We start from the raw sequence: 54757 nt of genomic DNA, 5'->3' as shown, positions 1-54757 counted from the left end.
CGATATCGTCGACGACCGCGGCGAACAGATCCTCCTTCGACGGGAAATAGGTCCAGAGCGTCGTTTTCGACCCGCCGACCTTGCTCGCGATCGACGACATCGTCGTCCCCGCATAACCATTGGCAAAGAACAGCTCGCGCGCGGCGTCGACAAACGCTTTACGGCGCATCGTCGCGGCATCGTCGAGGGCAGGCGTACTATCTGGTATCATTTCGATTGACAACGCATCCTCCGAAGTCCATTTGCGCATGATACCAGCTAGTATCGTTGGAAGCTATGCCCCGGACAATTTTTCTCTCCACCGCTGTTTTCGGCCTGCTTGCGGGCTGCGCGAGCGTTCCCGACCTCGGGCCGAAGCCGGTTCCGGCGGCGGCCGAGTCGCTGGAATCGAACGCGACATTCGCCAGCGCACAGGGTGCGTGGCCCGGTGAAGGTTGGTGGCAGGGCTTTGGCGATGCCCAGCTCGATGCGCTGATCGAGGAAGGGCTCAAGGGCTCGCCCGATGTCGCGATCGCCGCCGCGCGGGTCAGCGCGGCCGAGGCGATGGCGCAGCAGGCGGGCGCCGCGTTGCTGCCGCGCGTCGGCGCCGAGGCGAGCGCGGGCGGCGTCCAGCAGAGCAAGAATATGGGCATTCCGCCCGAATTTGTGCCCGACGGCATTCAGGATACCGGCCATATCGCCGCGACCTTCAGCTTCAACCTCGACTTGTGGGGCCGCAACCGCGCGGCGCTCGCTGCCGCGACGTCGGAAGCCGAGGCAGCGCGCGTCGACGAGGCGCAGGCGCGGCTGATGCTCACCACCGGGATCGCGTCGGCCTATGCCGATCTCGCCGGTTATTATCATGCGCTCGACGTCGCCAATGATGCGGTGCGCGTCCGCACCGCGAGTGCCGACCTGTCGGGCGAGCGCGCCCGCGCGGGGATCGAAAATCAGGCGAGCCAGCGGCAGGCCGAAAGCCGCGCCGCCTCGGCACGCGCCGACGTCGTTGCGCTCGAAGAAGCGATCGCGACGACGCGCAACCGGCTCGCCGCGCTCATCGGTGCCGGGCCCGATCGCGGCCTGTCGATCGCGCGCCCGCAGATCGCGCGCCCGTCGCTCGGTCTGCCAGGCAATGCGGGGATCGACCTGATCGGGCGGCGTCCCGATATCGTCGCGGCGCGGCTGCGATCCGAAGCCGCCGCGAAGCGCATCGATGTCGCGCGCGCCGATTTTTATCCCAATGTCAGCCTGTCGGCGCTCGTCGGGCTCCAGTCGCTAGGGCTCTCCAACCTGTTCAAATCGGGGTCCGAATATGGCAATGGCGGCGCTGCGATCAGCCTGCCGATCTTTGAGGGCGGGCGGCTGCAGGGCCAATACCGCGGATCACGCGCCGATTATGATGTCGCGGTTGCGACCTATGACCGCACGCTGATCGGGGCGCTGCGCGATGTCGCCGACATCGTGGCGAGCCGCGCCGCGACCGAACGTCAGCTTGTGGGGCGGCGCGAGGCGCTGACCGCGGCGGCCGAGGCCTCGAAGCTCGCCGGACTGCGTTACCGCGCCGGCCTCTCGAACCAGATCGTCCAGCTCACCGCCGAGGACAGCATGGTGGCCTTGAGCCGCGCCGTCGCCGACCTCGAAGCCCGCCAGCTCTCGCTCGATATCGCCCTGATCCGCGCGCTTGGCGGCGGATATCGTGCGCAAAACTCAACAGGAGACGAATGATGGCCGACGAAACGGCTGCAGCTGTAACCGACGCTCCCGAAGCCAGCCCCGAAGTCAACGGCGCCAGGCGGAAGAAGCTCCTGCGCATCCTCGCAATCGTCGTGGTGGCGGTCGGGGTCCTGTGGGGCCTCTGGTATTTCCTGACGCAGGCGGGACGCGTCCACACCGACAATGCCTATGTCGGCGCGGACTCGGCGCAGGTGACCGCGCTCGTCTCGGGACCCGTCAAGGAAGTGCGCGTCAGCGGCACGCAGGCGGTGAAGAAGGGCGATATCCTCGTCATCCTCGACGACGCAGACCAGCGCATCGCGGTCGCCGACGCCGAAGCGGCGCTGCGCCTCGCGCGCCAGCGTTATGGACAGGCCGACGCCAACGCCGATGCGGCGCGCGCGCGCGTTACAGCGCGCGGTGCCGATATCGCACAGGCGCGGGCGCGGCTGCGCGACGCCAATGCAACGGTCGAACGCGCCCGCGCCGAACTCGCGCGGCGCGAAAGCATCGCGGGCACCGGCGCGGTTTCCGGCGAAGAACTGACCGCAGCGCGCGCGGCGCTCGCATCGGCTTCGGCTGCACGCGACCTCGCCGCCGCCGGTATCACCTCGGCCGAGGCAACGCGCGGCTCCGCGACCGGCGACCTCGGCGCTGCCGAAGCCGTCGTGCGCGGGACGACGATCAATACCGCACCCGACGTTGCGGCGGCGGAGGCGCGGCTCGAAAAGGCGCGGCTCGACCTTGCTCGTACCGTGCTGCGCGCGCCGGTCGACGGCATCGTCACCAACCGGCAGGTGCAGGTCGGCCAGCGGATCGCCGCGGGCGCGCCGATCATGGTGCTCGTGCCGATCGCCACCGCCTATGTCGACGCCAATTTCAAGGAAAGCCAGTTCGAGGATATCCGCATTGGCCAGCCGGTCGAACTGGTGTCGGATTATTATGGCGGCGACGTCGTCTATCGCGGCAAGGTCGTTGGCATCGCCGGCGGCACCGGCGCAGCTTTCTCGCTGATCCCGGCCCAGAATGCGACGGGCAATTGGGTGAAGGTGGTGCAGCGCCTGCCGGTGCGCATCGCGCTCGATCCAAAGCAGCTCAAGGACCATCCGCTGCGCGTCGGGCTGTCGATGGAAGCCACGATCGACACGCGCGGCCGATAAGCCATGGCCAGCGCCGCCGCCTCCGCTTCATCCGCCGGCATCCCGGCCGAACCGCAACCGCTGACCGGCGTACGGCTGATCGTCGCGGCCTTTGCGCTCGCGCTCGCCAATTTCGTCGTGGTGCTCGACACCACGATCGCGAACGTGTCGGTGCCGCATATCGCGGGCGGGCTCGCGGTGTCGCCGACGCAGGGGACGTGGGTGATCACCAGCTATGCGGTCGCCGACGCGATCAGCGTGCCGCTCACCGGCTGGCTCGCGATGCGTTTCGGCACCGTGCGCTGGTTTATGATCTCGATCATCGGCTTCGGCATCTTCTCCTTCCTCTGCGGCGTATCGCGCACGCTCGACGCGCTCGTGCTGTTTCGCGTGCTGCAGGGGCTCGCCGGCGGACCGCTAATGCCGCTCTCGCAGATATTGCTGCTGCGTATCTTCCCCAAGGAAAAGGCTGGGATCGGCCTCGCGATCTGGGCGATGACGACCACCACCGCGCCGATCCTCGGGCCGATCCTCGGCGGCACGATCAGCGACAATTGGACCTGGCCGTGGATCTTTTTCATCAACCTGCCCGTCGTCGCGATCTGCGCGTTCGGGGTGTTCACGCTGCTCACGCCGTTCGAGACCAAGCGCGCCAAGGCGCGGATCGATGTCATCGGCCTGATCCTGCTCGTCGTGTCGGTCGGCGCGTTCCAGATCATGCTCGACACCGGACGCGAGCATGACTGGTTCGGATCGACGTGGATCGTCGGGCTCGCGGTCGTTTCAGCGATCAGCTTTGCCGCTTTCGTGATCTGGGAACTCACCGACGCCAATCCAGTCGTGAATTTGCGCATCTTCCGCTTCCGTGGCTTCACCTTCGCGACCATGGCGATATCCTTGGGCTTCGGCGCCTTCTTTGCGCAGGTCGTGCTCACGCCCTTATGGCTCCAGCAGGTGGCGGGCTATACTGCGACCCAGACGGGCTTCATCGTCGCCTGGCTCGGTGTGTTCGCGGTTCTCCTGTCGCCGGTCGCGGCGGGACTGATGACCAAGGTCGACGTGCGCATCACCATATCGGGCGGCATCCTGTGGATGGCGGTGATGTCGGTGCTCCGCGCCAGCTGGAACGCCGATGTCGGCTATTGGACGCTCGCGCTGCCGCATATATTGCAAGGGATCGGCATGCCCTTCTTCTTCGTCGGGCTGACGGCGCTCGCGCTGAGCTCGGTGCCCGCGCAGCACCAGACCTCGGCGGCGGGGTTGATGAGCTTCCTGCGCACTTTGTGTGGCGCGATCGGCACCGCGGTTGCAACGACCGCGTGGGACGATGCGAGCCGGACGTCGCGGTCGGAGCTGGTGTCGGCGCTCAACAATCCCGAAGCGACGATGACCTCGCTGCAAAATGCCGGCTTCACGCTCGAACAGGCGCGCGCCGCGATCGAGCGGCTGGTCGAGGTGCAGGCCTCGACGCTCGGGGTGCTGCACCTGTTCCTCGCGTCGGGCGTTGTGTTCGTGCTCGCCGCGATTTCAGTGTGGTTCGCACCGCGGCCGAAACAGATTTCGATGGGCGGCGGGCACTAGCGCTATTTGGCGAAGAGCTGATCCAGATCGGCGAAAGCCTTGAACTCGAGCGCATTGCCTGCGGGATCGTGAAAGAACATCGTCGACTGCTCGCCCGGCTGGCCGGGAAAGCGCGTGTGCGGTTCGATCACGAATTCAGTCCCCGCGGCCTTCAATCGCTCGGCGAGCGCCTGCCATTCGGCGGGGGGCAGCACGACCCCGAAATGCGGCACCGGCACCGCATGGCCGTCGACCGGATTATGCGCGGCCGAGGCGCGCGGCGTGTCGACGCGATGCGCGACGATCTGGTGGCCGTAGAGGTTGAAGTCGATCCAGTCGGCATCGCTGCGCCCTTCGGGGCAGCCGAGGACGGTGCCATAGAAATGGCGCGCGGCGCCCAGATCGTCGACGGGAAAGGCGATGTGGAAGGGGGCGAGGCCGGTCATTCTCCAAATTTGCCGCACTTGCGCACCGAATGCCAGTCCGGGACTTGGGCTGGCGCGCCGAACATGCTAGGCGCGCGCCCATGCTGACAATCAACGCTATCACAGTACGCCTTGGCGGGCGCGCCATCCTCGAACGCGCCACCGCGAGCCTGCCGGCGAAAAGCCGCGTCGGGCTGATCGGGCGCAACGGCGCGGGCAAATCGACGCTGATGAAGGTGATGATCGGCCAGCTCGAAGCCGACGAGGGCAGCATCGACATGCCGCGCAAGACGCGCGTCGGCTATATCGCGCAGGAAGCGCCGAACGGCACCGCGACGCCGTTCGACACCGTGCTCGCCGCCGACACCGAACGCGCCGAACTGCTGACGGCTTCCGAGGTCGAGCGGGACCCCGACAAGCTCGGCGATATCCACGAACGGCTGATCGCGATCGACGCCTATACCGCGCCCGCGCGTGCCGCGCGCATCCTGATCGGGCTCGGTTTCGACGAAGAGATGCAGGGCCAGCCGCTCGACAGTTTCTCGGGCGGGTGGAAGATGCGCGTCGCGCTCGCGGCGCTGCTGTTCTCCGAGCCCGATTTGCTGCTGCTCGACGAACCATCGAACCACCTCGACCTCGAAGCGACTTTGTGGCTCGAAAACTTCCTGCGCGCCTATCCGGGGCAGCTCGTCGTGATCAGCCACGAGCGCGACCTGCTCAACAATGTCGTCGACAATATCCTCCACCTCGAAGGCGGCAAGGTCACGCTATACGCCGGCGGCTATGACGCGTTCGAGCGCCAGCGCGCCGAGCGTGCAGCGCAGCTTGCCGCAGCGAAGGCGTCGCAGGATGCGCAGCGCGCGAAGCTCCAGGACTATGTCGCGCGCAACAGCGCACGCGCCTCGACCGCGAAACAGGCGCAGTCGCGCGCCAAACTGCTCGCCAAGATGCAGCCGATCGCGGCGCTTGCCGAGGACCAGACGCTCGCCTTCGATTTCCCGAGCCCCGATGAACTCAAGCCGCCGCTGATCACGCTCGACCTCGCGAGCGTCGGTTACGCGGAACGCCCGGTGTTGCAGCGGCTCAACCTGCGCATCGATCCCGACGACCGGATCGCGCTGCTCGGCCGCAACGGCAACGGCAAGACGACGCTCGCGCGCCTGCTCGCGGCGCAGCTGACGCCGATGGCGGGCGCGATGGCGGCATCGGGCAAGATGCGCGTCGGTTATTTCACCCAATATCAGGTCGAGGAACTCGACGGCAGCGACACCCCGCTCGCGCATATGACGCGGGTTATGGAGGGCAAGACGCAGGGCGCGATCCGCGCCCAGCTCGGCCGCTTCGGCTTTTCGGGCAACAAGGCGACGACCGAGGTGAAAAAGCTGTCGGGCGGCGAACGCGCGCGGCTTGCGCTTGCGCTGATCACGCGCGACGCGCCGCACCTGCTCATCCTCGACGAACCGACCAACCACCTCGATGTCGATGCGCGCGAGGCGCTCGTTCAGGCGCTGAACGATTTCGATGGCGCCGTGGTGCTCGTCAGCCACGACCGGCATATGCTCGAACTCACCGCCGACCGGCTCGTGCTCGTCGACGACGGCACCGCGCGCGAATATTCGGGCAGCATGGACGATTATGTCGACATGATCCTCGGCAAAGGCCCGTCGAAGGAAAAAGTGTCGAAGGCCGACAAGAAGGAAGATCGCAAGGCTGCGGCGGCCGCGCGCGAGGCGGCGGCGAAGATCAAAAAAGACGTTAGCGACGCCGAGGCCGACCTCGCCAAATATGAGGTCGTGCTGTCCGCCATCGATCGCGCGATGTTCGACCCGCAGGGCGCTGCGAACGAATATAAGGGCCTTACGATGAGCGAATTGTCGCAGCGGCGTGGCAAAATCGTCGCCGCGCAGGAAGCCGCCGAAGCGCGCTGGGTGACGGCGAGCGAAGCGCTCGAGGCGTTTGAGGCGGCGGCCGCCGCCTAAGCGTTCTGAGGGGGCTTGCGTCGGGCAGTCCCCGACATGAGAAAGGGGCTTCGCTTTCCTCGAATCGCAAGGAAATACAGCTCGATGTCTCTTTTGACTTTGCTCCTGTTCGCAAGCAATCCCATCGTTGCTGCGCCGCAGCCTTCGGCACCCCGGAGGCCGATATTTTGCAGCGACGACTGTATTTCGCCGGTCGAAGCAGTGACCTATGCCTCCTATCTGGCGCCGAAAGCCGGCATCGCTGGCACCTTTCGCATGGAGGTGAAGGCAGTCGGCGAGCAGAAGGGCATCTATTATCTCAATTCCGAAACCGACTATCGCGACCGCAATTGCCTGACGATCGCCATTCCGGCGAAGCTCATGACCGAACTCGCGGGCGGCGAGGGGATCGAGGCGGCGGAAAGGCGTTTCAAGGGGCGCATGACGCTGGTGCGCGGCGTGGCGCAACGCGTAAAGATCGTCTTTTTCGACGATGGCGGCAGACCGACCGACAAATATTATTTTCAGGTCCAGATTCGGGCCGGAGACGCCGATCAGATTTCCACGCGGGCGGGCTATTCGGACGACCGCGCGCTTTCGCGAACACCATAGCCCGCAAGTCTCGCAGCCCTTGACTCGCGCAGCGGTGTGAGAGATAATAGTTTCAATTGAAACTAGATGGGAATGCGACATGGCCGACCTTTTCGATAATCCGCTGGGCCTCGATGGCTTTGAATTCGTCGAATTTTCGGCGCCCGAGAAGGGCATTCTCGAGCCGGTTTTCGAAGCGATGGGCTTCACACAGATCGCGCGCCACCGCTCGAAGGACGTCCAGCTGTGGCGCCAGGGCGGCATCAACCTGATCGCTAATTACGAGCCCAAATCGCCCGCGGCCTATTTCGCCGCCGAACATGGTCCGTCGGCGTGTGGCATGGGCTGGCGCGTGCGCGATGCGGCCAAGGCCTATAGCGAAGCCGTCGCACGCGGCGCCGAGCCGGTCGAGGTCAAGACAGGCCCGATGGAACTGCGCCTCCCCGCGATCCGCGGCATCGGCGGCTCGATCATCTATCTGATCGACCGCTACGGCGACGACCTCAGCATCTACGACATCGACTTTGTTTACGAGGAAGGCGTCGATCGCCATCCGGTCGGCGCGGGCATGCAGCTGATCGATCATCTGACGCACAATGTCTATGGCGGCCGCATGGCGCACTGGGCCGCCTTCTACGAGCGCATCGCGGGCTTCCGCGAAATCCGCTATTTCGACATCAAGGGCGAATATACCGGCCTGACCTCGAAGGCGATGACCGCCCCCGACGGCAAGATCCGTATCCCGCTCAACGAAGAGGGCGCGGGCGGCAAGGGGCAGATCGAGGAATATCTGCGCGCCTATAATGGCGAGGGCATCCAGCATATCGCCTTCAGCTGCGACGACCTTTACGCCGCGTGGGACAAGCTGAAAGCGCTCGGCAACCCGTTCGCCCCCGCGCCCCCGGCGACCTATTACGAGATGCTCGAAGAGCGGCTTCCGGGCCATGGCGAATCGGTCGAGGGCCTCCAGTCGCGCGGCATCCTGCTCGACGGTTCGACCGAGGAAGGCGACCCGCGCCTGCTCCTCCAGATTTTCGGCCAGACGGTGGTCGGTCCGGTCTTCTTTGAATTCATCCAGCGCAAGAAGGATGAAGGTTTCGGCGAAGGCAATTTCACCGCGCTGTTCAAATCGATGGAAATGGACCAGATTCGCCGCGGAGCGCTGACCGTCGAGGAACCCGCCGAATGACGAGCCCGATCAAATTGGGCGGCGTTCACCACGCCGCCTATCGCTGCAAGGACGCGAAGGAAACGGTCGATTGGTACGAGCGCATGCTCGGCATGACTTACACCACCGCCTTCGCCGAGGATCATGTGCCGTCGACCGGCGAATATGACCCGTACATGCACGTCTTCCTCGACGCGGGGAACGGCAACATCCTCGCCTTCTTCGAACTGCCGAACCAGCCCGACATGGGGCGCGACGAAAATACGCCCAAGTGGGTGCAACATCTCGCGTTCAAGGTCGGCAGCTATGACGAGCTGGTCGCGGCGAAAGAGCATCTGACCGCGAACGGCATCGATGTGCTCGGCCCGACGCACCACGGCATCTTCAAGTCGATCTATTTCTTCGACCCCAATGGCCACCGCGTCGAGCTGGCGTGTGACATCGGCACCGACGAGCAATATGCCGAGCTGAAACGCGTCGCGCCGCTGATGCTCGAAGAATGGAGCCAGACGAAGAAGGCTCCGCGTCACGCCGATTGGCTGCACCAGGCGGCGAACGAGTAATTGGCGTCGCCCCCGCGAAGGCGGGGGCGCTGTCGGCCTTGTCCAATGGGCGCTGCGTAAACCGCTAGCGGCCCCCGCCTTCGCGGGGGCGACGGCCTTCTTCCCTACTTCCGATCCAACCCGATGCTCTCCAGCGTCGCGCCGCTGCACTTGTCGGCTTCCTTGGACTTGCCGTCGCCCGACAGCGCGCCGATCGCGAGGAAACCCGCGACGACCGCGACGAGGAACGCGCCGGTCACCCAGATCAGATATTTGTCGATGAACGCCTTGATCGGCGCCCCGAACAGCCGGAACAGGATTCCGACGAGCATGAAGGAAAAGGCCCGGCTGGCGAGACTCGCCCACAGGAAGGTCCAGAAACTCATGTGGATGAAGCCGGCGGTGATCGTCAGCAGCTTGAACGGGATCGGCGTCGCGCCCTTGATCAGGATGATCTCGGCGCCGAATTCGCGCAGGTAGCAGGCGGCCGGCGGGAAGGCATCGGTGAGCCCGAGCGCGCCGAGCAGCGCGAGCCCGACGCTTTCATAGAGAAAGAAACCGATCAGATAGCCGAGCATGCCGCCCGCGACCGACGCGAGCGTGCAGATGATCGCATAGCGCACCGCCTTTTTCGGGTTCGCGAGGCACATCAGCCCCAGCATCGGGTGCGGCGGGATCGGGAAGAAGCTCGCTTCGATGAAAGAGACCAGCGCCAGCCAATATTCGGCGTGCGGATGCGCGGATTTCTCCATGGTCCAGTTGTAAAGCCTCTGGATCATGGACTTGTTACGCGGTGTGGCGGTCATGCTGGTCCTTGCGGTGGCGACGTCGGCCCTCCTATGCCGCCCGCGTCGCCCGAAGTCGAGCCGAAGCCTGTCATGCCGCGATCGAAAAACGCCGGAACCGTCGGGGAACGGTTCCGGCGTTGCTCCCACCAGAGACGGGAGCAAGGGACAGCGCGGCGTCCGCGCTATTGGCACGGACCGGAAAGTGTCACCGCCGCGAAACGACGATCGCGCTGGCCAACGCCATCGGGGTGCCGGCGCTTTGGGCGGCGATAATCTCGCGGCTGGCATCGCGGCCCCTCGAAAGCGCACTCCGGAAGCAACGGCTGCCGGCGACCTCCCGGAGGCTCGTTTCATATTCGGTGCGGACGTCGCATACGGACCGCGCAGCGGCGCGCAGGCGGCTGTCGAGACGGGCCAGGCCGATGCTGCTATCGAGATTAAGGTCGGCATAGCTGACTTTTACCATCTCGGTCTCGCCTGCTGGGGCAGTCGCGACGATGGTCTGGGAAAATGCGGGTGTTGCGGCAAGTAGCAACAGGGGCAGAGCCATGAAGATACGCATCGAGATACTCCCTTTCATATGCCCCAGCCGAACGGCAGGCTGCGGATGCGAAGGGCCTAGCGAGGACGCATGCTGGCCGCCGTGAGAGGGTCGTCAATCCGGTATTAAAAATACGTCAAAATCCCGAATATTGAAATTTACCGTTCGTCTGTCCGTCAAAAAAATGTTATTCCGTCTTCGGGAAAAACATACGGCCGCAATCCCTCGACCAAGGAGGTCGCGCCGTGAATTCTGCATTCGCAAAAAACGAGCGGCATATCGCCGACGTGCCGCCAATATTGCGGCTCCTTGGTGACTTCGCTGTCGAGCCGGCCGCCCTGTCCCCCACCAGTCGCAAGGCCCGCGCCCTTCTCGCCCGGCTCGTCCTTGCCGACGCGCCGCTTGCGCGCGACCGGCTGAGCGCGCTCCTCTGGAGCCGCCGCCCCGATGCACAGGCGCATGCCAGCCTCAGGCAATGTCTCGTCGAATTGAAGCCGTGGACGCGGGCATCGCCGCCGCTGTTGCAAGCCGATCGCGAAACCGTCGCCATCGACCGCACGCAAGTCATCGACGATATTTCGCTGCTTCACGCCGCGTGCGCGGTGGACGATGTCGCCGTGGTCCTGAACCGGCTGCCCGCGCACGATGTCGGGTTGCTGGCCGATCTCGACGGTATCGACGAAGCGTGGGACGACTGGCTCGCGGTCGAGCGTACGCGTCAGGGCGAAGCGATCGTTCGCGAGGTGCTCGGGGTGGCGGACAGGCGGCTGCAGGCGGGCGATGGCGAGGCGGCCCTCGCGGTGGCGGACAAGGTGACACGCTTCGACCCGTGCAGCGAACATGCCGCTCGGCTGGTGATGAGCGCGCGCTGGGAGGCGGGCGACGGCGATGGTGTGCGCTACGCCTGGCAGCGAATCGAAGATGCGCTCGCGCGCGGAATCGACGGCAAGCCTTCGGCCGAAACCGCTGAACTATATCGACGCCTGTCGGCCCGGCCCTGTCCGCAGAGCCTTCACCCGGTCGCCCACCCGGTCCCAGCGCCCGCGATGGCGGCCAATCCAACGGCCAGCCGATCGCCGCGGCGCGCGCTGTTCCTTGGCGTGGCCGCGCTGACCCTCGCGCTGACGGGCGCCGATGCGCCGCGGTCGCGATCCGCAGTCGCCACATTCGATGCGCCCGTGGTCCGCGTCGAACCGATCGAGCTGCGCGGGAACGACCCGGTCGAGGACCGTTTTGCTGATGCGCTGGCCGGCGATTTCGCGCGCTTTGCCAAGGCGTCGGGGGGCGCGGTCCGGGTGCTCGACGGAAAGGTGGCGGGACGCGCGGGCGATTTCATCGTCCGCGTCGCGATCGAGCGCGACGGCAGTCAGTTCGTCAGCGAGTCGCGGATTGTCGACAGTTTGAACGGATCGATCCTGTGGTCCAGCCGTTTCGCGGCGCCCGTCGACGACCTCAGCCGGCTGCGCGAACGGACCGCGCTCGCGGTTGCCGGGCTGGTCAATTGCGCGTTGACGCTGAACGGCCGGAAAGACCTGTTGGCGGCCGATGCGGATCGACGATCGCTGATCTTTGCGGTCTGCGACGCGGACACGGCTTTCGATGGGGCCCGCGCAATCCGATTGATGGAGGAGCTGGTTCAGCGCTGGCCGGGGGATGCCGACACGTTGGGATTGCTGGCGCAGGTCCGCGTCAAGCATCTCTCGCACGAGATGGATGCCGCCAAATGGAACGTGGAGCGCGCAAAAGCGATCGATGCGGCGCGCCGGGCGCTTGCGATCGACCCAGACAACGTCCCCGCGCTGACCGCGCTGTCGCAGACGGGCGGTAGCGAATTGTTCATGGTCGAGGCCCTGCCTCTTGTTGACCGCGCGCTGGCGATCGATCCCGAATATCCGGCCGCATTGATGACGAACGCGGTGGGGCTGTTCCAGGCCGGCTATGTTCAAGCCGGTGTCGATCCGGCGCAGCGCGCCGCGCGCGCCGACCCGACGTCGATCTACAAGGCATTGGGGGTGGTTCGGCGTTATGGGGCGGCCGGGAAGATGCAGGATGCGATGAAGCAGTTCGCCGAAGTGGAGGCGATCTGGCCGGGGCACCCCGATCTTGCCGAACATCGCCGCCGCCTTGCGGTCGAACGCGGCCGGGACGAGGCGGCCGAAGTCCATCGCGGCGCAACGGCTGAGGAGCAGCGCGAATTCGATATGCTGCTCCTCCATCAATTCGCCGACCCGTCGATCGGATCGCGCGAGGTCGACGCGGCTGCCGAAGCTGAATTCGCACGATATCCGCCGACCGCCTACGCGATAGCCGCGCATTACACGCGGCTCGGCGACATGCCGAAGGCGCTCTCGTGGCTCGCGCGCGCGCCGATCCGCAAAACCGATGGCCAATGGTCGCTTCTTTATTGGCCGTCGGTCGCTCCGCTGCGGCGCGATCCGCTATTCTTCGCGAAGCTGGCGCGGATCGGGCTGGTCGATTTCTGGCGGCGGCAGGATCGCTGGCCCGACTTCTGCAACGAGCCCGGATTGCGTTACGACTGCAAAAGCGAAGCCGAACGGCTGGTGCGTCTTGGCCGGGCGGTCAGTGGCGGAAGTGCCGCATCCCAGTGAACACCATCGCGAGTCCCGCTTCGTTCGCCGCCGCGATCACTTCGTCGTCGCGGATCGAGCCGCCCGGCTGGATCACACAGGTCGCGCCCGCCTCGACCGCGGCGAGCAGCCCGTCGGCGAAGGGGAAGAAGGCGTCACTCGCGACCGCGCTGCCAACGGTGCGGGCTTCGGCCCAACCATGCGATTCAGCGGCTTCACGCGCCTTCACCGCGGCGATGCGTGCGCTGTCGCGGCGGTTCATCTGGCCGGCGCCGATGCCCGCGGTCGACCCGCCCTTGGCATAGACGATCGCGTTCGACTTCACATGCTTGGCGATCGTCCACGCAAACAGCGCGTCGGCGAGTTCTTCCTCGGTCGGCGCGCGTTCGGTGACGATTTTCAGGTCGGCGCGCGTGATGCGCCCATTGTCGCGGCTCTGCGCGAGCCAGCCGCCGGTGATCCCCTTCAGCATCAGTCCGCCGCGCGCCGGATCGGGCAGTTCGCCGGTGAGGAGCAGGCGAAGATTCTTCTTCTTCGCGAACACCGCGCGCGCGTCGGCGTCGGCGTCGGGCGCGCAGACGACCTCGGTAAAGATGCCGCTGATCGCCTCCGCCGTCGCGCCGTCGAGCGGGCGGTTGACCGCGATGATGCCGCCGAACGCCGAGACATCGTCGCATTTCAGCGCGGCGTCATAGGCTTCGGCGATCGTCGCGGCGGTCGCGACGCCGCACGGATTGGCGTGCTTGACGATGACGCAGGTCGGGTCGGCCTCGCGGAATTCGGCGACGAGTTCGAGCGCGGCGTCGGCGTCGTTGATATTATTGTAGCTGAGCTCCTTGCCCTGCACCTGTTCGGCGCCGGCGATGCCGCGCGGGCCGGGCACGGCAGGGATATAGAGCGCCGCTTTTTGATGCGGGTTTTCGCCGTAGCGCAGTTCGCTCGCCAGCTTGGCGGTGAGCGGCAGCGTGTCGGGGAAGGTCTTGCCCTGATCGGCGATCGCGAACCAGCGTGCGATCGTGCCGTCATAACTCGCGGTGTGGGCAAAGGCGGTCGCCGCAAGGCGCTTGCGCAGGGTGAGGGTGGTCGCGCCGCCATTGGCGTCCATCTCTTCGATGACCGCGGCATAATCCTCGGGCTCGGTGACGATGCCGACATAGGCATGATTCTTCGCCGACGAGCGAACCATCGCGGGGCCGCCGATGTCGATATTTTCGATGATCGTGTCGCGGTCCGCGCCCGACGTCACCGTCTGCAGGAAGGGGTAAAGGTTGACGACGACGAGGTCGATCGCGCCGATGCTATGTTCCTTCATCGACGCGACATGCGCCGCGTCGTCGCGCACCGCGAGGATGCCGCCGTGGACGGTCGGGTGCAGCGTCTTGACGCGGCCGTCCATCATCTCGGGAAAGCCCGTGAGGTCGGAGACGTCGAGGACGGTGTGCCCCGCCTCGCGCAGCGCCTTCGCGGTGCCGCCGGTTGACACGAGTTCGACGCCGTGACGCACGAGCGCGGCGGCAAGGTCGGCGAGCCCCGCCTTGTCGCTGACGGACAGGAGAGCGCGGCGGACGGGAATCAGGTCGGTCATGGAAAGGGCGGCCTTTGAGGATAGGAAAGACGCGGCCCCCCTAGGCGCGCGCCGTCCTTATCGCAACCCTTCCGCCCCTTTTTAGAGTCCCAGCGCCGCCGCGATCTGGTCCCAGCGCACCAGTTTGAAATTCTGTGCCTTGGGGGCGTTGTCGCCATCCTGCGCGAGGAAGATGCCATCGGGGTAGGCCGGGCCGAAATTGCCGGCAACGGCCTCGATCCCGTCGGTTTCGCTCGTCGCGCCGAACGCGCCGGCGGCAACGGCAAAGCGGCCGACATAATCGACCCCGGGCAGGCGGAAGACCGCATAGGCATTGTCACCCTGGCTCGACACGAGCAGGTAGCGCTGGCCCTTGTGGTCGATCGTCGCGAGGCCCTCGACGTCGGCGACGAGGCGCTGGTTGTCAACCGGCGCGACCATGCGCGCGGCGGCGGTCTTGCCGTTCGGTTTTAGCTCCCACACCCCGGCGTCCTCCTCGCCGACATAGAGCGTGTCGCCGTCGAAGACGCAGCCTTCGGACTGGGTCGGGATCTTATATTCCCATTGAACCGTGAAGCCCGGCGTGCCGTCGACGGTCAGCGTGCCGACGCGCACCGTGCCGTCCTTGACGATCAGCGCCGCGGTGAGCGGTGCACCCGGCGCGGTCTTCTTGAGGCAGAGGCCATAGGCTTCGCCGGTGCCCGCCGCGGCGCGGCCGAGCGCAACGATCGCCGGCGCGTCGGCGTCGAGGCGGAACACCGCGAGATGCGCGTTAACCCCGTCGTTGCGATCGCTCGCGACGATGATGTTGCCCGCGACGTCGACATTGTTGACGAGGCCGGCCTGGGTGAAAGCGATGTCCTTGCCGGTCAGGTCATAGACATGCAGCCCCGCCTTCTTGTCGGTCGCGACGATCAGCGCGCGGTTCGGATTGGCCGGATCGACCCAGATCGCCGGGTCGTCGGCGGCATCGGCGCGGCCGGTCCCGACGGGCGCGGTCTCGCCGCTCGCGGTCACCTGCACCGGGGGCAGGCCGGTGATGACGGGCGCGCCCGCGGCGCAACCGCCCAGCGTCGATGCAAAAGCCAGCGATGTCAGCAGCTTTCCTTTGCCGATGGTGGCCATGATGATTCCCCCGTTCCCGATTGCGCAAAAATGCGGCTCGCGCGCCCCGTCCCAGCAAAGTCGAGTGGCGTCAATATGACAATATTTCCGTCACTTAACTGTCATCTATGCGTCACACGGCTCGCCGCAAACTGTCACACGCCCCCCCTAGAGGCCCGGCAACCAATAAGGGGGGTCTCTTACCATGATTCGAACTTTCAGCCTGCAATCCGCCGCCGCGCTCGCGCTTGCCACGGCTCTCCTCTCCGCACCGGCGACGGCGCAGGACGCGCCGATCCCGGCCGAAGACCGCGGCGATGGACCGATCACCGCGTCGCAGGACATCGTCGTCCTCGGCAGCGTCGGTTACCGCAATCGCAGCGACGAGGCCGAACCCGTGCTGTCGTATGACAGCGAATTCTTCCAGCGCTTCGAGCCGCTGACCGCGGGCGACGCGCTGAAGCGCGTACCGTCGGTAACCTTCCTGTCGGACGTCATCGAAAGCGACGGTGCGCGCCTCCGCGGCCTGCCGCCGGGTTACACCCAGATCCTGATCAACGGCGAACGTGTCCCGGGCAACGGCGACGATCGCAGCTTCTTCCTCGACCGCATCCCCGCCGAACTGATCGACCGGGTCGAGATCGTCCGCTCATCGTCGGCGCGGCGCACGGGCGACGCGGTCGCGGGCACGATCAACATCGAACTGCGCAACGGCTATGAACTCGACGGCGGCTATCTCCGCGCGGGCGGTCTCTATTACGACGACAAGGAACTCGAACCGAGCGTCGGCGCGGTCTATGGTGGCGCGGTCGGTCCCGGCCGCCTGCTCGTCGGCCTCAACTTCCAGGGGCGCCACAACCCCAAGAAGAAATATTCGCTGCGCTACGGCGATTCGCCCGAAAACAATCCCGACTATGCGGTCGACGATTTCGACAATCGCGAAGACCAGCGCGACACGCGCGACGGCAAGGATTATTCGGCGAACGCGACCTACGAGATCGACGGCGAGACGACCGATTTCCGCGTCAGCGGCTTCTATGTCCGCACCGACCGCACCGAAACCGAGCGCAGCCTGGAATTCAACGATCCCACCGCGACGACCGGCCCGGTGCCCGGCGGCGCGCTGGTCAGCGACAACAGCAACATCAACAATATCGACCAGGAAAATTACAGCTTCGACGCACGCCTTTCGCACCGCTGGTCGCTCGGCAAGACGACGGTGAAGGTCGGTTATGCGCGCTTCGACGACAAGCAGCGCGAGAGCGAAAACGAGATCGGCTTCGACGTCGATTATGACGAAGGCGAAGTGCCCGAGTTCGAACAGGTCTTCACCGCGACGGACCTCACCGACAAGGAATTCACGGCGAAACTCGACCATGAGTTCGAACTCGGCAACGATATCCAGCTGGTCGTTGGTGGCTATTATCAGAACAAGAAGCGCAAGCATTCGACCCTCGCGTTCGAAGGCGAGGACGAGCTTCTGGGGCTCCAGACCAGCTACGACCCGTCGAGCGATAATCCCGACGATTTTGCGTTGCCTTTTGGTGACCTCGACGCCGAAGATCCCGTTCGCATCCGGATCAAGGAGCGCCGCCTCGACGGCTTTGCGCTCGTGCAGGGCAAGTCGGGCGGCCTGACGTGGGAAGCGGGCGTGCGTTATGAAACGACCAAGCTCGATGTCGCCGACTATAGCGATGCCAGCGATGTCCTCGCGCAGGATAACGATTATGAAAAATTCCTGCCGTCGGCGTCGATCAAGTTCGACCTGACGCCGCGCGACCGCATCACCGCATCGGTCGCCCGCACCAACCGTCGCCCCGAGTTCAACTATGTCACCCCGGCGACGCTGATCGAGGAAATCGGCGACAACGACCTGCGCGGCAATCCAGGGCTGCGCCCCGAAACCGCATGGGGCGCCGATCTCGGCTATGAACGCCGCATCGGCCGCAGCGGCGTCGTCGGCATCAATGCCTTTTATCGCGATGTGACCGACCTCATCGAGCTGACCAACACGGGCGATGTCGGCGACGGCGGCGCCGGCACCATCGTCTATCAGCCGATGAATATCGGCGACGGCAAGGTGTGGGGGATCGAATTCGACTTGTCGACCGACCTCGGGTTCCTGGGGCTTCCCAACACCGGTATCTTCGGCAATGTGTCGTGGCTCGACAGCGAGATCACCGATCCGCTCGGCAAGCGCCGCTTCAACGGCCAGTCGGACTATGTCTATAACGTCGGCTTCATCCAGGATCTGCCGCAATGGGGCGTGGCTTTCGGTGCAACGCACCGCAAGCAGGGTGCGGCGTTCGACCGTGTGATCGGCGAGGAAATCCGCACCACCTATGGCGGCGACCTCGAAATCTTCGTCGAAAAGCGTTTCGGCAAAAGCTTCACGATCCGCGCGGTGGGCTCGAACCTGCTGAACGGTGCGAAGCGCGAAGCGTTCAACAAGTTCGACGATGCGGCCGACCAGCTGGCCCGCGATTTCGACGAATATGAACTCGAAAGCGAAAAGGCCGGCCCCGTCTTCCAGCTGATGGCGCGCTACGCCTTTTAACGCGCTGGGTTGCGGCGGCGGGCAGTCCCTTGCCTGCCGCCGTCAGCCGATATGCTTGAAGATCCAGCCGATGCTGGCGCCGCCCGCGGGTGCGGTGCCGGTGACGACGAGCTGTTCGGTCGGGTGCGGGCGGCCTTCGCCATCGACCCACAGGCTTTGCTCGATGTCGAGACCGCCTTCGGACGTGCGGAATTGCCACAGCGGACCGCCGTTTATGCGTAGCAGCGCGCCCAATTTGTCGGCGGTCAGGCTTGCCGAGATATGCGCGCCGAGGTGGAAGCGCAGCGTGAACCCCTTGTCGCCCTTGCGCCGCGTGCGCGGGGCGGGGAGCAGCATGTCCTCGCCGCGCAGCTCGCGCCCGTTGGGCGACAGGATCAGGAGGCGGCGGTGGATCAGCCCGTGGCGCCGCGCATAGCCGTCGTGGCTCATCTCGACGCGGCTGCCCTGCGGCGTTTCGCGCCGGTCGAGCTCGACCTCGGTCACACCCTTGCCGAGCGAGCCGTTGGCGAGGATCGCGGTCGAATTGCTGTCGCCGAGCGTCAGCGTCGAATGCGCCGCGGTGGTGCGTAGCCCGCGCGCGAGGTCGGCGGGGATCGTCGCGCCGGTCAGCGCGGCGCCGCCGCAATTGACGACGATCCTCTCGGCGCCGTCGCTGAGTTCGAAGGCGAGGGTCGAAGCGCAGCCTGCTTCGGTTACGCGCGCGATCGGCGGCGGTGCCGCGTCGGCGAGCAGCACGACCTTGTTCGCGACGAGCCGCTGATAACCCCAGTCGCGCGCCTGCTTCAGCGGCCGCGTGCGGACGCCGCTGGCGTCGACGATCGCCTGGATCGTGGCGGCCGACGTCGCGCCGCTGCCCTGCCAGCTGCCCATGCCGCCGTCGCTGTGGGTGAGGCCGAGCAGCGCCGGAACCGCGCGCGCGAGAACTTCCTGGATGAAGGGCGGCACCTCCATGTGGCGCATGTCATATATTTTCGCGAGCATCGACAGCGCCATGACCGCGTCGAGCTGCGCCTGCGGCGAGCGCGAGATATTGCCGCCATCGGCGTAGAAGCTCGTTTCGAGCACCTTACGCAGCCCGGCCTCGCCGAAGACCTGCCGCGGCTCGCCGCCGGGCATCAGCAGCGAGGCGGCGACGATCCCGACCCACGCGACCATCTGCCCGGTGCCGGGACGCGTCTTGTCGGCGACGCGGTCGAGGTGGCGCGCCGCGCGCGCGAGGTGGTTGAGCACCGCCGAGCGATAGACGAGGTCGCTCGACGACAGGATCAGCGGCGCGTGCGCGGCCCAGAACAGGATGCGCCACGCGCTGTTGTCGACCTTCCACGCGGGTTCGCTCACGGTCTCGCCATGCGTGCCGAGCCAGTGGCGCACGACCGCCTCGGCAATCGGGGCGCCGTCGGCGCGCGAACCGGTCGCGGCAAGATCGCGCAGCCAGGCGAAGCTGTGCAGATAGTCGGCAAAGGCCGGCGCGACGGTGAGCGCCGCGAAATCGAGCTCGCCGAGCGGCAGCTTGAGCCCGCGGTGCAGGAAATGGCCGGCGCGGATCGCGGTGCCCGCGCGCGTATCGCCGGGCACCGGGTCGGCCGGCACGCCGAGCAGCTTCAGCGGAAAGCGCCCTTTCAGGCGGAACGCGTGGAGCGGTGTGCGCCAGGTCAGCCGCGTGATCGCATTGGCGACGCGGTCGCCGAGCGAGAGCCCCTTGTCGGCGGGAAGGCGGATCAGCCGCTTGCCGGGTTCGATCGTGTCGTCGATGGCGTCGGCGGCGGCGCCCTCCGGTTCATCTTCTGGAGCGGTCACCGGTCTTGCCATGCTCAGGCGCCGCCGCGCAGCCGCCGGATATTGTCGGCGTAGGCGTCGGGGCCGCCCTTGAAGGTCGCGGTGCCCGCAACGAGCACGTCGGCGCCCGCGGCGATCGCGAGCGGGGCGGTGCCCGCGTCGATGCCGCCATCGACCTCGAGCCTTATGTCGCGGCCCGATTTGTCGATCATCTTCCTGACCGCTTCGATCTTCCTGAGCTGGCTCGAAATGAAGCTCTGGCCGCCAAAGCCCGGGTTGACGCTCATGATCAGGACGAGGTCGATGTCGTCGATCAGATAGTCGAGCATCTTCGCGGGGGTCGCGGGGTTGAGCGACACGCCCGCCTGCTTGCCCAGCGACTTGATATGCTGGACGGTGCGGTGGATGTGCGGCCCCGCCTCGGGATGGACGGTGATGATGTCGGCGCCCGCCGCGGCGAAGGCGTCGAGGAAATGATCGACCGGGCTGATCATCAGATGGACGTCGAAGGGCAAGGTCGAGTGCGGGCGCAAGGCCTTCACCACCGCCGGGCCGATCGTCAGGTTGGGCACATAATGGCCGTCCATGACGTCGATATGGACCCAGTCGGCGCCCGCGGTCTCGATCGCGCGCACTTCCTCGCCCAACCGCGCGAAATCGGCGCTGAGGATCGACGGGGCAATGCGGACGGGCGTGGTGGCGGCGGTCATAGAGACCGGCCTTAACCATCTAGCGAGTCGGGGGCAAGCGGGGTGGGGCGGCTATTGGCAGCTATCCCCAAATAATGTCGCGCGACGCTATCGCCAGCGCCAGCCGCCCTCGGTCTTGGCGCGGTAGATCGGCATCGGGGCAAGGCCGGCGAGGATGACCAGGATGGTCATCAGAACGGGCCGGTCACGGAAGAGCCAGGCGAGGCCGGCGATCATCGCGACATGGAGCGCCAGGAAGAACCAGCCTTCCCAGACGAAGGGCAGGCCGGTGCCAAAGCCGTGGCGCTTGGCGCGAAACCAGGGACTCTTGCGCATGAACAGGTGGAGCATGATCAGCCTTCCTCTTTCGGCGGCCGTCCGCGCTTGGCGGGAACCGGCGGTTTTACCGTCATGCCGCGCCGCGCCAGCGCCTCGCGCAGCAATACCTCAATCTCGGCGTTGGCGCTGCGCAAATCTGCGGCCGCCATCCGCTCGATCGCCGCATAGAGCGCGGGATCGAGGCGGAGGGCAAAGGCTTTCTTGGCGGACGCGGGCATCGCTTCAACTCAGTAGAGCGATCCGGCGTTCACGACCGGCTGCGTGTCGCGTTCGCCGCACAGCACGACCATCAGATTTGACACCATCACCGCCTTGCGTTCGTCGTCGAGGTCGACGACGCCCTTTTCAGACAATTGGGTGAGTGCCATCTCGACCATCGTCACCGCGCCTTCGACCAGCTTCTTGCGCGCCGCGATCACCGCTTCGGCCTGCTGGCGGCGGAGCATCGCGCCGGCGATTTCCTGCGCATAGGCGAGGTGGGTGAGGCCGCATTCGTCGACGGTGATCCCCGCGACGCTCAGCCGTTCGATCAGCGCCTTGCGCAGTTCGACCCCGACCTCGTCGTGATTGCCGCGCAGCGTGACTTCCTGATGCTCGATATCGTCATAGGGATAGCGCGAGCCGATTGAGCGCACCGCGGCCTCGATCTGCGCCATCACGAATTCCTTGTAATCGTCGACGTCGAACAAAGCCTGCGCGGTGTCGGTGACGCGCCACACGACCTGCGCCGCCATCTCGATCGGATTGCCGCGAAGGTCGTTGACTTTGATCTTGTCCGAAATAACGTTGTTCGCGCGCACCGCGATCTTCTTGCGCGTCAGCCAGGGGAGGACCCAACGCAGCCCCTCCTCGCGGTCGGTGCCCTTATACGCGCCGAACAGCTGGATCGCCGCGGCTTCGTTGGGGTTGATCAGGTAAAAGCCGCACAGGATCAGCAGGCCGATTACCGCGCTGGCGACAACGACGATCCATTTCCACGCGACCATATATTCGGCGTTGGCGTTGGTAATCCCCGCCCAGGCGGCGACGCCCAAGAGCAGCAACCAGATGAACAACATCAGATAGCCGCTTTGCGTAGCGGCGCGTGTCTCGCGGCTGCGGTTCAGCGCGGGAGTCCCTGTTTCGACCATTTTTGCCCTCCGAATCATTCGATATAAAGATGATATCATATTTATATCGAATCGGGTGGAGGTCAATCGGGATTTGAGCGAACAGGCGCTTACGCCGGTTTCGCTGCGACAAGCTGGCACAACGGCCGGAGTCGGGTTCGATCGTGTTCAGACCGGGATGTGTGGCAATCGGTGCGGTTGCCCATAGCGGCCGGCTGCGGCAGCATCGAAGCATACCCCAGTTCGGACTTCAAAACTGACGCGCTCGTGCGCGAAGGAGGACAGATGCTCCAGGGCAAAAAATTGGTTCAATCCATGTTCGCGCGGAGCGGCTACAGGATTGTAAGGTCAGAATCCGGCATGCGGTATCGGCCGACCTCGGCCGACACGCGCAACTCTGCCAGCTTGCTCCATGAGATACTTCCGGTCGTGCAGCACAACGCGCAGACCGGAGAATGGCCGACGCCAGCATTTCTTGAGGACTATTTCGATGCCAGTCGTCTCGCGATGGCCCGCCTTCTGCTCGATCAATGCGATGCTGAAGACGTCGAAATCGCGGGCAGGCGCGTTCTGGACATCGGGTGCCACGCGGGGAGCCTGCTGCGCCTCATGCACGCCAGATATCCGGAAGCCTCGCTTTTCGGATGCGACATCAGCGATGTGAAGCTTGCGATGGCCAAACGCGCCTGCCCTGACGCCGAACTGTTCTTCAGCGCGCTCTCGGACCTGCCTCGGTCATCGCGTTACGACGTGGTATTTCTGATGGAAGTGCTCGAGCATACGGTCGATCCCGAAGCGGTCGTCCGGCGTCTGCTCGATATTGTGTCCGCCGGCGGCACGCTCATATTGACGGTTCCCGATGGGCGGAAGGATCAATTTCCCGCCAAGGAATATCATGCGGAATTTGATTCCTACGCGGGCCACATCAACTTCTGGAGCCCGGAAAGCTGGCGCTATTTCCTTATGCGGGTCGCTCCCGAGTGGAAACTCAGGACAGGAACGCTGTCGACCGGACATTTGTTCGCAGCCCTGAGCATGAAGGCAAAGATGAATTAGGACAAACAAAGGGGGCGAAATCGCCCCCTTTGCCTCCCCGGTATCGTTCGCTTATTCGGTCGGAAATCCGCGCTTTTTCAGCAGCGCCTTCACGTCGGGATCGCGGCCGCGGAAGGCGCGATACGCCTCGGCGCGGTCGGTTTCGTTACCCGTCATCAGCAATATGGTGCGGAACTTGTCGGCGACTTTGCGGTCCCACGGGCCGCCGGCTTCGGTGAACGCCGCCCAGGTGTCGGCGTCCATCGTTTCGGACCAGAGGTAGCTGTAATAGCCCGCCGAATAGGCGTCCGAGCTGAACAAATGGCCGAACTGCGGCAGGCGGTGCCGCATCACGAGCTCTTTCGGCATGCCGATTTCGGCGAGCGTCTCGCGCTCGAACTTGTCGGCATCGGCCGGCGGCGTCTTGCGGTCGTGCAGCTTCATGTCGACGATCGCGCTCGACAGATACTCGACCGTCGAAAAGCCCTGGTTGAACTTGTCGGAGGCGAGGATCTTGTCGACCAGCGCCTGCGGCATCGGCTGACCCGTCTTATAGTGCGTCGCATATTTCGACAGCACTTCGGGGGTCATCAGCCAATTTTCGTTCACCTGGCTCGGGTATTCGACGAAGTCGCGCGGCACCCCGGCGAGCGCCGGGTAATAGATGTGCTGCAGCAGATAATGGATGCCGTGGCCGAATTCGTGGAACAGCGTCGTCGCATCGTCGAGGCTGATCAGCGTCGGCTCGCCCTTCGCGGCTTCGGTGAAATTATTATTGTTCGACGCGAGCACATTGCGCTCGCCGCCGAGTGTCTGCTGGCTCCGATAGGTCGTCATCCACGCGCCCGAACGCTTCCCGTCGCGCGCGAAATTGTCGAGGTAGAAGACCCCGACATTTTCGTTCGTCTTGAGGTTGTAGACTTCGAAGGTGCGGACCTTGGGGTCGAAGACCGGGATCGTGCCCGTATTCTCCTTGAAGCCGAGGTCGTAGAGCTGGCCCGCCGACCAGAACATGCCATCGACCAGCTTGTCGAGCTGGAGATACGGCTTCACTTCGCTCTCATCGAGGTCGTATTTCGCCTTGCGGACCTTTTCCGAATAATAGCGATAGTCCCACGGCTCGATGGTGATCTTCGGACCCTTGCCGGCCTTGGCTTCGGCGTCGGCGATCGCCTGCATGTCGGCGACCTCTTCCTTCACGCGCGCGACCGCGGCGGGCCAGACCTTCATCATCAGCCCCATCGCGGCTTCGGGCGTTTTCGCCATCGTGTCGGCCATGCGGTAATGCGCGTGGGTCGGGAAACCGAGCAGTTCGGCGCGCTGCTGACGCAGCTTCAATATCTCGACGATCGTCGCATTGGTGTCGTTCGCGTCGCCATTGTCGCCGCGGCTGACAAACGCCTTATAGACCTTTTCGCGCAGCGCACGGTTGGTCGCGTTCTGCATCACCGGCTGCGCCGATGAGCGGGTGTTCTTGATCGCCCACTGGCCGGGCTTGCCGTTCGCTTCGGCGGCCGCGGCGAGCGAGGCGACGAAGCCGGGCTCGAGACCCGCGAGTTCGGCCTTGTCGGTGACGAAGGTGTAGAGCTTCTCGTCGCCGAGCAGCTTCGACGAGAAGGCCGAGAACAGGCCTTCGAGCTTCGAATTCATCGCGACCAGCTTTGCCTTGTCGGCGGGCGACAGGTTCGCGCCGTCGCGGACCATCTCGTCATAGCTGCGCTCGACGATGCGGATCTGCTGCGCGTTGAGGCCGCTGTTGTTCCGCTTGTCGTACACCGCCTTGTAGCGCGCGAAGAGCTTCGGCTCGAGGAACAGCTCGGTGTAGAAGGTGGTGAGTTTGGGGCTCCACTCGGCGTCGATGTCCTCGACGCGGTCGTTCGACTTGTTCGACGTCTGCACGCCCCACAGCGCGAACAGGCGGTCCATCGTATCGCCCGCGAGCATCATCGGGACATGCGTGTTCTCGAAAGTCGGGACCTGCGGATTGTCGATCACCGCCTGCACCTCCGCCTTGGTCTCGGCCATGCCCTTGACGAAAGCGTCGGGGAACAGTTCGGGGTCCATCTTGTCCCACGGCGGCACCCCTTCGAACGGGCCGGTCCACGGCGCGAGCATCGGGTTTTTGTCGGCCAGCGCGGTGGCGGGAGGCGGGACGATCGGTTGGGCGGTAGCGGTCATCTGGCTATAACCCACGATCATCGCGGCGGATGCAAGCATGATCGACAAATGACGGGCAAAAGGGTGCGCGGTGCGCGACATCGATAAATCTCCCCGGAGGATAAGGTTTCGAACGAAACCATGTCGGGGGCCGCCTTAACCTTATATGACAGGGGGGTGCAAGCCGCCTAAGCGCCAAATAGCTGCTGGATCAGGCCGGGCACGTCGACCTGGAACGTGAACACGCCGCCCGCATGCGGCTGCTTCGCGCGTTCCTCGTCGGTCAGATTCTTGCCCGCGCTGGTGACGAAGGCAGTCTTGAGGTCGGGTCCGCCAAAGGCGATCATCGTCGGGCGCTGGACCGGCAGCTCGACAGTCTGGATCAGCTCGCCCGCGGGTGAGAAGCGCACGACGCGCCAGCCGTCCCACAGCGCCGACCAGTAGCAGCCCTCGGCATCGACCGCCGCGCCGTCGGGACGGCCCTTGCCCAGCTCGAACTGGTGGAAGATGCGGCCCTTGCCGAGCGTGCCCGCTGCCGGGTCGACATCATAGGCGCGGATCGCGTGGGACGGCGTGTCGGCGTGGTAGAAGGTGCGGCCGTCGGGGCTGAAGGCTGCGCCGTTGCTCGTTGTCAGCCGCCCAAAGATTTCGGTCAGCGACCCGTCGGGATCGAGCCGGTAGAGCGTCGCGGCGGGGTTCGCCTTGTCGCTTGTCAGGCTGCCGACCCACAGCCGGCCGAGGGCGTCGACGCGGCCGTCGTTGAAACGCTGCTCGGGTTTGTCGGCGAGCACCGCCGGGCCGAAGGGGCGGGGCGCTGCGCCCCATGCGTCGACCAGCGCGCAGCCATTTTCGAGCGCTGCGACCAGCCCGCCGCCGGCGCGCGGCGCGATGCAGCCGACTTGTTCCGCGAGGTCCATAGCCTCGTCGGCGCCCGTTTCAGGATCGGTGCGATGGATTTTTCGGCCATCGATATCGACCCAATAGAGACGGGCTTCGGCGGCGTGCCAGACGGGCGATTCGCCGAGCAGCGCGCCGGCATCGAGAAGCAGTTGGACCATGGAGCGGGTCTTAGCGCGGCCCGCCGATGCTGCCCAGCGGCTGCAAACCTATTCGACGGGGCGCCCTTGTTCGTCGTCCCCGGCTCTTGGGGGTGACGAGATGGTTTTCCGCCGTAGCGTCTTTCTACTTGACGTGGACGTAAACGTAAGGTCTTTTGAGCCGGAAAGATGCGGCCGACTCCCCGCTTGCGTTCGGCCGTTCTCAGGGAAAGGAACCATATGTCGCTCGATAATCTGTCGCGCTCCGCCTACTCCGAAGACCATGAGGCGTTTCGCGCCACGGTGCGTCAGTTCCTCGAAAAGGAAGTCGCCCCCAATGCGGCGAAATGGGCCGAGGATGGCATCGTGCCCAAAGACATCTGGCCCAAGGCGGGCGAGCTCGGCATGCTGTGCCCGACGGTGCCCGAGGAATATGGCGGGCTCGGCCTCGACTTCGGCTATAATGCGGTCGTCGACGAGGAAAGCGCCTATTATGGCCGCGCGACGACGGGCTTCTCGCTCCAGTCGGACATCGTCACCAGCTATATCGTCAAATATGGCAGCGAGGAGCAGAAGAAGCACTGGCTGCCCAAGATGGTGTCGGGCGAGGTGATCACCGCGATCGCGATGACCGAGCCGGGCACCGGCTCCGACCTTCAGGGGATGCGGACGACCGCGAAGAAGGATGGCAATCATTATGTCATCAACGGGTCGAAAACCTATATCACCAACGGCCAGAACGCCGACCTGATCCTCGTCTGCGTCAAGACCGACACCGAGGTCCAGCCGGCGTGGAAAGGCGTTTCGATCGTCCTCGTCGAAGCCGACCGCGAAGGCTATGAGCGCGGGCGCAACCTCGACAAGATCGGGCAGGACGAGGCGGATACGTCGGAAATGTTCTTCAACGACGTCCGCGTGCCGATCACCAATTGCCTCGGCGAAGAGGGGCAAGGCTTCATCTATCTGATGAGCGAGCTTCCGCAGGAGCGTCTGTCGATCGCAGTGTCGGCGCAGGCGTCGGCGCAGCGCGCGTTCGACGATACGGTCGAATTCACCCGCGACCGCAAGGCATTCGGCAAGCCGATCCTCGACTTCCAGAACACGCGCTTCGTGCTCGCCGATTTGAAGGCGAAACTGCAGGTCGGCTGGGCGCATCTCGACTGGGCGCTCAACCGTCATATGAAGAAGGAGCTGACCCCCGAGGAAGGCGCCGCGGCGAAGCTGTGGCACACCGACCTGCAATGGGAAGTCATGGACAAGTGCCTCCAGCTCCACGGCGGCGCGGGCTATATGAACGAATATCCGATCGCCCGCGCCTGGCGCGCCGCGCGCGTGACGCGCATTTTCGGCGGTACGAACGAAATCATGAAGGAATTGATCGGGCGCAAGCTCTGATCGCTTGAAATCGCAGGAAAGGAATTCTCACATGGCCACAGCCTATATCGTCGACGCTGTCCGCACGGCGGGCGGCAAGCGCGGCGGCCGCCTCGCGGGCGTCCATCCCGTCGACCTCGGCGCCGCGGTGTTCGACGCGATCGCCGACCGCAATGATTTCGACACCAAGGCGATCGACGACGTCATCACCGGCTGCGTATCGCAGGGCGGGCAGCAGACGATGGATCTCGGCCGCAACGCCGTGCTCGCCTCGAACCTGCCCGACTCGATCCCCGCGGTCACCATCGACCGCCAGTGCGGCTCGTCGCAGCAGGCGATCCAGTTCGCCGCGCAGGCGGTGATGTCGGGGACGCAGGACATCGTGCTCGCAAGCGGCATCGAAAGCATGACGCGCGTGCCGATGGGCACCGTCGCGACGCTCTTCATGAAAGAAGGGCTCGGCCACTACAAATCCGAGCGGCTCGAGGAAAAATATCCCGGCATCATGTTCAGCCAGTTCATGGGCGCCGAGATGATCGTCAAGAAGCATGGCTTCACCAAGGACGACCTCGACGCCTATGCGCTCGAAAGCCATCGCCGCGGCAAAGCGGCGACCGAGGCGGGCCATTTCAAGCGCGAGATCGTCGGCGTCGAGATCGACACGCCCGAGGGCCGTCAGGTCCATCTGATCGACGAAGGCATCCGTTTCGATGCGACGCTCGAGGGCATCGCGGGGGTCAAATTGCTTCAGGAAGGCGGGGCGATCACCGCGGCGTCGGCGAGCCAGATCTGCGACGGCGCCTCGGCGGCGCTCGTCGTGTCGGAGCAGGCGCTCAAGGATCATGGCCTCACCCCGCGCGCGCGCATCCACCATATTTCGGTGACCGCGGGCGATCCGGTGATCATGCTCGAAGAACCTTTGTTCGCAACCGAACGCGCGCTGAAGAAAGCGGGCATGAAAATCGGCGATATCGACGCCTATGAGGTCAACGAGGCGTTCGCGCCCGTGCCGCTCGCCTGGCTCAAATATCTCGGCGCCGACCCCGCGCGGATCAACCAGCATGGCGGCGCGATCGCGCTTGGCCACCCGCTCGGCGCCTCGGGCACCAAGCTGATGGCGACTTTGCTCGGCGTGCTCGACGCGACCGGCGGCAAATATGGCCTGCAGACGATGTGCGAAGGCGGCGGTCAGGCCAACGTCACGATCATCGAGCGGCTGTAATTATTATCTCCCCTCCCGCTTGCGGGAGGGGTCGGAGGAGGGCCTGTTAGTCGGCATTCCCCCGACATGCCCCACCCAAACCCTCCCCTGAAGGGGAGGGCTTTTTCAGGAGAAACCCATGAAACTCGATTCCACCGTATCCGCCGTCGTCACCGGCGGCGCCTCGGGCCTCGGCGCCGCGACCGCGCGCGCGCTGGCCGCCAAGGGCGTGAAGGTCGCGATCTTCGACCTGCAGGAAGAAAAGGGCCTCGCGATCGCGGCCGAACTCGGCGGCATTTTCTGCGAGTGCAACGTCACTGACGACGCGTCGGTCGACGCCGCCTTTGCCAAGGCGCGCGAAGCGCATGGGCAGGAACGCATCCTCGTCAATTGCGCGGGCACCGGCAACGCGATCAAGACCGCGAGCCGCTCGAAGGAAGACGGCAGCATCAAGCATTTCCCGCTCGATGCGTTCAACTGGATTATCCAGATCAACCTCGTCGGCACCTTCCGCTGCATCGCCAAGTCGGCGGCGGGCATGCTGACGCTCGACCCGATGGAAGACGGCGAACGCGGCGCGATCGTCAACACCGCGTCGGTCGCGGCCGAGGACGGCCAGATCGGGCAGGCGGCTTATTCGGCGTCGAAGGGCGGCGTTGTCGGCATGACGCTCCCCATCGCGCGCGACCTCGGCAACGAGAATATCCGCGTCAACACGATCCTGCCGGGCATCTTCGACACCCCGCTGCTCGCGGGTGCGCCGCAGCCGGTGCGCGACGCGCTCGGCGCTTCGGTGCTCAACCCGAAGCGCCTCGGTGTCCCCGCCGAATATGCCAATCTTGCGATGTGCATGATCGAGAATGGCTATTTCAATGGCGAGGATGTCCGCCTCGACGGCGGCATCCGCATGGCGCCGCGCTGACATGCCGAAACCGGAAAGCTGGCGGCTCGACGCCGCCAGCTACCCCGTCTGCATCGAATTGCAGACACGCTTTCAGGACATGGACATCAACGGCCACCTCAACAATGTGGCCTTTGCAGCCTTGTTCGAAAGCGGCCGGGTGCTGCTGAACCGGCAGGTACGTCCGCTCGACGAGCGCCCTTCGAACGAGCGCACGATGGTCGCTGCGGTCGAGATCAACTATCTGGCCGAGGGCAATTTCCCCGATCCCGTGCAGATCGCGACGGGCATCGGCCGGCTCGGCACCTCGAGCTGGACGATCGTGCAGGCGATGTTCCAGAACGGCCGCGCGATCGCGACCTGCGACACCGTCGTCGTGTGCCGCACCGACGGACAGGCAAAACCGCTCCGCGCCGAGATGGTCGCGGAGCTGACCGCGAATTTGGTGAGGCCGGTTTAAAATCTGTGTGCACCCGCGAAGGCGGGTGCCCATCACCGAACGGCGCTATTTTGCACGGGCGGGAGATGGATCCCCGCCTTCGCGGGGACGCATGCCTTTATGGGGTGTGTAGATTATAGATTCTTGTCGGCGTCGGGGACCGAGCGGATCAGGTCGCGCGCGAAGCCGATCAGTCCGATCTGGCGGCGGCGCTTCAGCCGCTCGGCGCGCAGGATTGCGCGGACTTCGTCGAAGCAGCCTTCGACATTGTCGTTGATCAAGACATAGTCATAGCCGTCCCAGTGGCTGATCTCGTTCGCGGCGCGTTCCATGCGCGCGGCGATCACCTCGTCGCTGTCGGTGTTGCGCGAGCGCAGGCGGCGTTCGAGCTCTTCCATCGTCGGCGGCAGGACAAAGACGCGCACGACGTCGGGGCCGGCCTCCTGATAAAGCTGCTGCGCCCCCTGCCAGTCGATGTCGAACAGCACATCCTTGCCTGCCGCGAGCATGTCCTCGACTGGCGCGCGCGGCGTGCCGTAACGATGGCCGAAGACGTGCGCCCATTCGAGGAACTCGCCGTCGGCCGCCATTTTCTTGAAGCTATCGGTATCGACGAAATGATAATGGACCCCGTCGATTTCGCCGGGACGCGGCGGACGCGTCGTCGCGGAGATCGACAGCGCGATATCCTTATCGGCCTCGAGCATCATGCGCGAGATGGTGGTCTTGCCCGCGCCCGAGGGCGAGGAGAGGACGAACAACACGCCGCGGCGGTTCAGGTGGACGCTTTCAGCCATGGGCGCTATTCGCCAAAGCAGCGCCACTGGTCAAGCGCGAAGGGGGCGGGGCATGGCAGGAATTTCACGCACGGGCTGGCTTGTCGCCGGGGGACTGCTCGCGATCTTCGCCGCCATCCTCTTTGCGATGGGGCGCCCGCCGATCTGCCCGTGCGGCACCGTCAGCCTGTGGCACGGCGTGGTGCAGTCGAACCAGAACAGCCAGCAGATTTCGGACTGGTACAGCTTCAGCCATGTCATCCACGGCTTCATTTTCTTCGGCGTGTCGCGTTGGCTTATCCCGCGCCAGCCTTTGTGGATCGCGCTCGCGCTGGCGATCGGGATCGAGGCGGCGTGGGAAATCCTCGAAAATTCGCCGATCATCATCGACCGCTATCGCGAGGTGACGATGGCCTATGGCTATTCGGGCGATTCGATCCTCAATTCGGTCAGCGACGCGCTGTTCATGCTGCTCGGCTTCCTCGCCGCGAGCAAAATGCGCTGGTGGGTAACGGTGGCGATCGCGTTCGCGTTCGAACTGTTCACGCTATGGACGATCCGTGACAATCTGACGCTCAACGTCCTCATGCTCGTATCGCCCGTCGAGGCGATCAAGGAGTGGCAGGCGGGCGGCTGACGACCGATCTTACAGCCCCTTGCGGCCGAAACGTCCCGGCTTGGGCGCAGGCAAGTCGTCAAGATCGGCGCCGGTCCGATTGGTCATATAGCGGGCGAGCGCCGCATCGGGGTCGAAGTTCGCCTCGTCGGGATAGATGTCGGCATGTTTCAGCGCCTCCTCGGGCGTTGCTTCGGCCTGGTTCCGTTCGCGCGGTTTGTCGAAGAACATCAGCTTCAGCGCCCATATAAAGCAGGCGGCAGCCGCGATCAGTACCGCGAGCGCCGAGACATGGTTGAAAAGGCGGGTGCCCGGGTCGCTGGCGAGATCGCCGGCGTGTTCGAGGATATTGCTCAGCATCTTCAGCCCGAAGCCAAGCGCGAGCAGTATCACAGTCCGGAAGCCGGGCGGGTTGAAGGCCATGTCCCATCGATAGCGGGCCATGGTGAGGATCAGGTTAACCCGGAGAAAGCGGGCTCAATGCAGTGAGCTGCTGCGACCGTTTCCTTCGAGCGGAATCGCGGGCGGCAGGGCATCGCCGATCGTCTGCCCGTCGGTCGGTATTTTGGCGGTGCCGGCATAGATATCGACCACGCCCGCATTCGCGAGTTCGGGGTCGAGCGCATGCGCCTCGGCCGCCGCCTTGCGTGCCTCGGCGCGCTCGGCCCATTTCTTGGTGAGATAGCCCGCCGCGACGGTCGCGGCGAGCACGGCGTAACGCTGCGGAAAGAGCCGCCGCGCCGCGAAGAGCGTGCCCGCGCCGATCACTGCGCCCGCGAGCGGATGATTGCCTTTCTGGCGTCCGATGGCGCTGCCGAGAACGCCGCCTACGATGCGACCGATCATCTTCATCTCTCCTTCCCCTCATCAATCCCCGGAAGGCCCCGCGGGTTCCCGTCAGCCCTCGCGCCCGAGCATCGCGCGCGGGTCGACCACCCGATCAAATGTCGCCGCATCGACATAGCCGAGATCCAGCGCCGCTTCCTTCAGCGTGCTGCCCGTTTCATGCGCGTGCTTGGCGATCTTCGCGGCCTTGTCATAGCCGATTTCGGGCGCGAGCGCAGTAACCAGCATCAGCGAGCGGTTCATCAGCTCGTCGATGCGCGTGCGATTGGGTTCGATCCCGACGACGCAATGTTCGGTGAAGCCCGCCATGCCGATCGCGAGCAGCTCGATCGAGCGCAGCACATTCGACCCGATCAGCGGCTTGAACACATTGAGTTCGAGGTGGCCCTGAAGGCCCCCGACGGTGACCGCCTGATGGTTGCCGATGACCTGCGCCGCGACCATCGTCAGCATCTCGCACTGCGTCGGGTTGACTTTGCCCGGCATGATCGAGCTGCCGGGTTCATTCGCGGGCAGGTCAAGTTCGCTCAGCCCTGCGCGCGGGCCTGAACCGAGCAGACGAATATCGTTCGCGATCTTGGTTAGCGCGACGGCGAGCGTGTTCAGCGCGCCCGAAAAGAAGACAAGCCCGTCGTTCGACCCCAGCGCCTCGAACTTGTTCGGCGCGGGTTCGAACGCGATGCCGGTGCTTTTCGACAGCTCGGCGGCGATCGCGACATCGAAGCCGGCGGGGGCGTTGAGCCCGGTGCCAACCGCGGTGCCGCCCTGCGCGAGCTTGCAGATATCGTGAGCGAGCGCGCCTTCGATCCGCGCGCGGCACGCGGTGAGCTGCTGGGCATAGCCGGAGAATTCCTGGCCGAGCGTCAGCGGCGTCGCATCCTGCAAATGGGTGCGGCCAATCTTGACGATATCGCCCCATGCGTCCGCTTTGGCGGCGAGCGCGCCGGTCAGCTCGATCAGCGACGGCAGCAACCGCGCGGTCGTCTCGACCGCGACCGCGACGTGCAGCGCGGTCGGGAAGCTGTCGTTCGACGACTGGCCCATGTTGACATGATCGTTCGGGTGGACGGGCGACTTGCCCCCGCGCGTCCCGGCGAGCGCCTCGTTGGCCAGCCCTGCGATCACCTCATTGGCATTCATGTTCGATTGTGTGCCGCTGCCCGTCTGCCAGATCGCGAGCGGGAACTGGTCGTCATGGCGGCCGTGGGCGACGGCTTCGGCCGCGGCGTCGATCGCGTCGGCGAGACCGGCATCGAGCCCGTGGCTGCGATTGACCCGCGCCGCCGCGCCCTTGATCCGCGCGAGCGCGTGAACGATCGGCATCGGCATGCGCTCGTGCGCCGGGAAGGCGAAATTGTGCCGGCTGCGCTCGGTCTGCGCGCCCCAATAGGCGTCGGCGGAAACTTCGATCTCGCCGATACTGTCGCTTTCGATACGCGTTGCACTCATATGACCAGCATCCTCGTCACCAGCACCGACCCCGCCCAGATCATCGCGACGAGCCCCAGCATTTGCCAATATCCACCTTCGCCGACGCGGCGGCGCAGCCAGGCGGCGGCGAGCCACGCGAGCACGAGCGCGGGGGTCAGAATCAGCAAGCTGAAACGCAGCAGCCCGTCGGCAATCGGTCCGCGGGTGGTGGCCTCTTCGAACAGCGTATAGCCCTCGACCCCCCACCAGAAGGCGGCGGTGAGCACGACCATGCCCGCGAGCGACCAATATTGCCAAAAACGGCTCGGGGGCCAGAGCGGGCCCATCGCGCTATCGCTTCTTGCCGAAATCCACCGTCACGACATTCGATCCATCCTCGGTCGTAACCTCGGGACGGTCGTTGTCGGCCTCGTCATGCGGCTCGGGCTGCGTCTCGTCGTCGTCGCTGACCTGGAACTGCAGCCCGAAATCGACCGACGGATCGACGAAGGCGGTGATCGCGGCATAGGGGATGGTGAGGATCGACGGCGTCTGGTTGAACGACAGGCCGACGCTGAAATGATCGTCCTCGACCTTCAGGTCCCAGAAACGGTTTTGCAGCACGATCGTCATTTCGTCGGGAAATTTGGCGATCAGATGCGCCGGAATATCGACCCCGACGGCCTGCGTCTTGAAGGTGATATAGAAATGATGTTCGCCGGGCAGGCTGTCATAGCCGACGATCTGGCTGAGTACGCGGCCGACCACGGCGCGCAGCGCGTCCTGCACGATTTCGTCATAGGGAATCAGGCTGTCGCGTACATCGTCACTCATGGGGCGAGGGGATGAACGCGCGCCGCGCGGGGGTCAAGAGGGGAGAGTCGCCTTGCGCTGTGAAAAGTGGGTGCTATGGGGGCGCCATGCGTACCGCCACCGTCCAGCGCACGACCAAGGAAACGGATATCGCGATCGCCGTCAATCTCGACGGAACGGGCGAATATTCGGTGTCCACCGGTATCGGTTTCCTCGACCATATGGTCGAGCAATTGTCGCGCCATTCGCTGATCGACATCTCGATGCAGGTGAAGGGCGACCTTCATATCGACCAGCACCACACCGTCGAGGATTCGGCGCTCGCGCTCGGCGAAGCGGTGGCCAAGGCGCTCGGCGACAAGCGCGGTATCGCGCGCTATGGCGAGGCGCACGCGCCGATGGACGAGACGCTGACGCGCTGCGTGCTCGACATTTCGGGGCGCCCGCATTGCGTTTACAAGTCGGCCTTCTCGCAGCCGCGGCTCGGCGAGATGGACACCGAGATGTTCCCGCACTGGTTTCACAGCTTCGCGCAGGCGGCGGGGATCACGCTGCACATCGAGATGCTGTACGGCGAGAACAACCATCACATCGCCGAAAGCATGTACAAGGCTCTTGCCAGAGCGCTGCGCCAGGCGGTGGAAATCGACCCGCGCAAGGGCGATGCGATCCCTAGCACGAAGGGCGTCCTGTAGGACCAGCCGATGAGTATCATTGCCCTGATCGACTATGGCGCGGGCAATCTTCGCTCGGTGCATAATGCGCTCGTCGCGGCGGGCGCGGAGAATGTCGCCGTCACGGCCGATCCCGACGTCGTCGCGAAGGCCGACCGCATCGTGCTGCCCGGCGTCGGGGCGTTCGCCGCTTGCATGAACGGACTGTCGGCGATCGACGGGCTAGTCGCCGCCATGGAGCAGCGCGTACGCGGCGAGGGCGCCCCCTTCCTCGGCATCTGCGTCGGCATGCAATTGCTCGCCGATGCGGGCGAGGAGCATGGGCGGCACGAAGGGCTCGGATGGATTACCGGCACGGTGCGTGCGTTCGATCCGGCGCCCGGCCTCCGCATCCCGCACATGGGCTGGAACGACGTCGTGCCCAGCTTCGCGCATCCGGTGATCGCCGCGGGCGAGGCCTATTATCTCCACGGCTATCATTTCACCGACGCGGTCGATGTCGCCGCGACCAGTAACCATGGCGGGCCGTTCGTCGCCGCGGTGGCGAAAGACAATATCGTCGGCGTTCAATATCATCCCGAAAAAAGCCAGGCCTATGGCCTCGCGACGCTCGAAAGGTTCCTGAAGTGGCGGCCCTGACCATCTTCCCCGCGATCGATCTCAAGCGCGGACAGGTCGTGCGGCTCGCCGAGGGCGATATGGCGCGCGCAACCGTCTATGGCGACGATCCCGCCGCGCAGGCGCGGCTGTTCGCCGAGGCAGGGGCATCGCACCTGCATGTCGTCGATCTCGACGGCGCCTTTGCGGGCGAAAGCGTCAACGGCGCGGCGGTCGAAAGCATCATCGCGGCCTTTTCGGGCAAGGTGCAGGTTGGCGGAGGCATCCGTGATCGCGCCAGCGTCGACCGCTGGCTCGCGCTCGGCGTCGAGCGGGTGATTATCGGCACGGCGGCGCTGAAGGATCCCGAATTCGTCAAAACCGCCGCGCGCGATTTGCCGGGCCGCATCGTCGTCGGCGTCGACGCGCGCGACGGCATGGTCGCGACCGAGGGCTGGGCCGATGTCTCGGACGTGCGCGTCGAGGATCTCGCGCGCCGCTTCGAGGATGCCGGCGTCGCGGCGCTGCTCTTCACCGATGTCGGGCGCGACGGGCTGCTCAAGGGCTGCAATGTCGAAGCGACCGTCGCGCTGGCGCAGGCGGTCGCCATCCCCGTGATCGCGTCGGGCGGGGTTGCCGATATAAACGACATCCATGCGCTGCGCCCGCATGTCGCCGATGGCATCGAAGGCGTGATCACCGGCCGCGCGCTCTACGACGGCCGGCTCGACCTCGCCGAAGCGATCGCGGCGGGAAATTCCCCTCCCGCTGGCGGGAGGGGTTAGGGGAGGGCATGTCGACAATGCTTCCCTCCCGAAACAAGCCCTCCCCCAACCCCTCCCATAAATGGGAGGGGAGCAGGTGACCGTCCGCGTCCGCGTCATTCCCTGCCTCGACGTCGCCGACGGACGCGTCGTGAAGGGGGTCAATTTCGTCGACCTGCGCGATGCGGGCGACCCGGTCGAGGCCGCACGTGCCTATGACGCTGCGGGCGCCGACGAGCTTTGCTTCCTCGACATCAGCGCCAGCCATCAGGGGCGCGGCACCTTGCTCGACATGGTCAGCCGCACTGCCGAAGTTTGTTTCATGCCGCTCACCGTCGGCGGCGGGGTGCGCAGCGCCGACGATGCGCGCGCGCTGCTGCTCGCGGGCGCCGACAAGGTCGCGGTGAACAGCGCCGCGGTCGCGCGGCCCGAGCTCGTCGCCGACATCGCCGACCGTTTTGGCAGCCAATGCGCGGTCGGCAGCATCGATGCGCGCCGCGTCGAAGACGGCCGCTGGGAAATCTTCACCCACGGCGGGCGCAAGTCGACCGGCATCGACGCGCTGGAACATGCTGTCCGGCTTGCCGAACTCGGCGCGGGCGAATTGCTCGTCACTTCGATGGACCGCGACGGCACCAAGGACGGTTACGACCTGACGCTCACGCGCGCGATCGCCGATGCGGTCAGCGTACCGGTGATTGCATCGGGCGGTGTCGGCAATCTCGACCATCTCGTCGCCGGCGTGATCCAGGGCGGCGCGAGCGCGGTGCTCGCCGCGAGCATCTTTCATTTCGGCGAAGCGACCGTCGCCGAAGCGCACGCGCGGCTCGCCGCCGCCGGATTGCCCGTTCGCGCACATTAATCCGCGCGCGGGGTAGTCAGGCGGAAAGGGGGCTGTAATAAAAGCCCCATGACCTCGAAACTCCGTCTCGCCGACCGCACCAACGATATTTTTCCGGTCCTCGGCTTTGTTGCCGCGATGGCGAGCCTCGCGATGCCGCTCAATGCGTGGGTGGTGGCGTTCATTCTCGCGGGTGCGGTCGTCGCGGCGGTCCACCATGCCGAGGTCATCGCGCACCGCGTCGGCGAACCGTTCGGCACATTGATCCTCGCGCTCGCGGTGACGGTGATCGAGGTCGGGCTGATCCTGACCTTGATGCAGGCCGAACCCGAAAAGGCGCAGTCGCTCGCGCGCGACACGGTGTTCGCGGCGGTGATGGTGATCCTGAACCTCTTGATGGGCCTGTGCCTGCTGAGCGGCGCGATCCGCCACCATGAACAGCGTTTCCAGCGCACCGGAATCGGCGCCGCGCTTGCGACGCTGACGGTGCTCACCGTCGTGACGCTCGTCCTCCCCAACTTCACGTCGAGCGTGCCGGGCCCCTTTTATTCGGCGACGCAGCTTGGTTTCGTCGCGGTGGTGTCGCTGATCCTCTACGGCACCTTCGCGTTGGTGCAGACCGTGCGGCACCGCGACTATTTCCTTCCCGACGGCGAAGCGCAGGATGAGCCCGACGCGCACGCCGCGCCGCCGAGCGTCCAGCGCACCGCGATTTCGGGCGCATTGCTGCTCGCCAGCCTCGTCGCGGTCGTGCTGCTTGCGAAAAACCTGTCGCCAATCATGGGCGCGCTGCTCGCCGACTGGGGCGCGCCGCCCGCGGTGCTCGGTGTGCTGATCGCGGCGCTGATCCTCGCGCCCGAAGGTCTCGCGGCGGTGCGTGCGGCGAAGGCCGACCGGCTCCAGACCAGCCTCAATCTCGCGCTCGGTTCGGCGCTCGCAACGATCGGCCTCACCATCCCGGCGGTCGCGATCCTGTCGATTATGACCGATATGCCGATCAGCCTCGGGCTCGACGCCAAATCGACCGTGCTCTTGTTCCTGTCGCTGATCGTGTCGGTGCAGACGCTCGCGAACGGGCGCACCACGGTGCTGCAGGGGGTGATCCACCTGATGCTGTTCGCGATCTACCTGTTCACTACGTTTGTGCCGTGAGGCAGCGGACGCTCTTTTAAGTCGCGTGTCCCCGCGAAGGCGGGGACCCATCTCCCGCCAGCTCTAAATCGGGCCCACCGGAGATGGGCCCCTGCTTTCGCAGGGGCACAAGCCCTAGGTCTTGCGAACGAACACCGTCCCCGCCGAATAGCCCGCACCAAACGAACAGATCAGCCCCGTGTCGCCCGCCGTCATATCCTCGTGATGGAGGTGGAAGGCGATGATCGACCCGGCGCTCGAGGTATTGCCATAGGTGTCGAGCACCGTCGGGCTTTCATCGTCGCTCGCCTCATGCCCCAGCACGCGCTGCGCGATCAGCCGGTTCATGTTGGTGTTCGCCTGGTGCAGCCACAGACGGCGCATGTCGCTGCCTTCGAGGTTCAGCACCTCCATCTGCTCGACGATCAGATTGGCAACCCATGGCACGACTTCCTTGAACACCTTGCGGCCTTCCTGGACGAAAAGCTTGTCGCTCTTCGGTCCCGACTGGTCGATCCCGCCATGGCCGCGGTTGAGGAAGCCGAAATTGTTGCGGATGTTGTTCGAGAATACGGTTTTCAGCTTGGTGCCGAGGATGTCCCAGTGCCCCGCGGGCGCGATGGTCTTGTCCTCGACGAGGATCGCGGTCGCGACGTCGCCGAAGATGAAATGGCTGTCGCGATCGCGCCAGTTCAAATGTCCCGAGCAGATTTCCGGGTTCACGACGAGCACGCTTTTCGCATGGCCTGCGCGGACATAGTCGGCGGCGGTCTGAATGCCGAAGGTCGCCGACGAGCAGGCGACATTCATGTCGAACCCGAAGCCATCGATCCCGAGCGCGTCCTGAATTTCGACCGCCATCGCGGGATAGGGGCGCTGCATGTTCGACGCGGCGCACAGCACCGCATCGACATCGCCCGCATCGCGCCCGGCGCGGGCCAGCGCGTCCTTCGCGGCAAGGAGGCCGATTTCGGCAAGGATCGACAGCTCGTCGTTGCTCCGTTCGGCGATCCGCGGCGCCATATGTTCGGGGTCGAGAATGCCCGCCTTGTCGACGACGAAGCGCGATCCGATGCCGCTCGCCTTCTCGATAAATTCGACACTCGATTCAGCCAGTTCGTCGATTTCGCCGGCCGCGATGGCGGCTGCATTTTCTCTATTGTGCAGCGCAACATACTGGTTAAAACTTGCGACAAGTTCTTCGTTGGAGATGCGTTCGGCGGGGGTGAAAAGGCCGGTTGCGGAAATGACCGGCTGCGGTGTGTGCGACATGGTGGACCTGCGTGTGTCTTATGGTTTCAAGCCACGCTGATTAGGCTTCGCCGCGGCATCGCGCAACGCCCCCAAATTGCCTGAACGATCGCTAACATCATGGTTAACTCGTCACTAACCATTTTGGTGGCAGACTGTTTGATGCAGGCCTCCGGGGGGATGGCTCCCCGGGCGCCGAGCGGGAGCATGACCATGGCGACGCGTTCAGGACCGGCCGCAGGCGACCTGTCCCTTTCCGAGATCAAGGAGTTTGCGGGCTTTCCCGCATCGACCCAGCGCTACATCCGCCGTTCGCTCGATATCGGGCTCGAACGCGACGATGCGATCGCGCGCTGGTCGCGCGACATGGTCGAGGAAACCGCTATCCGCGTTCAGGCGCGCGTCTATCAGCGGCTCATCGAAATTCGCGGGCATATTCCCGACGACAGCGGGCTCGACGCGCTCGAACACTTCATGGCGCCGCTGATCGCGGTGTCGGCGTTCGACCTCGGGCAGGACCGGCTGCACGCGTTCGCACCCTATCGCTTCCTCTACGAACGGCTGCTCGGTGCGCACGCGCGGCCGTGGCTGCCCGGTGCCTTTTGCGCCGCGGCGTCGCTGCCGCACCTGCACCCCGACAAGCGCAAGCTGCTGCTCCAGTCGATCAGCGAAGCCGCGGCAACCGCGCCCGGCTGGTCGGCGCGCGAACCGAGCTTCTATCCCGAATGGGTCGACAAGATCGACGAGACCAAACCCGCGAACTAATTTCCGGCGCCGGCCGGAAAGATCAGATCACCGCGCGATAGAGGCCAAAGGCGCTGGTTGCGATCAGCACGACGCCGACCATGATGAGCATGACCTTGGGCGAGAAGCGCTTCGCCATCATCGCGCCGAGCGGAGCGGCCGCAACGCCACCGATGATCAGGCCAAGCGTGGGCCCCAGGATTTCCTCGATTCCGAGGTTCGCGATAAACGCGATCGACACCGCAACGGCGAGGAAGAACTCGACGCTGTTGACGGTGCCGATCACTTTGCGCGGCTCGCCGCCCTGGACGAGCAGGTTCGAGGTCACAACCGGCCCCCAGCCGCCGCCGCCTGCCGCGTCGAGGAAGCCGCCGACGACCGCCAAGGGGGCTACGACCTTGGGTTTTGCGATCTTGGGCGGATAGAGCAGGCCGCGAATGAGCAGCCAGATGCCGATCAGCACCAGATAACCAAGCACGAAGGGCTTCACGACGTCGGCGTGAAGCGACGAAAGGACATAGGCGCCGAGCACGCCGCCGATGACGCCCGGGATCAGCAGCCGGAAGAACAGCGGCCAGTCGATGTTGCGATGGAACAAATGGCTGAGCCCCGACGCACCCGTCGTGAAGATTTCGACGACATGGATACGCGCCGATGCGGTTGCGGGCGGGACGCCCAGCACGGCGACGAGCAACGTGTTGCAGATGACGCCGAACGCCATGCCGAGCGCGCCGTCGACGAGCTGCGCCGCGAAACCGATCAGGATGAACGGCAGGAGCGCGGTAAAGTCGATAGCCGCAAGTTCAGTCATATGTCATCCCAACCCTTTTGATTGACAACCTGCTGCCGGGATTCCCGCTCGCGCGCCAGCCCAAATTTTCTGCTGGCGGCAAAGGGATTTGTTTCCGCGCCCGATCGAACCGCGCCAAACCGGGTCAGCCGGTCAGGTCGTCGGGCAGGTTGTCGCGCACATAGTCGATGAAAGCGCGCAGCTTGGGCATCACCTGCTTGCGGCCGGGGTAATAAAGGAAGAGCCCCGATGTCGATGCGGCGTGGTCGGTGAGCACCAGTTCGAGCGCGCCCGATTCGACCATCGCGGTGGCCATCGGTTCGGCCATCATGCCCATCGCGATCCCGGCCCGCATCGCGACCAAGGCGGCGATCCAGTCGTTGACGATAATCGGGCCGGTGACTGCGACATCGAAATCGCGGTTGCCGCGTTCAAAGGTCCACGGCATCAGCGCGCCGCTCGCAAGGCGGAAGCGGACGCAGCGGTGGTCGCGCAAATCCTCCGGCGTCTCGGGGCGGCCATATTTGTCGAGATAGGCGGGCGCCGCGGCGACGACAAAGCGAAAGGAGCCGGTCAGGCGGACCGCGATCATGTCGGCGTCGAGCGCTTCACCCATCCGTACCCCGGCGTCGAACCCGCCGGCGCTGAGGTCGGCGAGCGCATCTTCGGCGAAGATTTCGAGTTCGATCTCGGGATAGGTTTCGCAAAAGCCCGCGATGATCGGTTCGAACAGCGGCTGGACTGCGCCGCGCATTAGGTTGATGCGGAGACGCCCTGCGGGCCGGTTGCCGAGATTGCGCGCCGCTTCATAGGCATCGGCGAGCCCCGAATAAGCCGGCGCGGCGCGTTCGAGGAACATTTCGCCCGCTTGCGTGAGGCCCACACTGCGCGTCGTGCGCATGAATAAGGGCGCGCCGACGCGCGCTTCGAGCGCCTTGACGGTCTGGCTGATCGCGGATGGCGAGACACCGAGATCGGCGGCGGCGGCGGAAAAGCTGCGCCTTTCCGCGACACGCAGGAAGGCTTCGATCCCGTCGAGCGCCCCTTGGGGGATTGTTAAATCCTGCTTCAAAGCACTTGCAGATTATAGAGGATTATCTATCTGCGCAACCGCGACTAAAAAGGTTGCACAAAGAAACGAAAGGAACCTCTCCCATGGCCTATCAGCTCTCCTCTTATCGCCGCTTTCCCGCCGCTTTTGCAATCGTCGCCGCTTCGGCGCTGGCCTTCACCGGCCTGATGGCAACCGCAACCCCCGCTTACGCCCAGTCGGCTAGCGATTATCGCTGCGCCGGTCTGGCCGAACAGGCCCATGTCGCCGCCGGCGGCGTCGAAGGTGCCAAGCAGTCGAGCGCCAAGCGCTTTGTTTCGACCGGCAAGAAGCTGTGCGAAGCGGGCAACGAACGCGCCGCCGCCAAGCAGTTCCGCGCCGCGCTGAAGATCGCCGGCGTCGCCGAAGTCGAAACCGACAGCCAGATGGCGTCGCGCTAAGACAGACTGACACCAATCTCCGGACCGTCCTCTCCCTCTCCCCGACGGATCCACATCACTGGGGCGGCACTCACAACGAGGCCGCCCCATTTGTTTGTGCGCGGCGCATGGTTTAGGGTGACCTTCATCATGCCCGGCAAGAAACCCCGCCGCGAAACGCCCGCCGATCGTTCGGCCGCGAAGGCCGCGATACCGCTGTGCCGTTACGAAGAACTGGCGATGCGCGAAAACCGTCTGCGACGCGCGAACGCCGCAAAGCGCGAAGCGGGCGACTAGTTCGCGCGGGCGTCAGCCTTGGGGAATGCCCTTCATATTCGGCAGGTGATGCGCGATGCCCTTGTGGCAGTCGATGCACGTCTTTTGGCCCGTCCCCAGATATTGCTGGTGGATCTGCCCGGCGCGCGGTGACTGGCGTGTGAGGTCCATCGAATCATATTGATGGCAGTTGCGGCATTCGAGTGAGTCGTTCGCCTTCAGCCGCGCCCATTCATGCTTGGCGAGTTCGAGCCTTTTATCGAGGAACTTCTCGCGCGATTCGATCGATCCGAAAATCTTGCTCCACACCTCCTTCGACGCCTGCATCTTGCGGCCCATCTTGTCGGTCCAGTTGTGCGGGACATGGCAGTCCGAACACACCGCGCGCACGCCTGAGCGGTTGTTGTAGTGGATCGTCGTCTTCAGCTCGGCGAACACATTGTCGTTCATTTCGTGGCAGCTGGTGCAGAATGCCTCAGTATTGGTCGCCTCCATCGCGGTGTTGAACCCGCCCCAGAAGATGATGCCGGCGATGAAGCCGCCGAGCGTCAGGAATCCCATGCTGAAATGCAGACTGGGCCGCCACGCCGTCGTCCAGAAGGGTTTGATCCAGCCCCAGACGCGCAGCCAGATCGCGCGAAGCCGCCCCCAGATCATTGCTTTTCCTCCTTCGCGAGGGTGGTGTTGAGGCCTTCGTACCGGTTGCCGACCAAAGGTTCGGCATCGGTCTGGACGACATGGCATTGAACGCAGAAATAGCGGCGCGACGAGATTTGCTCGAGGACCTTGCCGTCGCGCGTCAGATAATGCGCGTCGCTCACCGGCGGCGCCTGGAATTTTTTCGCGGCCGACCGCGTGTGGCAGAGCATGCAGCGGTTCGTGTTCACGGTGAGCTGGTAATTGTCGATCGCGTGCGGGATCGTCGGCGGCTGCATCTCGTAATTCACCGGGCGGATGCGGTCGAAATTCTCGACCCGCGCCATCGGTAGCGGCGAGGCTTCCTTGTCGATCGGGACGCCGCGGCGCAGCGCGTCGATCTGTCCTGCCGCGGTGATGACGACCGGCGCGTCGGGCGCCTTGCGCGGCGTTTCCTCATGTTTCGATCCGCACGCGGCGAGGTTCATGGCGACGATCAACGGCAAGAGCGCGCGCGTGAGCAGCCTCATCATGCCATCACCACCTTGACCGCGCATTTCTTGAAATCGGTCTGCTTGGAAATCGGGCAGGTCGCGTCGAGCGTCGTCTTGTTGATGAGCTGCGCGGCGTCGAACCAGGGGACGAAGACCAGCCCCGACGGCACGCGGTTGCGCCCGCGCGTCTCGACCCGGCTGCGCATCTCGCCACGGCGCGAGATCACCTTCACCTCGTCGCCGCGTTTCAGCCCGCGCGCCTTGGCGTCGTCGGGGTTCATAAAGACGACCGCCGAGGGGAAGGCCTTGTAGAGTTCGGGAACGCGCATCGTCATCGACCCCGAATGCCAATGTTCGAGCACGCGCCCGGTCGCGAGCCACAGATCATAGTCGGCGTCGGGCGATTCGGCGGGCGGTTCATAGGGCAGCGCCCAGATCACCGCGCGTCCGTCCTTGTTGCCGTAAAACTGCCAATCGCTGCCGGGCTTCACATAGGGGTCGCTGCCTTCCTTATAGCGCCAGCGCGTTTCCTTGCCGTTCACCACCGGCCAGCGCAGCCCGCGCGCCTTGTGATATTCGTCGAAAGGCGCGAGGTCGTGGCCGTGACCGCGGCCGAATTCGGCATATTCCTCGAACAACCCTTTTTGCGGATAGAAGCCGAACGCGGCGGCCTCGTCATTGGCATAGCCCGCCTCGACCTCGCCCGGCGCGAAGCGATCGACCTTGCCGTTGCGATAGAGGACTTCGAACAGGGTCTTGCCCTTATACGCCGGGTTGGCGGCGAGCAGGTCGGTGGGCCAGCATTCGTCGGTGGTGAAGCGCTTGGAAAATTCCATCAGCTGCCACAGGTCCGACCGCGCTTCGCCTGGCGCCTTGACGAGCTGGTGCCAGAACTGCGTGCGGCGCTCGGCATTGCCGTAGGCACCTTCTTTTTCGACCCACATCGCGGTCGGCAGGATCAGGTCGGCGGCTTGCGCGGTGACGGTCGGATAGGGGTCGGAGACGACGATGAAATTGTCGGGATTGCGATAGCCCGGATAGCCCTCATTCTCGAGGTTCGCCGCCGCCTGCATATTGTTGTTCGCCATCACCCAATAGGCGTTGAGCTTGCCGTCCTTCAGCATCCGGTTCTGCTCGACGATATGATAGCCGACCTTGTCGACGATCAGCCCGTCGGGGAGTTTCCATATCTCCTCGGCGTGCTTGCGGTGCTCGGGATTGGTGACGACCAAATCGGCGGGCAGGCGGTGCGAAAAGGTGCCGACCTCGCGCGCGGTGCCGCACGCCGACGGCTGGCCGGTGAGCGAGAAGGGGCTGTTGCCCGGGGTCGCGATCTTTCCGGTCAGCAGGTGGATATTATAGACCATATTATTGGCCCAGGTGCCGCGCGTGTGCTGGTTGAACCCCATCGTCCACAGCGACATCACCTTGACCTTCGGGTCGGCGTAGAGTTCGGCGAGGTGCTTGAGCCAGCCCTTCTCGACCCCGCTGAGTTCGGCGGCATGGTCGAGCGTATAGGGTTCGACGAACGCCTTGAACGCGTCGAAGTCGATCGGGGTGCTGCCCGTGGGATCCTTCGAATTCTTGGCTTTCAGTTCGAGCGGATTGTCGGGGCGGAGCCCGTACCCGATGTCGTCGTTGCCGCGCTTGAAGCTAACATGCTTGCGCACGAAATCCTCGTTGACCTTGCCCGACTGGATGATGTGGTTGGCGATATAATTGAGGATCGCAAGGTCGGTCTGCGGCTTGAAGATGATCGGGATGTCGGCAAGATCGAAGCTGCGATGCTCGAAGGTCGAGAGCACCGCGACCTTCACATGATCGTGCGACAGCCGCCGGTCGGTGACGCGCGTCCACAATATCGGGTGCATCTCCGCCATGTTCGAGCCCCAGAGCACGAAGGCGTCGGCGGCCTCGAAATCATCGTAACAGCCCATCGGCTCGTCCATGCCGAACGTCCGCATGAACCCCGTGACTGCCGAGGCCATACAGTGGCGCGCATTGGGGTCGATATGGTTCGACCGGAACCCCGCCTTCATCAGCTTGTTCGCGGCATAGCCTTCCCAGACCGTCCACTGGCCCGACCCCGCCATGCCGATCCCGGTGCCACCCTTCGCCTTCAGCACGCGCTTGAACTGCGCCGCCATGACATCGAACGCCTCGTCCCAACTGACGGGCTCGAAATCGCCGTCCTTGGCGAACTGCCCGTCCTTCTTGCGCAGCAGCGGCGTCGTCAGCCGGTCGTTGCCGTACATGATCTTGGAAAGGAAATAGCCCTTCACGCAGTTGAGCCCGCGATTGACCTCGGCATCGGCGTCGCCATGCGTCGCGACGACGCGATTGTCCTGCACCGCGACCTGCACCCCGCAACCGGTGCCGCAGAAACGGCACGGCGCCTTCGACCATTTGACGCCGGCCGGTGCGGCGGTCGCCGCCGTTTCGGCAAAGCTGGCGGGAACCGAAATACCCGCCGCCGATGCCGCGGCCCCCACCGCGCTGGCCCGGATGAAATCGCGGCGCGTCGTCATAAACGGCTCCCCTGTTCGGCGCTGGATTGGATGATGTCGCCGAGCGCGCTGCGCGGTTCGGCATGATGATAAACAAGGCTGACGCCGACGACCCCGGCGAGCGCTTGCACCGCGTCCATGCAGGCGAGGAGCTCGCGCGTCCCGCCGCCTTCGTGGAGCAGGATCGCGCGGCCCGCCTCGCGTGCTGCAATCTCGGCGCCGGGTGTCGCCGTGACGAGATGCTCGATCGAGGCGAGCGCGTCGGGCCGGTGGTGGACGATGAAGCTCGCGATATGGACTTCGTCATCCATGCGCATGGTCCGGTGCCGCCAGCGAGATCGCGGCGACGGGACAGACCCCGACGCAGGCGCCGCAACCGGTGCAGCGCGCGAGGTCGAGTTCGGGAAGCGCGCCGCCCACGGCGGGGCGAAAGCGGATCGCCGCCTCGCCGCACGCATCGCGGCAGCTGAAACAGGTCACGCCATTTTGCGCGAGGCAGGCGGGGGCGATGGCCGCCTTGATCGTCCATGGCCCGGACAGCCCGCCGTCGAGGGCGCCCGTGTCGCAGGCTTCGACGCATTTTTCGCAGAACAGGCATTCGCCCTGCTGCGGGTCGAAAAGCGGATAGCCCCCGTCGCCGCGACCCAGCACATGCTCGGGGCAGGCGGTGACGCAATCGTTGCAGCCGGTGCAGATGTCGACGAAACGCGCCTCGCCGATGGCCCAGGGTGGCCGCAGCGGAGGCGGCGCCGCGGGGCGCCCACGCAGGAACGCCCGACGGTCGGCCGAAAATGCCACGGTTCCGGTCATACTCCCGGCGGGCCGTTCAGCAGCTGCCACATCCAGACAAGGAAGCCATAGGCAGCCACAGCGATCACCGCGAGTACCGGAAACAGTACCACGGTCATAAAGAGGAAGAGACGCAATTCCCTTTTTCTCGTCCCCGTATCAGCACTTTGCTTCATCGACGGTTCCCCCGTTCAATTGCGCCAGCTGTTGTTCAGATTTAACAGATGATTACGGGCTTGGCTATGCCGGCACAGGCGAGCGCGGGAGCTTTTTTGCGCGTCACGGACCCTCGGCACGATATCGATCGACAGTTGTAATGATCTGGAGCGGATCGAGCGGGATCGAGTCCTCGCCTCTGGTTTCGATGCCGAACTCGGTTATGAGATTCGCCCTGCTTGGCGTTTGAAAGGGAAATCCTTGGCATTGCATCTCATTCCCCTTGGTTTCGTCACCTTGTCGCTGCTTCTTCCCGCGAGCGCATTTGCGCAGGGTGCCCGGGCGAGTTCGCCCGTCGAACTGGCGCGGCAGGCCGAGCGGCTGAAACCGGGCGAATGGGTGTGGGCGCCCGAAATTTCGCCGAACGGCCCCGTGCTGGTGACCGTCGATCTCTCGGCCCAGACCGCGACCGTCTATCGCAACGGCGTGCGGATCGGCGTTACGACCGTATCGAGCGGGAAGGCGGGGCACGAAACCCCGACCGGGGTCTTCACGATCCTTCAGAAGGATCCGCATCACCGCTCGAGCACATATAACAACGCCCCGATGCCCTATCAGGAGCGGCTGACCTGGGACGGTGTCGCGCTCCACGCCGGCGGCCTGCCGGGCTATCCCGAAAGCCATGGCTGCGTCCACCTGCCGCTCGAATTTTCGAAGCTGCTGTTCGGTACGACGCGGCTCGGCGGAACGGTCATTGTCAGCGGCCGCGCGGGTGCGTTGGTCGGCGGTGCCTCGGCGGGCGTGCTCGAGCCGGAGGGGGACAGCCGCGGACCCCATGTCCCGCTCGCCCCCGACGAGAGCTATCGCTGGCAACCCGAACTCTCGCCCTCGGGGCCGCTGACCATCACCCTGTCGCGCAGCGACGGCCGTGCGATCGTGATGCGCAACGGGATCGAAATCGGCCGCGCGCGGGTCACGCTGCCCGACCAGAGCTTCGAAACGCATGTCCTGACCTATGTCGCCGGCGGCGCGGGAACAGAGCCCCATTGGGCCTATGTCGCGGTTCCCGGCCACGAAGGCGACGAAGGGCGGCCGCTCGACATGAGCGTCGCGGACAAGGCGCGAATGCCCGAAGCCTTTCGCAAGGCCGTGCTGGGCGCGATCGTGCCGGGTACGACGATGCTGGTGACGCAGGCGCCGGTGCTGCCCGCCTCTAGCGGCGGCAAGCTGACCGTGCTGGCGAGCGAAGCGGCAAAATGACATGTGCATCGCGGATCGCCGGCGTCGTGCTGGCCTTGCTGGCGATGCAGCCCGCGCAGGCAGCGCCCGCGCCCGTGCCGCCCCCGCCCGACCAGCCGGTCATCGATTGCGCGCGTCCCGTCTATGCGATCGACACGATGATCTGCGACGACCGCGACCTCGGCGCGGCAAATGCGGAAATGGACGGCCTTTTGGCGGGGCTGTCGTTCGAGCGGCTCGATCCCGGCTGGATCGAGCCGCAGGCGGACTGGGTGCGGCGGCGCGCGCTCTGCGCGTTTCAGTCCGACGGGCGCGCCTGCGTCGCCGATGCGTTTGCCGAACGCCTCGCGATATTGCGGGCGTTGCGCGGGACGGGCGGGGCCAACGCGACAAAGGCACAGTGCCGCGGCGCGAATTGGCCCAAGGATGTCGTGGCGGTCGAGCGACGCCCGTCCGCGGTCCTCTTGCGCGGCGCAGGCGGCGGCGTCCGTGTGGTCGCCGTGGCGCCGGGGATGTCGTCGTGGCGGCCCTTTGTCGCAATCGAACGCGACACCGGCCGGCGGTTTGTGGTGAAGGCGAAGGCCGCGCGGATCAGCTGCAAAATCGCGTCCGCGGCACGATAGGCAAAGACGAGCTTTAACCGCCTCTATTTTATGCGGGCCAATGTCCCGCGCCTATTTCGCGTCGGTGCGCCGGTAGCGGAAATACCAGACCTCATGCCCGTGCGCGCGCGCCTTGGCTTCGTAGCGTGTCTCGGGCCAGCCGCCAGGGCGGACCTGGAAATCATGCGAATCCTGCGCCAGCCATTCGAACTGGTGGCGATGACGGCGCATGACCATCAGCGCGTGCTGAAGATAAATGGGGTGGTCGGTGCCGAAGCGGAACTCGCCGCCGGGTTTGAGCTTCGCCGCGATCAGGTCGAGCGGGCCGTCGTTCATCATTCGCCGCTTCGCATGGCGCGCCTTGGGCCAGGGATCGGGGTGGAGCAAATAGGCGAAGCTGAGCGCGCCATCGGGGATGCGCCGCAGCACTTCCAGCGCGTCGCCATGATGAATGCGAACGTTGCCGATGGGGAGCCGTGCGCCATGATCGCCCGCGACATGGACCAGTGCCTGCGCGACGCCGTTGATAAAGGGTTCGGCGCCGATGAAGCCATGGTCGGGCAGCATGTCGGCGCGCCCCGCCATATGCTCGCCGCCGCCGAAGCCGATCTCGAAATGCAGCGGGCGATCGTAACCGAACAGCGCTTCGGCGGTGACCTCGCCTTCGGTGGGCACCGCGATCTGCGGCAGCAACGTGTCGATCAGATCCTGCTGGCCCGCGCGCAGGGGCTTGCCCTTTGAACGGCCATAGAGGCGGTTGATCGTCGTCGGATCGCCGGGTTTGTAAGCAGTCATGGCGCGCGCCCTAGAGTGTTTTCAAGCCAGATGGAACATCTGGCGCTTTGGAAAACGCGGGTAAACTGCAAGCCGCGCGGCCGGGCGGCGGCAACCCGCCGCCCGGCCAATGCGACGTCAAATGAGCGTCAGGCGGCGAGCGCGGCCTTCAGCTGGTCGACCAGGTCGGTGCGTTCCCACGGGAAGCTGTCGCCCTCCGACGTGCGGCCGAAATGGCCGTACGCCGCGGTCTGCTTGTAGATCGGCTTGTTGAGGCCGAGGTGCGTGCGGATGCCCTTCGGCGTCAGGCGCACGAGCTGCGGGATCGCGGCTTCGATACGGCTTTCCTCGACGGTGCCGGTGCCGTGCAGGTCGACATAGATCGACAGCGGCTCGGCGACGCCGATCGCGTAGCTCAGCTGGATCGTGCAGCGGCGCGCGAGGCCCGCGGCGACGATATTCTTCGCCAGATAGCGGGTGATGTACGCCGCCGAACGGTCGACCTTGGTCGGATCCTTGCCGCTGAACGCGCCGCCGCCGTGCGGGCTCGCGCCGCCATAGGTGTCGACGATGATCTTGCGGCCGGTCACGCCGGCGTCGCCGTCGGGGCCGCCGATCTCGAAACGCCCGGTCGGGTTGATGTGATAGACGGTGTTCGCGGTCAGCAGTTCGGCGGGGAGCACGTCGGCGATCACGCCGAGCACATATTTGCGCAGTTCGGTGTATTTCGCTTCGTCGCCTTCGCCGTTGTGGAAATAATAGCCCGGCGCATGCTGGGTCGACACGACGATCGCGGTCGCTTCGACCGGGCGCTCGTTGGCGTAGCGCAGCGTGACCTGGCTCTTGGTGTCGGGCTCGAGGAAGGGCGCGGTGCCCGCCTTGCGGTCGGCGGCCATGCGCTCGAGGATCTTGTGGCTGTAATCGAGCGTCGCGGGCATCAGGTCGGGGGTTTCGTCCGACGCATAGCCGAACATGATGCCCTGGTCGCCGGCGCCTTCGTCCTTGTCGCCGCTTTCGTCGACGCCCTGTGCGATATGCGCCGACTGGGCGTGGAGATTATTCTCGAAGCGGAAGGTCTTCCAGTGGAAGCCGTCCTGCTCATAGCCGATCTCGCGGACGGTGTTGCGGACGGTCGCTTCGATCTCTTCGAGCGCGCCGGGCGCCCACTCGTCATTCTCGAACACGCCCTTGCAGCGGATTTCGCCGGCCAGCACGACGAGCTGGGTGGTGGTCAGCGTCTCGCACGCGATACGGGCTTCGGGATCCTTCGACAGGAACAGGTCGACGACCGAATCGCTGATCTGGTCGGCCACCTTGTCGGGATGTCCTTCGGACACGCTTTCGGAGGTGAAGAGGAAGCTGTTGCGCATGGAGAGCCTTCTATGAACGGATATAAAGGAAGCTTTATGTGGGGGTGCTGTTAGCGTCCGCGCCGGCGAAAGGCAATGGCCAGCGCGAGCAGCAGCAACGCAAATCCGACCGGTAGCATGTTGCCGTGGCGCGCGAAGAGGGTAGGGGCATGCGCCTTGGGTACGAAGGTGTCGATGCGCCCCGCCGCATGCATCGGCAGCGATTCGACGATGCGGCCGTCGGCATCGATCACAGCGCTGATCCCCGTCGGTGTCGCGCGGATGACCGGCAATCCTTCCTCTATCGCACGGAGCCGCGCCTGCGCCAGATGCTGCGGCGGACCCCAAGCGCCGAACCAGGCATCGTTCGACGGGTTGAAGATGAAATCGGGGCGATGCGCGCGGTCGACGACCTGGCCCGAGAAGATGATCTCGTAGCAGATTTGCAGCCCCGCGCGGCCGAAGGCGCCGAGGTCGAGCGTGCGGGCGCCGGGGCCCGGCCAGAAATCTATGTCGCCGGGCGCGAGCCGCGACAGGCCGATGGCGGACAGGATCGGACGCATCGGCAGATATTCGCCGTAAGGAACAAGATGCGCCTTGTCGTAGCGCGGGCCGAGCGTGCCGTCGGCATGGACAGTCATCACCGCGTTGCGCGCGCCGACGACGTCGCCTGCCTTGTCGAGTTCCAGCTTGAGCGCGCCGAGCAGCATCAGGTCTTGCGCGTTCATCAGCTGGGTCAGCCGCAAGCGCGCCTCGACGGGTGAGCGGTCGTAATAGGGCGGCGGATAACCCGCTTCGAGATAGTCTGGCACCGCCGCCTCGGGCCACAGGATCAGTCGCGGAGTGTCATCCTTGGGCGTCGTCAGTCGCGCGAGCTTTTCGAAATTGAGGTCGGCCTTGCTGCCTTCCCATTTGTCCTGTTGCCCGACGTTGGGCTGGACGACGGTGACGGGGATGCGCTGCGCACCTTTGGAGCGAACGGCTGCATCAGCGCTGCCACTTGTTTGCGACAGGAATGCCGCGCCCCATATGGCGAGCAGGCTGCCGAATAGGGCGGCTGCGGCGACACGGCGGCGAAACCACGCCAGTATCAGGACGGCCGCGAGCAGGCAGACGATCGCGCTCATGCCATATGTGCCAATCCAGCGGGCGGGCGCGGCGATGTGCGGGACGGCAATCACCCCCAGGGGGTTCCATGCGAAGCCGGTAAAAATCCAGCTGCGGAGCCATTCGGTGAGCGCCCAAAGGCTGGCGAAGGCCAGCAGAAAGGAGGGCGCCGCAAAATGGGCATCTGCCTTGGGCTTCATTTTCCACGCGCCCCCAGCGGCGAGGGCGGGATACACCGCCAGATAAAGCGACAGCAACACGACCGCGATCCATCCCAGCCATGCGGGCATCGCCGCCTGATAGGTGAAGGCGGTCGCGATCCAGTTCAGGCCGACGACGAAATGGCCGACGCCGAACGCCCAGCCGATCCCGAGCGCGCGTGAACCTTTGGGACTGCGCGCAACCAGCGCCATCCAGCCGGCAAGCGCGAGCAAGGTCAGCGGCCAGAGGTGGAGCGGGGCGAAGCCGGTTGCCGAAACGGCGCCGAGCAGGAGGGCGACAAGCTTTGGCCAGCGGTCGGCGAAAGCGGCGATGCGGGAGGATGTCGCGGTCACGCGCGCTGCTTTAGCCGCGTGCTGTCATGCCGACAATGGCGCTTGCCAAATCCCTTGCCCTTGTCCAACTTCGGCGCCGGTCGCGCGGGGCAGAACATGGGCGGGAGACGCGTATGTGGTGGGCGGTGGCGATGCTGCTGACGGGCAGCTATTCGGACATGGTGAAGGATCCGGCGGCGATGCGCTATTGCGCCGCGGCGGCGCAACAATCGGTCGACGAGATAGCGCTGGCGAATGGCAAAGACAGCCCCGAGGCTGGGTTTCAGCGGGAGATCGCCGACCTGTTCCTCGCGCGTCTGCGCAAACTCGGCGCCGCCGATGCCGCGGCGCTCGCTGCGACGCGGGCGAAGCTCGGCGATACCGCCGTCGACCTCGCACAGGAGGACCGGTGCGGCCAGCTGGCGATCGTTACGCCTTCGGGCGGCGACCTCGTGCAGGCCGCGGCCGAGCTCGATGCGGGAATGGCTGGCGGCGATGCCGCGGCTGTCGCCGCTGATGCCGCCGACGCGGCGGTGGCCGGTGAAGATGCCGAAACCGCAGGTTATGCGATGCAGGCGCCGGGCTGGCTCGAAGCGCTGCCCGACACGCGCCGCCGCGAAGTCCGCTGCGTGACGCTCGCCGATCAGGTGGTCGAAGACGTCGGGGGCGGCCTTCGCAAGGACAGCCTTGGCCTGACTGCCGCGAAAGCCGACCTGCTCGCGGCCCGGTTGACCGAGGCGATCATGGTCGAGAATGGCTATGCCGAAGCGGGGGTGGGCGCGATCTACAACGCCGATTTTGAAGCCATGTCGTGGGAAAATCAGGAGCGCAGCGCGGCGCAGCGTTCGGCCGCGATGACGCAGGAGATCGGCCGCTGCCGCGCGCTCTTCGACAGCATCGATATGTCGGGCGGCACCGCCCGGGCCTTGTCGCCGATCGCCTCGCCGAACGCCGCGCAATGCTATGCAATCGTCAACATCCTCGCCGATCGCGCCGAGCTGGCCAGCCCGGAACAGCGCCGGCTCGAGGCGATCCGCGCGCGCCTCGAAAAACGTCACTATGCCGATCGCGGCACCGGTGAAGCTGCGGATATGGCGCTGAACGACGAAGTCATGCTTTTCAATCCCGAAGCTTTCGATGCGCTGCCCAAGGCGGTCACCGACCCGCGGCGCGCCGCCTGTTTCGCGATGGCAGGCGCCTAGGGTCCAGACCCCAGGTTTCGATCAGAGCATATATTTCATCTTGATCGACTGGCGGATGTCATGTTCGACGACAAAGCTCGCCGATTTGAAGCTCGG

The 54757-nt window shown here is 65.2% G+C and carries 58 protein-coding genes (2 of these 58 only partly in view); 26 read left to right on the top strand and 32 right to left on the bottom strand.

The annotated features are described in order from the left end of the window. Positions 1-223 carry the 5' end (the start) of a TetR/AcrR family transcriptional regulator gene (locus tag V8J55_RS03150; protein WP_336444351.1) on the bottom strand. 422 nt of this gene lie to the left of the window's left edge, so the window shows 223 of its 645 coding nt (coding positions 1-223); its start codon is at positions 221-223; the stop codon falls past the left edge of the window. Between the two features lie 53 nt (positions 224-276). On the opposite strand from V8J55_RS03150, the gene V8J55_RS03145 reads away from it, so the two are divergent. The 3 genes from V8J55_RS03145 to V8J55_RS03135 are packed head-to-tail and all read left to right on the top strand — an operon-like array spanning position 277 to position 4412. Beyond that, the gene (locus V8J55_RS03145) at positions 277-1704 is read left to right on the top strand and encodes an efflux transporter outer membrane subunit (protein WP_336444350.1); all 1428 of its coding nucleotides are present in this window, start codon (positions 277-279) and stop codon (positions 1702-1704) included. Next, the gene (locus V8J55_RS03140; RefSeq protein ID WP_336444349.1) at positions 1704-2852 is read left to right on the top strand and encodes an HlyD family secretion protein; all 1149 of its coding nucleotides are present in this window, start codon (positions 1704-1706) and stop codon (positions 2850-2852) included. The genes V8J55_RS03145 and V8J55_RS03140 overlap by 1 nt, the downstream gene beginning before the upstream one ends. Before the next feature lie 3 nt (positions 2853-2855). Continuing rightward, positions 2856-4412 (top strand): DHA2 family efflux MFS transporter permease subunit, encoded by a 1557-nt coding sequence (locus V8J55_RS03135; protein ID WP_336444348.1) that lies wholly within the window; start codon positions 2856-2858, stop codon positions 4410-4412. Between the two features lie 2 nt (positions 4413-4414). Here the strand turns inward: V8J55_RS03135 and V8J55_RS03130 are convergent, their stop codons facing one another. Then, a complete protein-coding gene (locus tag V8J55_RS03130; protein ID WP_336444347.1) occupies positions 4415-4837 on the bottom strand; it encodes a VOC family protein in 423 nt (140 codons plus the stop codon). Positions 4838-4917: 80 nt separating this feature from the next. Between V8J55_RS03130 and V8J55_RS03125 the strand changes: the two genes are divergently transcribed. The 4 genes from V8J55_RS03125 to V8J55_RS03110 all read left to right on the top strand — a co-directional run bounded on the left by V8J55_RS03125 (position 4918) and on the right by V8J55_RS03110 (position 9096). Next, positions 4918-6795 carry an ABC-F family ATP-binding cassette domain-containing protein gene (locus tag V8J55_RS03125; protein WP_336444346.1) on the top strand — a complete coding sequence of 626 codons (1878 nt, stop codon included), beginning with the start codon at positions 4918-4920 and terminating at the stop codon, positions 6793-6795. 84 nt (positions 6796-6879) lie between these two features. Further along, positions 6880-7386: a hypothetical protein gene (locus tag V8J55_RS03120; RefSeq protein WP_336444345.1), complete on the top strand. Its 507-nt coding sequence runs from the start codon at positions 6880-6882 to the stop codon at positions 7384-7386. Between the two features lie 79 nt (positions 7387-7465). Beyond that, positions 7466-8554 (top strand): 4-hydroxyphenylpyruvate dioxygenase, encoded by a 1089-nt coding sequence (gene hppD, locus V8J55_RS03115; protein WP_336444344.1) that lies wholly within the window; start codon positions 7466-7468, stop codon positions 8552-8554. Further along, positions 8551-9096: a VOC family protein gene (locus tag V8J55_RS03110; protein ID WP_336444343.1), complete on the top strand. Its 546-nt coding sequence runs from the start codon at positions 8551-8553 to the stop codon at positions 9094-9096. The genes hppD and V8J55_RS03110 overlap by 4 nt, the downstream gene beginning before the upstream one ends. A 104-nt stretch (positions 9097-9200) precedes the next feature. Here V8J55_RS03110 and V8J55_RS03105 read toward each other — a convergent pair whose 3' ends face one another. Beyond that, entirely contained in the window at positions 9201-9854 is a 654-nt protein-coding gene (locus tag V8J55_RS03105; protein WP_336445697.1) for a YqaA family protein, read from the bottom strand. A gap of 214 nt (positions 9855-10068) precedes the next feature. After that, on the bottom strand, positions 10069-10425 hold the full coding sequence (locus tag V8J55_RS03100; RefSeq protein ID WP_336444342.1) for a UrcA family protein: 357 nt from the start codon (positions 10423-10425) through the stop codon (positions 10069-10071). A gap of 224 nt (positions 10426-10649) precedes the next feature. Here V8J55_RS03100 and V8J55_RS03095 point away from each other — a divergent pair, with 224 nt between their 5' ends. Further along, positions 10650-13013 carry a BTAD domain-containing putative transcriptional regulator gene (locus V8J55_RS03095; RefSeq protein ID WP_336444341.1) on the top strand — a complete coding sequence of 788 codons (2364 nt, stop codon included), beginning with the start codon at positions 10650-10652 and terminating at the stop codon, positions 13011-13013. On the opposite strand, the gene purH is transcribed toward V8J55_RS03095, so the two are convergent. Then, positions 12985-14577, bottom strand: coding sequence for a bifunctional phosphoribosylaminoimidazolecarboxamide formyltransferase/IMP cyclohydrolase (gene purH / locus V8J55_RS03090; RefSeq protein WP_336444340.1), 1593 nt, complete (start codon positions 14575-14577; stop codon positions 12985-12987). The two genes, V8J55_RS03095 and purH, sit on opposite strands and share 29 nt — an antisense overlap. An 81-nt stretch (positions 14578-14658) precedes the next feature. Continuing rightward, positions 14659-15681 (bottom strand): phytase, encoded by a 1023-nt coding sequence (locus V8J55_RS03085; protein ID WP_336444339.1) that lies wholly within the window; start codon positions 15679-15681, stop codon positions 14659-14661. A 184-nt stretch (positions 15682-15865) separates the two neighbouring features. On the opposite strand from V8J55_RS03085, the gene V8J55_RS03080 reads away from it, so the two are divergent. Beyond that, on the top strand, positions 15866-18217 hold the full coding sequence (locus tag V8J55_RS03080; RefSeq protein WP_336444338.1) for a TonB-dependent receptor plug domain-containing protein: 2352 nt from the start codon (positions 15866-15868) through the stop codon (positions 18215-18217). Between the two features lie 42 nt (positions 18218-18259). Here V8J55_RS03080 and V8J55_RS03075 read toward each other — a convergent pair whose 3' ends face one another. The 5 genes from V8J55_RS03075 to V8J55_RS03055 all read right to left on the bottom strand — a co-directional run bounded on the left by V8J55_RS03075 (position 18260) and on the right by V8J55_RS03055 (position 22151). Then, on the bottom strand, positions 18260-20026 hold the full coding sequence (locus tag V8J55_RS03075; protein WP_336444337.1) for a heparinase II/III family protein: 1767 nt from the start codon (positions 20024-20026) through the stop codon (positions 18260-18262). 2 nt (positions 20027-20028) lie between these two features. After that, on the bottom strand, positions 20029-20703 hold the full coding sequence (gene rpe, locus V8J55_RS03070; protein ID WP_037516851.1) for a ribulose-phosphate 3-epimerase: 675 nt from the start codon (positions 20701-20703) through the stop codon (positions 20029-20031). 87 nt (positions 20704-20790) lie between these two features. Next, positions 20791-21033, bottom strand: coding sequence for a hypothetical protein (locus tag V8J55_RS03065; RefSeq protein WP_336444336.1), 243 nt, complete (start codon positions 21031-21033; stop codon positions 20791-20793). Between the two features lie 2 nt (positions 21034-21035). Then, positions 21036-21239 (bottom strand): toxin-antitoxin system HicB family antitoxin, encoded by a 204-nt coding sequence (locus tag V8J55_RS03060; RefSeq protein WP_336444335.1) that lies wholly within the window; start codon positions 21237-21239, stop codon positions 21036-21038. A gap of 9 nt (positions 21240-21248) precedes the next feature. Further along, complete coding sequence (locus tag V8J55_RS03055; protein WP_336444334.1) at positions 21249-22151, bottom strand: SPFH domain-containing protein; 903 nt, start codon at positions 22149-22151, stop codon at positions 21249-21251. A 264-nt stretch (positions 22152-22415) separates the two neighbouring features. On the opposite strand from V8J55_RS03055, the gene V8J55_RS03050 reads away from it, so the two are divergent. After that, the gene (locus tag V8J55_RS03050; protein ID WP_336444333.1) at positions 22416-23186 is read left to right on the top strand and encodes a class I SAM-dependent methyltransferase; all 771 of its coding nucleotides are present in this window, start codon (positions 22416-22418) and stop codon (positions 23184-23186) included. A gap of 51 nt (positions 23187-23237) precedes the next feature. On the opposite strand, the gene V8J55_RS03045 is transcribed toward V8J55_RS03050, so the two are convergent. Together V8J55_RS03045 and V8J55_RS03040 are read right to left on the bottom strand one after the other, a co-directional pair. Next, on the bottom strand, positions 23238-25424 hold the full coding sequence (locus tag V8J55_RS03045; protein WP_336444332.1) for a M3 family metallopeptidase: 2187 nt from the start codon (positions 25422-25424) through the stop codon (positions 23238-23240). Between the two features lie 86 nt (positions 25425-25510). After that, on the bottom strand, positions 25511-26380 hold the full coding sequence (locus tag V8J55_RS03040; protein WP_336444331.1) for an SMP-30/gluconolactonase/LRE family protein: 870 nt from the start codon (positions 26378-26380) through the stop codon (positions 25511-25513). A 219-nt stretch (positions 26381-26599) separates the two neighbouring features. Between V8J55_RS03040 and V8J55_RS03035 the strand changes: the two genes are divergently transcribed. The 4 genes from V8J55_RS03035 (at position 26600) to V8J55_RS03020 (ending at position 30295) form a co-directional block, all read left to right on the top strand. Next, positions 26600-27754 (top strand): acyl-CoA dehydrogenase family protein, encoded by a 1155-nt coding sequence (locus tag V8J55_RS03035; protein ID WP_037516828.1) that lies wholly within the window; start codon positions 26600-26602, stop codon positions 27752-27754. A gap of 31 nt (positions 27755-27785) precedes the next feature. Further along, positions 27786-28955 carry an acetyl-CoA C-acetyltransferase gene (locus tag V8J55_RS03030; RefSeq protein WP_336444330.1) on the top strand — a complete coding sequence of 390 codons (1170 nt, stop codon included), beginning with the start codon at positions 27786-27788 and terminating at the stop codon, positions 28953-28955. A gap of 118 nt (positions 28956-29073) precedes the next feature. After that, complete coding sequence (locus tag V8J55_RS03025; RefSeq protein ID WP_037516562.1) at positions 29074-29856, top strand: SDR family NAD(P)-dependent oxidoreductase; 783 nt, start codon at positions 29074-29076, stop codon at positions 29854-29856. A 1-nt stretch (position 29857) separates the two neighbouring features. Then, positions 29858-30295, top strand: a complete 438-nt coding sequence (locus V8J55_RS03020; protein ID WP_336444329.1) for an acyl-CoA thioesterase — start codon at positions 29858-29860, stop codon at positions 30293-30295. Between the two features lie 113 nt (positions 30296-30408). On the opposite strand, the gene gmk is transcribed toward V8J55_RS03020, so the two are convergent. Continuing rightward, the gene (gene gmk / locus V8J55_RS03015; RefSeq protein ID WP_037516566.1) at positions 30409-31071 is read right to left on the bottom strand and encodes a guanylate kinase; all 663 of its coding nucleotides are present in this window, start codon (positions 31069-31071) and stop codon (positions 30409-30411) included. Positions 31072-31123: 52 nt separating this feature from the next. On the opposite strand from gmk, the gene V8J55_RS03010 reads away from it, so the two are divergent. Beyond that, positions 31124-31687, top strand: a complete 564-nt coding sequence (locus tag V8J55_RS03010) for a DUF2585 domain-containing protein (RefSeq protein ID WP_336444328.1) — start codon at positions 31124-31126, stop codon at positions 31685-31687. Positions 31688-31696: 9 nt separating this feature from the next. Here V8J55_RS03010 and V8J55_RS03005 read toward each other — a convergent pair whose 3' ends face one another. From V8J55_RS03005 to V8J55_RS02985, 5 genes are read right to left on the bottom strand one after another with little or no spacing between them, the layout of a single operon-like run. Next, positions 31697-32110 (bottom strand): hypothetical protein, encoded by a 414-nt coding sequence (locus tag V8J55_RS03005; RefSeq protein WP_336444327.1) that lies wholly within the window; start codon positions 32108-32110, stop codon positions 31697-31699. Between the two features lie 33 nt (positions 32111-32143). Beyond that, complete coding sequence (locus V8J55_RS03000) at positions 32144-32512, bottom strand: hypothetical protein (protein WP_336444326.1); 369 nt, start codon at positions 32510-32512, stop codon at positions 32144-32146. A gap of 51 nt (positions 32513-32563) precedes the next feature. Continuing rightward, on the bottom strand, positions 32564-33961 hold the full coding sequence (fumC, locus tag V8J55_RS02995) for a class II fumarate hydratase (protein WP_336444325.1): 1398 nt from the start codon (positions 33959-33961) through the stop codon (positions 32564-32566). Next, positions 33958-34269, bottom strand: coding sequence for a hypothetical protein (locus V8J55_RS02990; RefSeq protein ID WP_336444324.1), 312 nt, complete (start codon positions 34267-34269; stop codon positions 33958-33960). The genes fumC and V8J55_RS02990 overlap by 4 nt, the downstream gene beginning before the upstream one ends. Positions 34270-34273: 4 nt before the next feature. After that, entirely contained in the window at positions 34274-34756 is a 483-nt protein-coding gene (locus V8J55_RS02985; RefSeq protein WP_037516578.1) for an SspB family protein, read from the bottom strand. A gap of 86 nt (positions 34757-34842) precedes the next feature. Between V8J55_RS02985 and hisB the strand changes: the two genes are divergently transcribed. The 5 genes from hisB to V8J55_RS02960 all read left to right on the top strand — a co-directional run bounded on the left by hisB (position 34843) and on the right by V8J55_RS02960 (position 38763). Continuing rightward, the gene (gene hisB / locus V8J55_RS02980; protein WP_037516580.1) at positions 34843-35430 is read left to right on the top strand and encodes an imidazoleglycerol-phosphate dehydratase HisB; all 588 of its coding nucleotides are present in this window, start codon (positions 34843-34845) and stop codon (positions 35428-35430) included. Positions 35431-35439: 9 nt separating this feature from the next. Continuing rightward, on the top strand, positions 35440-36048 hold the full coding sequence (hisH, locus tag V8J55_RS02975; RefSeq protein ID WP_336444323.1) for an imidazole glycerol phosphate synthase subunit HisH: 609 nt from the start codon (positions 35440-35442) through the stop codon (positions 36046-36048). After that, on the top strand, positions 36036-36791 hold the full coding sequence (gene hisA, locus V8J55_RS02970; RefSeq protein ID WP_336444322.1) for a 1-(5-phosphoribosyl)-5-[(5-phosphoribosylamino)methylideneamino]imidazole-4-carboxamide isomerase: 756 nt from the start codon (positions 36036-36038) through the stop codon (positions 36789-36791). The genes hisH and hisA overlap by 13 nt, the downstream gene beginning before the upstream one ends. A 76-nt stretch (positions 36792-36867) precedes the next feature. After that, the gene (hisF, locus tag V8J55_RS02965; protein ID WP_336444321.1) at positions 36868-37632 is read left to right on the top strand and encodes an imidazole glycerol phosphate synthase subunit HisF; all 765 of its coding nucleotides are present in this window, start codon (positions 36868-36870) and stop codon (positions 37630-37632) included. 48 nt (positions 37633-37680) lie between these two features. Continuing rightward, positions 37681-38763: a calcium:proton antiporter gene (locus V8J55_RS02960; protein WP_037516588.1), complete on the top strand. Its 1083-nt coding sequence runs from the start codon at positions 37681-37683 to the stop codon at positions 38761-38763. A 114-nt stretch (positions 38764-38877) separates the two neighbouring features. Here V8J55_RS02960 and V8J55_RS02955 read toward each other — a convergent pair whose 3' ends face one another. After that, complete coding sequence (locus V8J55_RS02955) at positions 38878-40014, bottom strand: beta-ketoacyl-ACP synthase III (RefSeq protein ID WP_336444320.1); 1137 nt, start codon at positions 40012-40014, stop codon at positions 38878-38880. Between the two features lie 192 nt (positions 40015-40206). On the opposite strand from V8J55_RS02955, the gene V8J55_RS02950 reads away from it, so the two are divergent. Beyond that, positions 40207-40758 (top strand): hypothetical protein, encoded by a 552-nt coding sequence (locus tag V8J55_RS02950; protein WP_336444319.1) that lies wholly within the window; start codon positions 40207-40209, stop codon positions 40756-40758. A gap of 22 nt (positions 40759-40780) precedes the next feature. On the opposite strand, the gene V8J55_RS02945 is transcribed toward V8J55_RS02950, so the two are convergent. Beyond that, positions 40781-41548, bottom strand: a complete 768-nt coding sequence (locus tag V8J55_RS02945) for a sulfite exporter TauE/SafE family protein (protein WP_037516592.1) — start codon at positions 41546-41548, stop codon at positions 40781-40783. Positions 41549-41672: 124 nt separating this feature from the next. After that, on the bottom strand, positions 41673-42599 hold the full coding sequence (locus V8J55_RS02940; protein WP_336444318.1) for a LysR family transcriptional regulator: 927 nt from the start codon (positions 42597-42599) through the stop codon (positions 41673-41675). Positions 42600-42682: 83 nt separating this feature from the next. On the opposite strand from V8J55_RS02940, the gene V8J55_RS02935 reads away from it, so the two are divergent. Both V8J55_RS02935 and V8J55_RS02930 read left to right on the top strand, forming a co-directional pair. Then, complete coding sequence (locus tag V8J55_RS02935) at positions 42683-43018, top strand: hypothetical protein (RefSeq protein ID WP_336444317.1); 336 nt, start codon at positions 42683-42685, stop codon at positions 43016-43018. A 117-nt stretch (positions 43019-43135) separates the two neighbouring features. Next, on the top strand, positions 43136-43294 hold the full coding sequence (locus V8J55_RS02930; RefSeq protein ID WP_336444316.1) for a hypothetical protein: 159 nt from the start codon (positions 43136-43138) through the stop codon (positions 43292-43294). Positions 43295-43306: 12 nt separating this feature from the next. Here the strand turns inward: V8J55_RS02930 and V8J55_RS02925 are convergent, their stop codons facing one another. The 6 genes from V8J55_RS02925 to napE are packed head-to-tail and all read right to left on the bottom strand — an operon-like array spanning position 43307 to position 47875. Beyond that, entirely contained in the window at positions 43307-43930 is a 624-nt protein-coding gene (locus tag V8J55_RS02925; protein ID WP_336444315.1) for a NapC/NirT family cytochrome c, read from the bottom strand. After that, a complete protein-coding gene (locus V8J55_RS02920) occupies positions 43927-44442 on the bottom strand; it encodes a nitrate reductase cytochrome c-type subunit (RefSeq protein WP_336444314.1) in 516 nt (171 codons plus the stop codon). The genes V8J55_RS02925 and V8J55_RS02920 overlap by 4 nt, the downstream gene beginning before the upstream one ends. Next, positions 44439-46931 (bottom strand): periplasmic nitrate reductase subunit alpha, encoded by a 2493-nt coding sequence (gene napA / locus V8J55_RS02915; protein WP_336444313.1) that lies wholly within the window; start codon positions 46929-46931, stop codon positions 44439-44441. Before napA ends, V8J55_RS02920 begins: the two co-directional genes overlap by 4 nt. Next, positions 46928-47221, bottom strand: coding sequence for a chaperone NapD (locus tag V8J55_RS02910; protein ID WP_336444312.1), 294 nt, complete (start codon positions 47219-47221; stop codon positions 46928-46930). The genes napA and V8J55_RS02910 overlap by 4 nt, the downstream gene beginning before the upstream one ends. Then, positions 47214-47720 (bottom strand): ferredoxin-type protein NapF, encoded by a 507-nt coding sequence (napF, locus tag V8J55_RS02905; protein WP_336444311.1) that lies wholly within the window; start codon positions 47718-47720, stop codon positions 47214-47216. The genes V8J55_RS02910 and napF overlap by 8 nt, the downstream gene beginning before the upstream one ends. Next, entirely contained in the window at positions 47717-47875 is a 159-nt protein-coding gene (napE, locus tag V8J55_RS02900; protein ID WP_336444310.1) for a periplasmic nitrate reductase, NapE protein, read from the bottom strand. Before napE ends, napF begins: the two co-directional genes overlap by 4 nt. 241 nt (positions 47876-48116) lie before the next feature. On the opposite strand from napE, the gene V8J55_RS02895 reads away from it, so the two are divergent. Together V8J55_RS02895 and V8J55_RS02890 are read left to right on the top strand one after the other, a co-directional pair. After that, on the top strand, positions 48117-49115 hold the full coding sequence (locus V8J55_RS02895; RefSeq protein ID WP_336444309.1) for a L,D-transpeptidase: 999 nt from the start codon (positions 48117-48119) through the stop codon (positions 49113-49115). Next, positions 49112-49717 (top strand): hypothetical protein, encoded by a 606-nt coding sequence (locus V8J55_RS02890; protein WP_336444308.1) that lies wholly within the window; start codon positions 49112-49114, stop codon positions 49715-49717. The genes V8J55_RS02895 and V8J55_RS02890 overlap by 4 nt, the downstream gene beginning before the upstream one ends. 51 nt (positions 49718-49768) lie before the next feature. Here the strand turns inward: V8J55_RS02890 and trmB are convergent, their stop codons facing one another. The 3 genes from trmB to lnt form a co-directional block, all read right to left on the bottom strand. Beyond that, entirely contained in the window at positions 49769-50491 is a 723-nt protein-coding gene (trmB, locus tag V8J55_RS02885) for a tRNA (guanine(46)-N(7))-methyltransferase TrmB (RefSeq protein ID WP_336444307.1), read from the bottom strand. A 128-nt stretch (positions 50492-50619) separates the two neighbouring features. Beyond that, on the bottom strand, positions 50620-51840 hold the full coding sequence (metK, locus tag V8J55_RS02880) for a methionine adenosyltransferase (RefSeq protein ID WP_336444306.1): 1221 nt from the start codon (positions 51838-51840) through the stop codon (positions 50620-50622). 50 nt (positions 51841-51890) lie between these two features. Then, positions 51891-53480: an apolipoprotein N-acyltransferase gene (gene lnt, locus V8J55_RS02875; protein WP_336444305.1), complete on the bottom strand. Its 1590-nt coding sequence runs from the start codon at positions 53478-53480 to the stop codon at positions 51891-51893. A gap of 113 nt (positions 53481-53593) precedes the next feature. Between lnt and V8J55_RS02870 the strand changes: the two genes are divergently transcribed. Then, positions 53594-54661: a hypothetical protein gene (locus tag V8J55_RS02870; RefSeq protein ID WP_336444304.1), complete on the top strand. Its 1068-nt coding sequence runs from the start codon at positions 53594-53596 to the stop codon at positions 54659-54661. A gap of 21 nt (positions 54662-54682) precedes the next feature. On the opposite strand, the gene V8J55_RS02865 is transcribed toward V8J55_RS02870, so the two are convergent. Beyond that, on the bottom strand, positions 54683-54757 hold the 3' end of the coding sequence (locus V8J55_RS02865) for a DUF2141 domain-containing protein (protein WP_336444303.1). The gene runs 336 nt beyond the window's last position; only the last 75 of its 411 coding nucleotides appear in the window; its start codon lies off the right edge, out of view; it ends in the stop codon at positions 54683-54685.

Source organism: Sphingopyxis sp. CCNWLW2, assembly GCF_037095755.1.
GTDB lineage: Bacteria > Pseudomonadota > Alphaproteobacteria > Sphingomonadales > Sphingomonadaceae > Sphingopyxis.
The sequence above is the reverse complement of the archived record's forward strand: the minus strand, read 5'-3'. Positions and strand labels throughout refer to the sequence as shown.

Excerpts from the sequence above, each read along its gene's own strand:
- V8J55_RS03145 (WP_336444350.1), top strand. The coding sequence starts at position 277 with ATGCCCCGGACAATTTTTCTCTCCACCGCTGTTTTCGGCCTGCTTGCG.
- V8J55_RS03140 (WP_336444349.1), top strand. The coding sequence starts at position 1,704 with ATGGCCGACGAAACGGCTGCAGCTGTAACCGACGCTCCCGAAGCCAGC.
- V8J55_RS03135 (WP_336444348.1), top strand. The coding sequence starts at position 2,856 with ATGGCCAGCGCCGCCGCCTCCGCTTCATCCGCCGGCATCCCGGCCGAA.
- V8J55_RS03130 (WP_336444347.1), bottom strand. The coding sequence starts at position 4,837 with ATGACCGGCCTCGCCCCCTTCCACATCGCCTTTCCCGTCGACGATCTG.
- V8J55_RS03125 (WP_336444346.1), top strand. The coding sequence starts at position 4,918 with ATGCTGACAATCAACGCTATCACAGTACGCCTTGGCGGGCGCGCCATC.
- V8J55_RS03120 (WP_336444345.1), top strand. The coding sequence starts at position 6,880 with ATGTCTCTTTTGACTTTGCTCCTGTTCGCAAGCAATCCCATCGTTGCT.
- hppD (WP_336444344.1), top strand. The coding sequence starts at position 7,466 with ATGGCCGACCTTTTCGATAATCCGCTGGGCCTCGATGGCTTTGAATTC.
- V8J55_RS03110 (WP_336444343.1), top strand. The coding sequence starts at position 8,551 with ATGACGAGCCCGATCAAATTGGGCGGCGTTCACCACGCCGCCTATCGC.
- V8J55_RS03105 (WP_336445697.1), bottom strand. The coding sequence starts at position 9,854 with ATGATCCAGAGGCTTTACAACTGGACCATGGAGAAATCCGCGCATCCG.
- V8J55_RS03100 (WP_336444342.1), bottom strand. The coding sequence starts at position 10,425 with ATGCGTATCTTCATGGCTCTGCCCCTGTTGCTACTTGCCGCAACACCC.
- purH (WP_336444340.1), bottom strand. The coding sequence starts at position 14,577 with ATGACCGACCTGATTCCCGTCCGCCGCGCTCTCCTGTCCGTCAGCGAC.
- V8J55_RS03085 (WP_336444339.1), bottom strand. The coding sequence starts at position 15,681 with ATGGCCACCATCGGCAAAGGAAAGCTGCTGACATCGCTGGCTTTTGCA.
- V8J55_RS03080 (WP_336444338.1), top strand. The coding sequence starts at position 15,866 with ATGATTCGAACTTTCAGCCTGCAATCCGCCGCCGCGCTCGCGCTTGCC.
- V8J55_RS03075 (WP_336444337.1), bottom strand. The coding sequence starts at position 20,026 with ATGGCAAGACCGGTGACCGCTCCAGAAGATGAACCGGAGGGCGCCGCC.
- rpe (WP_037516851.1), bottom strand. The coding sequence starts at position 20,703 with ATGACCGCCGCCACCACGCCCGTCCGCATTGCCCCGTCGATCCTCAGC.
- V8J55_RS03065 (WP_336444336.1), bottom strand. The coding sequence starts at position 21,033 with ATGCTCCACCTGTTCATGCGCAAGAGTCCCTGGTTTCGCGCCAAGCGC.
- V8J55_RS03060 (WP_336444335.1), bottom strand. The coding sequence starts at position 21,239 with ATGCCCGCGTCCGCCAAGAAAGCCTTTGCCCTCCGCCTCGATCCCGCG.
- V8J55_RS03055 (WP_336444334.1), bottom strand. The coding sequence starts at position 22,151 with ATGGTCGAAACAGGGACTCCCGCGCTGAACCGCAGCCGCGAGACACGC.
- V8J55_RS03050 (WP_336444333.1), top strand. The coding sequence starts at position 22,416 with ATGCTCCAGGGCAAAAAATTGGTTCAATCCATGTTCGCGCGGAGCGGC.
- V8J55_RS03045 (WP_336444332.1), bottom strand. The coding sequence starts at position 25,424 with ATGTCGCGCACCGCGCACCCTTTTGCCCGTCATTTGTCGATCATGCTT.
- V8J55_RS03040 (WP_336444331.1), bottom strand. The coding sequence starts at position 26,380 with ATGGTCCAACTGCTTCTCGATGCCGGCGCGCTGCTCGGCGAATCGCCC.
- V8J55_RS03035 (WP_037516828.1), top strand. The coding sequence starts at position 26,600 with ATGTCGCTCGATAATCTGTCGCGCTCCGCCTACTCCGAAGACCATGAG.
- V8J55_RS03030 (WP_336444330.1), top strand. The coding sequence starts at position 27,786 with ATGGCCACAGCCTATATCGTCGACGCTGTCCGCACGGCGGGCGGCAAG.
- V8J55_RS03025 (WP_037516562.1), top strand. The coding sequence starts at position 29,074 with ATGAAACTCGATTCCACCGTATCCGCCGTCGTCACCGGCGGCGCCTCG.
- V8J55_RS03020 (WP_336444329.1), top strand. The coding sequence starts at position 29,858 with ATGCCGAAACCGGAAAGCTGGCGGCTCGACGCCGCCAGCTACCCCGTC.
- gmk (WP_037516566.1), bottom strand. The coding sequence starts at position 31,071 with ATGGCTGAAAGCGTCCACCTGAACCGCCGCGGCGTGTTGTTCGTCCTC.
- V8J55_RS03010 (WP_336444328.1), top strand. The coding sequence starts at position 31,124 with ATGGCAGGAATTTCACGCACGGGCTGGCTTGTCGCCGGGGGACTGCTC.
- V8J55_RS03005 (WP_336444327.1), bottom strand. The coding sequence starts at position 32,110 with ATGGCCCGCTATCGATGGGACATGGCCTTCAACCCGCCCGGCTTCCGG.
- V8J55_RS03000 (WP_336444326.1), bottom strand. The coding sequence starts at position 32,512 with ATGATCGGTCGCATCGTAGGCGGCGTTCTCGGCAGCGCCATCGGACGC.
- fumC (WP_336444325.1), bottom strand. The coding sequence starts at position 33,961 with ATGAGTGCAACGCGTATCGAAAGCGACAGTATCGGCGAGATCGAAGTT.
- V8J55_RS02990 (WP_336444324.1), bottom strand. The coding sequence starts at position 34,269 with ATGGGCCCGCTCTGGCCCCCGAGCCGTTTTTGGCAATATTGGTCGCTC.
- V8J55_RS02985 (WP_037516578.1), bottom strand. The coding sequence starts at position 34,756 with ATGAGTGACGATGTACGCGACAGCCTGATTCCCTATGACGAAATCGTG.
- hisB (WP_037516580.1), top strand. The coding sequence starts at position 34,843 with ATGCGTACCGCCACCGTCCAGCGCACGACCAAGGAAACGGATATCGCG.
- hisH (WP_336444323.1), top strand. The coding sequence starts at position 35,440 with ATGAGTATCATTGCCCTGATCGACTATGGCGCGGGCAATCTTCGCTCG.
- V8J55_RS02960 (WP_037516588.1), top strand. The coding sequence starts at position 37,681 with ATGACCTCGAAACTCCGTCTCGCCGACCGCACCAACGATATTTTTCCG.
- V8J55_RS02955 (WP_336444320.1), bottom strand. The coding sequence starts at position 40,014 with ATGTCGCACACACCGCAGCCGGTCATTTCCGCAACCGGCCTTTTCACC.
- V8J55_RS02950 (WP_336444319.1), top strand. The coding sequence starts at position 40,207 with ATGGCGACGCGTTCAGGACCGGCCGCAGGCGACCTGTCCCTTTCCGAG.
- V8J55_RS02945 (WP_037516592.1), bottom strand. The coding sequence starts at position 41,548 with ATGACTGAACTTGCGGCTATCGACTTTACCGCGCTCCTGCCGTTCATC.
- V8J55_RS02935 (WP_336444317.1), top strand. The coding sequence starts at position 42,683 with ATGGCCTATCAGCTCTCCTCTTATCGCCGCTTTCCCGCCGCTTTTGCA.
- V8J55_RS02925 (WP_336444315.1), bottom strand. The coding sequence starts at position 43,930 with ATGATCTGGGGGCGGCTTCGCGCGATCTGGCTGCGCGTCTGGGGCTGG.
- V8J55_RS02920 (WP_336444314.1), bottom strand. The coding sequence starts at position 44,442 with ATGATGAGGCTGCTCACGCGCGCGCTCTTGCCGTTGATCGTCGCCATG.
- napA (WP_336444313.1), bottom strand. The coding sequence starts at position 46,931 with ATGACGACGCGCCGCGATTTCATCCGGGCCAGCGCGGTGGGGGCCGCG.
- V8J55_RS02910 (WP_336444312.1), bottom strand. The coding sequence starts at position 47,221 with ATGGATGACGAAGTCCATATCGCGAGCTTCATCGTCCACCACCGGCCC.
- napF (WP_336444311.1), bottom strand. The coding sequence starts at position 47,720 with ATGACCGGAACCGTGGCATTTTCGGCCGACCGTCGGGCGTTCCTGCGT.
- napE (WP_336444310.1), bottom strand. The coding sequence starts at position 47,875 with ATGAAGCAAAGTGCTGATACGGGGACGAGAAAAAGGGAATTGCGTCTC.
- V8J55_RS02890 (WP_336444308.1), top strand. The coding sequence starts at position 49,112 with ATGACATGTGCATCGCGGATCGCCGGCGTCGTGCTGGCCTTGCTGGCG.
- trmB (WP_336444307.1), bottom strand. The coding sequence starts at position 50,491 with ATGACTGCTTACAAACCCGGCGATCCGACGACGATCAACCGCCTCTAT.
- metK (WP_336444306.1), bottom strand. The coding sequence starts at position 51,840 with ATGCGCAACAGCTTCCTCTTCACCTCCGAAAGCGTGTCCGAAGGACAT.
- V8J55_RS02870 (WP_336444304.1), top strand. The coding sequence starts at position 53,594 with ATGTGGTGGGCGGTGGCGATGCTGCTGACGGGCAGCTATTCGGACATG.